Consider the following 57,443-nt stretch of genomic DNA (forward strand, 5'->3'; position numbering starts at 1 on the left):
CGCAGGCATCGGCCGCCGCGAGCAGCGGTGCCAGCCCGGAGGGATCTTCGAGCGCGTGCGCCATCGCCTCGGGCGTGCGCGCCAGCAGGGGCGCCACGTGGGCCGTGCGCGTGGCCACCGAAACCAGGCCCGCGCCCGCACGCAGCGCGGCGCCTGCCGCGAGCAGCACCGCCCCGCCCATGCCGTGGTTGCCACCGGCCACCAGCACGTGGCCCGCGCTCCCCTTGTGCGCCGTGCGTGCCCGCCGGGGCAGCAGCGCCGCCAGCGCACCGGCGCGCAGCCGCCACGCGACCGGCTTCACGCCGTCGAAGGCCGCATGCGGAACGTCGAGCGACGCCGTGGCCAGGATGCCGACGTGGTCGAGTGCCGCGCCCGTCGCCAGCCCCGCATGGTCGCCGAGGAACTGCAGCGTGCGCCGCGCCCGCACGGCGATGCCCGGCACGCTCCCGGACGACGCCTGGACCCCGGACGGCACGTCGAGCGCGAGCACGTCGGTGCCGCACGCATCGATCGCGGCGATCAGCGCGGTGCAGGCGTCGTCGGCGCGGCCGTCGAAACCGATGCCGAACACCGCATCGACCACGACGTCGCAGCCCGGTGGCAGCGCATCGGCTTCATCGATCACGCCGCCGGCACCGAGGAATCCGGCCGCCGCGCGTCGCGCCGGCCCGCTGCGCGGCGCCTGGCCGGCGGCATGGAGCACGCGCACGTCGCGCCCTGACTCGAGCGCGAGCCGCGCCAGCACGTAGCCGTCGCCGCCGTTGTTGCCGGGACCGCAGGCGACCACGATGCGCTGCGCCTGCGGCCAGTGCTCGAGCAGGAAGCGCCAGGCGGCCGCGCCCGCACGCTGCATCAGCGCGGTGTCGTCGCCACCGCCGGGCCCGATCGCCTGGGCCTCGATACGGCGGATGCCGGCCATGTCGTACAGCGGGATGGCCGTGTCGGTTCGGGAGGCGTGCATGGCCCGGATTCTATACTTTGCACGCCATGTCCCAGCGCCCAGCCACCCCTGCGCAAACCCCGCCCACCGCGCCGCCCGACGCCGCGACGCTTGCCGCGCGGGTCCGCGCCCTGGTGCAGGACGCCGGCTTCCAGCGCTGCGGCATCACCGGCATCGACCTCGGCGATGACGAGGGCCACCTGCGCGACTGGCTCGCGCGCGGCTTCCACGGCTCGATGGACTGGATGGCGCGCCACGGCAGCAAGCGCTCGCGACCGCAGGAACTGGTGCCGGGAACGATCAGCGTGCTGTCTGTGGGCCTGGACTACGGCCGCCGCGACGACGTCGAAGCCTGGGCGACGCTGGCCGACGGCGAGCGCGCCTACGTCGCCCGCTACGCACTGGGCCGCGACTACCACAAGCTGATGCGCAACCGCCTGCAGAAGCTGGCCGAGCGCATCGCCGCGGAGATCGGGCCGTTCGGCCATCGCGTGTTCGTCGACTCGGCGCCGGTGCTGGAGCGCGCGCTGGCGCGCAACGCCGGCCTCGGCTGGATCGGCAAGCACACCTGCCTGATCGACCGCGACGGCGGCTCCTGGTTCTTCCTCGGCGAGCTCTACCTCGACATCGCCCTGCCCCCCGATCCGCCGGCGACGCCGCACTGCGGCAGCTGCAGGCGCTGCATCGACGTCTGCCCGACCCAGGCAATCCTGGGCCCGAACGTGCTGGATGCGCGGCGCTGCATCAGCTACCTCACCATCGAGCACGAAGGCCCGATCGAGGAGGAACTGCGGCCGCTGATGGGCAACCGCATCTTCGGCTGCGACGACTGCCAGCTGGTGTGCCCCTGGAACAAGTTCGCGCGCCGCCACGACGAGCCCGACTTCCGCGCCCGCAACGACCTCGACACCGCCAGCCTGGCGGACCTGTTCGCGTGGGAAGAGGACGAGTTCCTGCGCCGCACCGAAGGCAGCGCGCTGCGCCGCAGCGGGCACGCGCGCTGGCTGCGCAACATCGCCATCGCGCTGGGCAATGCGCCGGCCACGCCGGAGGTGCTGCGCGCGCTTGAAACGCGCCGCGAACACCCCGACCCGGTCATCCGCGAGCACGTGGCCTGGGCCTTGGCGCGACACGCCGCCAGCTGAGCGATCTCAGCGGTGCGCGCGGATCTCTTCCAGCAGCGCCCGCGTCACCGCATCGCCCGCCTCACGCTCGCCGCGCAGCGCCGGCAGCAATTCGCCGGCAATGCGCTTGCCCAGTTCGACGCCCCACTGGTCGAAGGCGTTGATGCCCCACAACACCGACTGCGCGTACACGCTGTGCTCGTACATCGCCAGCAGCGCGCCGAGCGAATGCGGCGTGAGCTCGTCGAGCAGGAACAGCGTCGACGGCCGGTTGCCGGGATACGCCTTCTGCGGGTCATCGGCAGCGTGCCCGTTGCCCAGCGCCTCGGCCTGCGCAAGCAGGTTGGCGAGCAGCGCATCGTGGTTGCCCGCGTGCGCATGCGCCGGCCGCACCACGCCGATGAAATCGGCCGGCACCACGTCGGTGCCCTGGTGCAGGGCCTGGAAGAAGCTGTGCTGCGCGCCGGTGCCGGCGCCGCCCCAGACCACGGGCACGGTCGCCACTCCCGGCGCAAGGCCATCGCTGCGCACCGATTTGCCCAGGCTTTCCATCACCAGCTGCTGCAGGAAGGCCGGCAGGTGCGCCAGGCGCTGGTCATAGGGCAGTACCGCCTGGGTGGGCAGGCCAAGCGCGTTGCGGTTCCATACCGCCACCAGTGCGTGGCGGATCGGCAGGTTGGCTTCGAGCGATGCTTCGACCGCATGCGCATCCATTTCCGCGGCGCCGTCGAGAAGTGCTTCGAACCCGTCCATCCCCACCGCGAGCGCGATCGCGAACCCCACCGCCGACCACAGCGAATAGCGTCCCCCGACCCAGTCCCACATCGGCAGCACGCGCTCCGGGGCCACGCCGAAGGATTCGGCCGCGCTCACGTTGGCGCTGACCGCGTACAGGCGCTCGTCGCCGGCCAGCCAGTCACGAACGACCTCGCCGTTGAGCAGCGTTTCCTGGGTGCCGAAGCTCTTGGACACCAGGATCGCCGCGGTGCGCCGCGGGTCCAGGCCGCGCAGCACGTGCTGCACGTCGCTGCCGTCGACGTTGCTGACGAAGTGCAGGCGGAAGCGGCCGTCGTTGAAGTCCTTCAGTGCATCCACGACCAGCCGCGGTCCGAGGTCGGAGCCACCGATGCCGATGTTGATGACGTCGGTGACGCCGGAGTCGCGCAGCGACGCGACCAGCCCCGCCATGCGTGCACGCGCGGCGAGTGCGTCGGCGTGCGCGCGCTGCGCGACCTCGCCGCGACCGATGTCCGAGCGCAGCGCGGTGTGCAGCGCGGGCCGGCCTTCGGATGCGTTGACTTCGGCGCCATCGACCAGGGCGCGCAGCGCCAGCGACAGGCGTACATGTCCGGCGAGTTCGCCGAGCGTGGCCAGTGTCGGTCCATCCAGGCGCTGGCGCGCGAAGCTTGCGTAGACCGGTCCGACGCGCAGCGACATGGCCTGTGCTCGCGCGGGGTCGGCCGCGACCAGGTCGGTGATGCGCGAGCCGGCAAGGCGCTCGGCGTGGTCGAGGAACTGGCGGACCAGCGCTTCGCCGGCCAAGGTGTCAGGCCGCCTGCGCCGGGATGGCGTCGTTGGTGTGGGTCATGCGGTTCTCGCGATCGACGTACACCAGGCTGGGCTTGAACGCCGCGGCTTCGGCCTCGTCGCAGGCGCCATAGGCACAGATGATGACCAGGTCACCCGGTTCGGCCTGGTGTGCGGCGGCACCGTTGACGGAAATGATGCCGCTGCCTTCTTCGCCGCGAATCGCGTAGGTCGCGAAGCGCTTGCCGTTGTTGATGTTGTAGATCTCGATGCGCTCGTATTCGCGGATGCCCGAGAGGTCGAGCAGGCGGCCGTCGATCGCGCAGGAGCCTTCGTAGTGCAGCTCGGCGTGGGTGACGGTGGCGCGGTGGATCTTCGCTTTGAGCAGGGTCAGGAGCATGGTGGGGGACCGCAAGCTGCCGGGAAATCGGCGTCAGGTTTTGGATTCTACAAGATGGCGCACGCTGCTCTTGTCCGGGAACCCCTTCACCGGGGGCTGATTCAGCGTTCCGGGGGTCTTGGTTTGGCGGGGGCGGAGGGTGGGCACTCCGCCGGCGTCGCGGTGGTCTTGGCTTGGCGGAGGCGGAGGGTGGGCGGCTACTCCGCCGGCGTCGCGGTGGGGCTGCTCCTTATTGCCGGCGGAGTACCCGCCCACCCTCCGCTGCCATCCGCGCGCGGTGGGGTGTAGGAAGAGCAAAGGCGCCGTGCCTTTGACCTTTTCGGCGGGCCGCGGGAAGGCGCAGCAAGGCGGGTTGGGGGGTGCGCAGTGGGCATAAAGGCCCGCGCAGCGGGACAGCCCACGGAGTACCCATCAACCCGTCGTACCGCGCGCCGGACGTTTCCGCGGCGGGGATCGCAGCTATAGCTGCTCCCACAGGGCTTTCCCGTCTCTTTCGCGGCCGGGGTCGCAGCTGCAGTTCTCCTGCAGGTCAGCGGGGTGGGTTCGGGAACTCGAGGTTGTCGATCAGGCGGGTCCGGCCGAGGCGGGCGGCGATGAGGGCGACGCGGTGGCCGTCGTCCGCACCGCGCTCCGTCTCCGGTTCGACGAGCAGCGGCGTGCGCAGCACGGCGTAGTCGACTTCGAAGCCGGCGGCCTGCAGTCGTGTGACGGCTTCGGTCTCCGCGCTGCGCCAGTCGGCGCCGCCCTGCACCGCCGCGCGCATCGCCTGAAGCGTGCGGTGCATTTCGGGCGCGATCGCGCGTTCGGCGGGCGACAGGTACTGGTTGCGGGAACTGCGGGCCAGGCCGTCGGCTTCGCGCACGATGTCGGCGCCCAGCACCTGCACCGGGAACGCGAGGTCGTCGACCATGTGCCGGATCACGGCGAGCTGCTGGTAGTCCTTGCGGCCGAACACGGCGACGTCGGGCTGCACCTGGTTGAACAGGCGCGCGACCACGGTGCATACGCCGTCGAAGTGGCCCGGGCGATGCGCGCCGTCGAGCACGCCGGTGATGCCGGGCACCTGCACGCGCACCGCGCGCGCCGTGCCGAGTGGGTACATCTCCTCGAGCCCCGGCATCCAGGCGAGGTCGCAGCCGGCGGCATCGAGGCCGGCGATGTCGGCGTCGGGCGTGCGCGGGTAGCGTTCGTAGTCTTCGCCGGGGCCGAACTGGGTGGGATTGACGAAGACGCTGGCGACCACGCGGTCGGCATGCGCGCGTGCGAGTCGCACCAGGCTGTAATGGCCTTCGTGCAGGTTGCCCATGGTCGGCACCAGGGCCACGCGCAGGCCGTCGCGCTTCCAGGCGGCGATGCGTGCGCGAAGCGCGCCCAGTGCGCGCTCGACTTCGATCGCAGCGCTCATGCGTAGGAGTGCGCCGCGTCGGGGAAACTGCCGTCGCGCACGGCGGCCACGAACGCCTCTGCGGCGCCGGCCACCGAGCCGCCTTCGGCCAGGAAATCCTTCACGAACTTCGGGCGACGGTGGCCGGAGTCGAGGCCGAGCATGTCGTGCATCACCAGCACCTGGCCATCGCAGTCGGGACCCGCGCCGATGCCGATGGTGGGCACCGCACTGTCGCGCGTGATGGCGGCGGCCAGCGCTGCGGGCACGCCCTCCAGCACGATCAGCGCGGCGCCGGCCTCGGCCACTTCGCGCGCTTCCGCGCTCAGGCGTTCGGCCGCGGCCTCTTCGCGCCCCTGGACCTTGAAGCCGCCGAAGCGCAGCACTGATTGCGGCGTCAGGCCGAGGTGGGCGCAGACCGGCATTTCGCGCTCTGACAGGAAACGGATCACGTCGAGCTTGGGGCCCGCACCCTCCAGCTTCACCATCTGCGCGCCCGCCTGGAGCATCCGGGTGGATGCGTCCAGTGCGCGCTCGGGGGTGGCGTCGGCCTGGAACGGAAGGTCGGACACCAGCAGCGCATGGGTCAGCGCGCGGGCGACGCAGCCGGTGTGATACGTGATGTCGTCGACGGTCACCGGCAGCGTCGAACTGCGGCCCTGCACCACCATGCCGAGCGAATCACCGATCAGGATCAGGTCGACGCCCGCGGCGTCGAACACGCGCGCGAACCCCGCGTCGTAGGCGGTGAGCATCGCGAGCTTGCGGCCCGCTGCGCGCGCCTCGGTGAGCCCGGGCACGGTCATCGGCCGGCGGTCCTGGATCTTGGCCATTGAATATCGCGTCCGTATCTTGGGGAAGGCGCCCCAATCTTACGCCGGCGCGATGCAGCGCAGGCGTCAGTCCGGGACGATGCCGCTGGTGTCCATGCCGGCAAGCAGCGCATCGACGCGGCCACGGCCCGGGACCAGCGCGTCGGGAGCAACTTCTTTCAGCGGCACCAGCACGAAGGCGCGCGCGTGCAGTTGCGGGTGCGGCACCACAAGGCCGGGTTCGTCGACCACCAGATCGCCATACAACAGCAGGTCGAGGTCGAGCGTGCGTGGCCCCCAGCGGCTGCCGTCGGCCGCGCGCTCGCGGCCGTGGCCGCGCTCGATTGCGAGCAGCGCGTCAAGCAGCGCGCGCGGGGCAAGCGCGGTCTCGAGCACGGCGACGGCGTTGATGAAATCGGGCTGCGCCTCCACGCCCCAGGCCGGCGTACGGTAGAAGCGCGACGCTTGCACCAGGCGCGTGGCCGGCAGCGCATCGAGCGCGGCCAGGGCCGAGCGCAGGGTGGCGGCCACGTCGCCCATGTTGCCTCCCAGGCCGATGAAGGCCCGGACCGGCGCGCTCATCCCGTGGTCACGGGCCGACGGCGACGGCGGCGGCGCGGCGTGCGCTGGGCGTCGTCGCCCTCCACGTCGTCCAGCGGGCTGTGGGCGATCGCCATGTCGGGATCAAGCTGCGCCTCGCGCCAGAACGCGATGTCTTCGGCGTGCTCGTCGGAGCCGGCCTGGCGCACCTGCAGGAAGTCGAACGCGGCGCGGAAGCGCGGGTGCGCCAGCATGCGCATCACCCGCTTGCGCTGGCGCAGGCCGAAGCGCGACTGCAGCAGCCAGATCTCCTGCATGGGCAGCGAGAACCGGCGCGGCACGGCGATGGTCGCAAGTTCATGCACCGTGACCCGGTCCGCGGCGCGGCGCTGGGCGTCCGCCGGAGGCACGTCCTGCGCCTGCAGCGCCATCAGCGTGCGGCAATAGGCGGGCCACATCAGCAGTGCGAACAGGAACGCAGGCGACACCGGCTCGTCCGCGGCCACCCGCGCATCGGTGCCGCGCAGGCCCTCCAGCACGACCGCGCGCAGCGCACCGCTGCGGTTGGCTTCCATCGCCGCTCCCGCCTCCGGGAACATCGCCTTCAGCAGGCCGTGGCGCTCCAGGCCCTTGAAGCTGGCAACGCCATGCCCGGACAGGAACAGCTTCAGGGTTTCCTCGAACAGGCGCGCGGGTGCGGCCTCGGAGAGCAGCGGCGCCAGTTCGCGAATCGGCGCCGCGGTGGCCGGGTCGATGTCGAAGTCGAGCTTGGCCGCCAGGCGCACCGCGCGCAGCATGCGCACGGGATCTTCGCGGTAGCGGGTTTCGGGGTCGCCGATGAGCTTGAGCACGCGGTTCTGCACGTCCTCGAAGCCGCCGAGATAGTCGCGGACCGAGAAGTCATCGATGGTGTAGTACAGCGCGTTGGCGGTGAAGTCGCGGCGCACGGCATCGTCCTCGATCGTGCCGTAGACGTTGTCGCGCAGCAGGCGCCCGCCCTCGTGCGTCTCGCGGTCACCGCTGCCGTCGTCGACGTTGGCGCGGAAGGTCGCGACCTCGATGATCTCGCGCCCGAAGACCACGTGCGCCAGCCGGAACCGGCGCCCGATCAGGCGGCAGTTGCGGAACAGCGACTTGACCTCTTCGGGCGTGGCGCTGGTGGCGACGTCGAAGTCCTTGGGGCTGCCGCCGACCAGCAGGTCGCGGACCGCGCCACCGACCAGGTAGGCCTCGTGGCCACCTTCGCGCAGGCGATAGAGGACGCGCAGCGCGCTGGCGCTGATGTCCTTGCGGGAGATGGTGTGCTGGTCGCGCGGGATCGTCCGCAGGACCGGTGTAACGGAAGGGATATCGTTGGGCATCTGGAAAAAAGTACCTGCTCTGGTTGCCCAGTGGCAGCCTGTGCTTGCTATACTAGCAAGCCGCATACAGCCTTGGCTTGTCGCGGGACCCGGTCGTCCAGCCGGTGTCGTCCAAAAGGCGGCGAATGCACCACTGCTCCCTTCGTCTAGAGGCCCAGGACGTGGCCCTCTCAAGGCTAAAACACGGGTTCGAATCCCGTAGGGAGCACCATATTCCCCAGGGCCCGCACCGGAAACGGTTGCGGGCCTTGTGCTTTCCGGGCCCGCCCGAACGCAGCGATGGTGTCGGCGCGGGCTCCAGCGCGGCGGTGGGCGTTACAATGGCGGGCCTCCACAGCCAGCGTCGCGAACCATGCCCTTCGTCGTCACCGAGAACTGCATCAAGTGCAAATACACCGACTGCGTCGAGGTGTGTCCGGTGGACTGTTTCCACGAAGGCCCGAACTACCTGGTGATCGACCCCGACGAGTGCATCGACTGCACGCTGTGCGAACCGGAATGCCCGATCGGCGCGATCTACGCCGAGGATGACGTTCCGGCAGGCCAGGAGGGCTTCGTGGCCCTGAACGCCGAGTTGTCGAAGGAGTGGCCGGTGATCACCACGCGCCAGGAGCCGCTGCCGGACGCCGGGGAGTGGGACGGCAAGCCGAACAAGCTGCCGCTGCTGGAGCGCTGACGCGCGGCGCCGCCGCCGGATCAGGGCGCGCGATCGGTTGCGGATCGCGCGCGCCACGACTGCCCGTCGCCGGTTACCGGGCCAGGCCCGTGCGAAGGGCTTCGATCACCCGCACGGCGTCGTCGCCGGCCGCCGGCAGTCCGCGCGGATCGACCGCCGACACATAGGTGCCCGCCTCGACCTGGGTCACGCGCACCAGGAACTTGGTGTCGCCTGCATCGATGTCATAGGTGCCCAGCAGCTGCGCCTTGCTGACCACGGTCACGCCCTCGATGGCGCCGAGCAGCGACTCGATGCGCTGGAAGGCCTCGTCGCGCGCGAGCTGGACGGTGAAACCGTTGGTCGCGCCTTGCGCCGCGGGAGCGGCCGGTGCCGCCGGGGTCGCGGACGACATGTCCGACCGGGTGACGCTGGTGGTGCCGGTGTCCGGCACGGCCATCGCCGAGCTGGTGTCGGGGAGATCGAGGTCCGGCGGCACTTCCAGCGGGCGGTCCTGCGGGGCGGCGGCATACAGCGCGCTGTCCTTGCGGAACCAGCTGCAGCCGGCGGTGGCGACCAGGGTCACGACAAGGGCGACCGCAATGGCCGGACGGAGCATGGAACGGGAAGGCTGCATTGCTGTCTCCTGGGAAAACGGTTCAGGCCGCGACGGATTCGCGGCAGGTGTGTTCGAGCGCTTCGAGGTCGGCGGCGATGGCGTCCGCGGCCACGGCGTGCGCCGCCGCCAGCGGCAGCAGCGGCAGGCGGATGCCGTCGCGGTGGCCGAAGCCGCGCCGCGCCAGCAGGGCCTTGACCGGGATCGGATTGGACTCGACTCCGCAGAATTCGACCAGCGCCCGGAGCTGGCCGCCCAGCGCCGCGCAGCCTGCGGCATCGCCCGCGCGGGCGAGGTCGCACAGGCGGCGGAAGGCCGCCGGCGCCACGTTGGACGCGACCGATACCAGGCCGTCGGCACCGGCCAGCATCGCGCGCGCGGCGCTGCCGTCGTCACCGCTCAGGATCGAGAACCCCGGGCCGGCCAGTGGCAGCAGCGCGCGCATGCGGACCTCGTCGGCCACGGCCTCCTTGATGCCGATGATGGCGTCGTGGGTGGCCAGGGCGGCGACCACCTCCGGCTGCATGTCGCAGCCGGTGCGCGGCGGCACGTTGTAGAGGATGACCGGCAGCGCGCCGTCGTCGGCGACCGCGCGATAGTGCGCGAGCAGGCCGGCCGGCGTCGGACGCACGTAGGGCGGCGTGACCACCAGCGCCGCGTCGGCGCCGCAGGCGGAGGCCAGGCGGGTGCGTTCGATCGTGTGCGCGGTGCCGGACTGTCCGGTCCCGGCGATGACCGGCACCCGGCCGGCCACGCGTTCGACGGCCGCCCGCAGCAGGGCTTCGTATTCCGCGCCGGTCAAAGCCGCCGCCTCGCCGGTGGAACCGGCGACGACCAGGGCCCGGGTACCGCCCGCAAGCTGGGCGTCGACCAGCCGCAGCCATGCGTCGGTGTCGAGTCCGCCGGCGGCCGTGAAAGGCGTCGCCAGCGCGGTGATGCTGCCGGAAAGATGCAAGCTGGACCTGCGTTGGGAAGCCGTGCGGGGAGGCCGCGCGACGGGGCGCGCAGCAGGGTGATCTTACTTGCGGCCTCGAAGCACGGGCAAGTATGCTGGCCGCAGCCTCAAGGGCGGCCGCTTGGCCCGTCCAGGCGCGTATGGCGGCCGGCCTCCCGGCGCCTCCGCACCGCCACCCCCGTGGACTCCGCTTTGACCGACACTGAAACATCCCGGCCCGCGCCGACCGAGAACCACCTGCTCATCAACGCCTATACGACGCATCCGCGCTCGCCGCTGCTGGCGGTGTCGCGACGGATCGCCGACAGCGGCTGCAACCTGGTCGACACGCGCCTGTCCACCGTCGGCCGCGACGTGTCCGTCACCGCGCTGGCCACCGGCTCGTGGGACGCGGTGGCGAAACTGGAAGCCATGCTGTCGCGCCTCGAGCGCGAAGAGGACCTGAAGCTGGTCTGGTACCGCACCGGTGCCAAGCCCGTCCAGTCCAACCTGCTGCCCTACATCGTGGAAGTGGTGGCGTCCGACAAGCCCGGCATCCTGTACCAGCTGGCCGACTTCTTCGACCGCCAGGGCATCACCATCGAAAGCCTGCACTGCTCGCGCTACCGCGCCATGCAGACCGGCGCCGACATGTTCTCGGCCCAGGTCACCATCGGCGTGCCGGCGGACATGCACATCGCCGTCCTGCGCGACGATTTCCTCGAGTTCTGCGACCACCTCAACCTGGACGCGATCATGGACCCGATGAAGTTCTGAGGACCGGCAGACAGATGAACGAAGGCGACACGCTGGACCGCGGCACCCTTGAGCTCCCGCTGCAGCTGTCCGGCGGCGCCGGCGCGACGCTTGCCGACTACGCCGGTCGCTGGCTGGTGCTGTACTTCTATCCAAAGGACTCCACGCCGGGCTGCACCACCGAAGGCCTGGACTTCAACGCCCTGCTGCCGGAACTCGAGGCGCTGGATGCGACGGTGCTGGGCGTCTCCCGCGACTCGGTGAAATCGCACGACAACTTCTGCGCGAAGCAGGGCTTCGGGTTCCCGCTGGTCAGCGACGCGGACGAGGCGCTGTGCCGCGCGTTCGACGTGATCAAGGAAAAGAACATGTACGGCCGCAAGGTGATGGGCATCGAGCGCAGCACCTTCCTGGTCGACCCCCGGGGACGTATCGCACGCGCCTGGCGCAAGGTGCGCGTCCCGGGACATGCCGATGCCGTGCTCGAGGCGCTGAAGGAAGCCCGCGCCCGGTGAACCAATGCCGCGCCCCTGCCCTGCGCCGCCCCGCCCTGCGGGCCGCGGCGGATCGCGCGTGGGCGACGTGCCACGCCGCGACATCCCGACCCAGCCACGCAACCCCGGACGGACCGACACCGCGATGAACCACGGCAAGCGGATCTACGTACTCGACACCAACGTGCTGATGCACGACCCGACGGCGCTGTTCAAGTTCGAGGAGCACGATGTCTACCTGCCGATGCAGGTGATCGAAGAGCTCGACAACGGCAAGAAGGGCACCACCGAGGCCAGCCGCAACGCACGCCAGGTCAGCCGTTTCATCAACGAACTGATCGAGGCCCACGGCGCGGACCGCATCGCCTCCGGCCTCAGGCTCGAGCGCCCCGGCGGCCTGCAGCTGCGTGGCACCGGCAGCAGCGGCGTGCTGCGCTTCCAGACCACCGTGCCGAAGGAGGACAAGACCTCGTTCGGCGCCGTGGCCCCGGACAACCGCATCCTAGGCGCCATCCTCGACCTGAAGCGCGAGGACGGCAGCGACCCCGTGGTGTTCGTCTCCAAGGACATCAATCTCCGCATCAAGGCGGCCATCGCCGGCATCCCCAGCGAGGACTACGAGAACGACCGCGCGCTGGACGATTTCAGCCTGCTCTACACCGGCGCAACCGCCCTGCCCGGGGACTTCTGGCAGCGCCACGGCAAGGATCTCAAGTCCTGGACCGACAAGGGCCGCACCTGGTACGAACTGCGCCACACCGAAGAGGACGACTGGTATCCCAACCAGTACCTGTACCTCCCCGGCGACGAAGAGGCCGAGTTCCGGGTGGCCTCGGTGGAAGGCGACCGCGCGGTGCTGCAGATCGTCGACGACTACCGCAGCCAGCAGCACGCCGTCTGGGGCATCACCGCGCGCAACCGCGAGCAGAACTTCGCGCTCAACGCCCTGATGGACCCGGAGATCGACTTCGTCACCCTGCTTGGCACCGCCGGAACCGGGAAGACCCTGCTGGCCCTGGCCGCGGGCCTGGCGCAGACCATGGACGCACAGCGCTACCGCGAGATCATCATGACCCGCGCCACCATCAGCGTGGGCGAGGACATCGGTTTCCTGCCCGGCACCGAAGAGGAAAAGATGACGCCCTGGATGGGTGCGCTGACCGACAACCTCGAAGTGCTGCTGCCCAGCAACAAGGACGGCGGCAGCTGGGGTCGCGCCGCGACCAACGACCTGCTGGCCTCGCGCATCAAGATCCGCTCGCTGAACTTCATGCGCGGCCGCACGCTTCTCGACCGCTGGCTGATCCTGGACGAGGCGCAGAACCTGACGCCCAAGCAGATGAAGACCCTGATCACCCGCGCCGGCCCCGGCACCAAGATCGTCTGCCTGGGCAACGTCGAACAGATCGACACGCCGTACCTGACCGAAACCACCTCGGGCCTGACCTACGCCGTCGACCGCTTCAAGCACTGGGCGCACAGCGCGCACGTGACCCTGCGCCGCGGCGAGCGCTCGCGCCTGGCGGATTACGCATCCGAGGTGTTGTAGAGGTTGCAGGGGCTGGTGCTGCGGTGTCGTACGGCCGCCGAGCGGAAGAGCGGAGGCGCGAACCTACCACCCGCCATCCAGATCCACGCCGGAACCGGGCGCATCAGTGATGCGGGTAGCCGAGGTGTTCAGGCCGAGGGATCGGCCTCGCCGCGCTCGGCGGCGATGAACCGCAGCGCTTCCGACAGGTCCCTGAAATAGCTGTCGGGAATGTCCCGACTGACCAGCTCTGCACGCAACAGCTTGCGCAGCACCCCGATGTTCGCCCCGTTGAGCAGCACCCGCACGCCCTGCCCGCGCAGGTGGGCGATCGTCGACTCCAGCCGCTTCAGCCCCGTCGCATCGATGAACGGGACCCGCTCCAGTCGCAGCGCCACGTACGCCGGCGCCTGGCGCGACCATGACAGTGCCCGCTCCAGGGAATCGACCGAGCCGAAGAAGAACGGCCCGTCGATCGAATACACCAGCACGTCCCCCGGCAGCTCCTCCAGTCCCGCGTCCGCCAACTCCTGGCGCAGGCTCGCCTGGCCATGCTCGACCACCGCCACGGACGCGCTCATCCTGCGCATGAACTGCATCATCGCCAGGATCACGCCGATGTTCACCGCCACCACCAGGTCCGTCAGGATGGTCAGCGCGAACGTGATCAGCAGGATCGCGACGTCCGCCCGCGGCGCCCGCCGCACCATGCGAAGGAAGCGCGGCGCCTCGCTCATGTTCCAGGCCACCACGAACAGGATCGCCGCAAGCGCCGCCAGCGGTACCTTGCCCGCGTAGGGCGCGACCACCAGCAGGATCAGCACCAGCACGATCGCATGCACCACGCCTGCGATCGGCGCATTGCCGCCGTTGCGGATGTTGGTCGCCGTGCGCGCGATCGCGCCGGTCGCCGCGATGCCGCCGAACAGCGGCGAAATGATGTTGGCGATGCCCTGCCCCACCAGCTCCTGGTTGGAATCGTGCTTCGTCCCCGCCATGCCGTCGGCCACCACGGCCGAGAGCAGCGACTCGATCGCCCCCAGCATCGCGATGGTGAATGCCGAAGGCAGCAGCAGCATGATCGTGTCGAAGTCCATTGCCGGCAGCTGCAGCGTCGGCAGCGCGCGCGGGATGGCGCCGAAGGTCGACTCGATGGTGGCCACGCCCGGCACGGCGGCCACCGCTACCACGGCCGTCGCCGCGACCATCGCCAGCAGCGGGCCTGGCACCCGCGAAAGCCCGGGGATGCGTGGCCCGTACAGCGCCAGCGCGAGGCTGCCGAGGCCGAGCAGGGCCGTGGGCAGGTCCAGCTGCGCGAAGGACCGCAGCAGCTGCCAGGCCTTCATGTAGAACGGTCCGTCGCCCGGCGCCGGCAGCCCGAAGAAGTACTGCCACTGCCCCACCCAGATGATCACCGCGATCCCCGCGGTGAAGCCCACGATCACCGGATCAGGGATGAAGCGGATCACCGAACCCAGCCGCGCCAGGCCCATCACCACCAGGATGACGCCGGCCATCAGCGTCGCCACCAGCAACCCGCTGACGCCGAACTGTGCGACCACGCCCGCGAGAATCACGATGAAGGCGCCCGTGGGCCCGGCGATCTGAACCCGCGAGCCACCGAACAGCGACACCGCGATGCCGGCGATGATCGCCGTGTACAGGCCCTGCTCGGGCTTGACCCCGGACGCGATCGCGAAAGCCATCGCCAGCGGCAGCGCGACCACGCCGACGATCAGGCCGGCGGTGATGTTGCGCGGCCAGTTGCCGCGGCGGAACAGTCCCGCGCGCCTGGCTTCGAGCAGGGCGATCATGCGGCGCCCCGCGCTTGGCGGCGCCGCATGCGCCCGGTCCGGGACAGATCCCTGCGGGCACGCGCCCGTGCAACTGCAATCATGCGCAAGGCCCCCTCGAGGACATGCATTCCGACAAACGAGACATCACAATACCCGACCATGACCAGGCCCATTTCAGCACTGACCATCGCCGGCTCCGATTCCGGCGGCGGCGCCGGCATCCAGGCCGACCTCAAGGCCTTTGCGGCCCACCGCGTCCACGGCCTCTCGGCGATCACCGCGCTCACCGCGCAGCACACGCGCGGGGTGACCGCCGTGCACGTGCCGCCGGTGGAGTTCCTGCGCGCGCAGATCGATGCCTGCTTCGATGACTTCGACGTCGGCGCGGTGAAGCTCGGGATGCTGGCGTCGGCCGCGGTGATCCACGCGGTGGCCGATGCGCTCGAAGTCCATCGTCCGCGCTGGCTGGTCCTCGATCCGGTGATGGTGGCGACCTCGGGCGCGCGGCTGCTCGAGGCGGATGCGCTGGACGCCATGCGCACGCGGCTGCTGCCGATGGCCGACCTGCTCACCCCGAACATCCCCGAGGCCGAGCTGCTGCTGGGACGCCCCATTGCCGACGGGACGGAGGCCGATGCGGCGCTTGCCGCGCTGCGTGCCCCGGGCGCGGGCGCGGTGCTGCTGAAGGGCGGGCACCTGGACGAGGGCGACACCGTCGTCGACCGCTTCGCCGACGGCCGCACGGCCATCGCGCACCGCGGGCCGCGCCTGGTGGTCGACGGCCACGGCACCGGCTGCACCCTGGCATCGGCGATTACAGCCAACCTCTGCCTTGGCCTCGACCTTCCCGATGCCGTCGGCCGCGGCATCGGCTACGTGCGCGACGCCTTGCGCAAGGGTATGCGGCCGGGTCGCAGCGACGTGCTGGTCCTCGGCCACTTCGACGCGCGCACCGGAACATGACGGCGCGGGCCGTTGCGGGTGCCGCGCGCATCGCGTCGTCGGTGGTCACGATGGAAGCCCCGGATGGCCACCGCTTCGAACTGCTGGCCAGCATCCCGGACCAGGCGCAACGCAGCCTGCTCTGGCTGCCGGCGCTCGGCGTGGCCGCGCGCCATTACCTGCCGCTGGCCTGGGCGCTGGCTCGACACGGCGTCGCGGTGTACGTGCACGAGTGGCGCGGGCACGGCAGCAGCAGCCTTCGCGCCGGACGCCGGGTGGACTGGGGCTATCGCGAACTGCTGTCGCTGGACATTCCCGCCAGCGAAGACGCGATCGCCGCCGCCCTGCCCGGCCTTCCACGCATCGTCGGCGGCCACAGCCTGGGGGGGCAGCTTTCCGCGTGCCGTCTCGCGCTGGCGCCCGCCACCTACACGGCGCTGTGGCTGGCCGGCTGCGGCGCGCCGTACTGGCGGGCCTTCCCCCTTCCGCAGCGCCTGTGGCTGCCGCTCGCCTACCGCGCGCTGCCCTGGCTTGCCGATCGCGCAGGCAGCCTTCCGGGGCGGCGCCTTGGCTTCGGCGGAAACGAGGCAAGAGGCCTCATGCGCGACTGGGCCGCGACTGCGACCAGCGGCCGCTATGCGGCGCGCGGGCTCGGCGACCTGGAACCGGCGATGGCCGCGGTGCGCGTGGACATCCGCGCCGCCCTGTTCGCACGCGACTGGCTCGCGCCGGCGTCGTCGCTGGACTGCCTGCTGTCGAAGATGCCGCGGTCACCGTCGGCGCGGGCGGTGTTCGACGATGACACCCTCGGGGTGGCGTCCGACCACTTCGCCTGGATGAAGTCGCCCGACCGCGTGGCCGGGTGGCTGCAGCAGCCTGCCCCGGGCGTGCGCGATGCTCAGGACGCTCCGTCGGTCGAAGGGTCCACGGCCCCGGCGGGTTCGTAGCCGCGCGGATTGCGCGACTGCCAGCGCCACGCATCCCGGCACATCGCCTCGATGCCGTGTTCGGCGCGCCACCCGAGCAGCTCCCGCGCCAGGGAAGGGTCCGCGTAGACTTCGGCCACGTCGCCGGGGCGGCGGGCAACGATCTCGAAGGGCACGGCGTGCCCCGATGCTTCTTCGAACGCCCTGACCAGTTCCAGCACGCTGGTGCCGCGTCCCGTCCCGAGATTGATGTTGGCGCTGCGACCTTCGCGCACCAGGAATTCAAGCGCGTCGGCATGGGCTCGGGCCAGGTCGACCACGTGGATGTAATCACGCACCCCGGTACCGTCCACGGTCGGCCAGTCGCCGCCGAACACCGCGAGCCGCTCCCGCTGCTGCAGGGCCACCTGGCAGACGTAGGGCATGAGGTTGTTGGGCACGCCGCCGGGCGCTTCGCCGATAAGGCCCGAGGCGTGCGCTCCCACCGGATTGAAGTAGCGCAGGTTGACGGCGTGGAAGCCCGGATCGCTGGCGCAGAGGTCGCCGATCAGCTGCTCCATGACCAGCTTGGTGCGCCCGTAGGGGTTGGTGACCTGCAGCGGCGCGTCTTCGCGCACGGGCACCGAGGCCGGATCGCCGTACACGGTGGCCGATGAGCTGAACACCAGCCTGTGGACCCCGTGGCCACGCATGGCCTGCAGCAGATGGATGGTGCCGCCGATGTTGTTGTCGAAGTAGTCCAGCGGGCGCTCGCAGGACTCACCCACGGCCTTGAGCGCGGCGAAGTGGATCACTGCGTCGAAGCGCTCCCCCGCGAACAGTGCGTCCACCGCGGCACGGTCGCGCAGGTCCACCCGGCGCAGCGCGGGAGGCTGGCCCAGGAGCGTGGCCAGGCGTTCGAGCACACGCGGCGAGCTGTTGCTGAAGTTGTCCGCGACCACGAATTCATGACCGCGAGCGGCCAGTTCGATGCAGGCGTGACTGCCGATGTAGCCGGCGCCGCCGGTGACCAGGATGCGCATTGGATCGTTCCCCTTGGACTCTGCGTCGGAAGCGTACGCGAATGCCCGGGGGCAGCGGAAACCCTGGCACCACGCCCGCCCGGCGGCGGATGAGGCGCCTGCGCCCCACGGCGCACCCGCAATTCAGTGAACTGCGTCACCCATTCAGCAATTGCCCCTTGTTCTTGACCGGGTATTCAGCCTGAATTCCAGCTGCGTTGAATCGCAGCGTTCAAATGCCTGGCTGTCTCGGGGGGGGAGACCCAGACCTGACGCGCGCGCGCCGTGCCGACCAGTGGTTGGCGGCACGGCCGGGCGCATTCCCGATCCCTTCCGGATACGCCCCGATGACAGTCCCGCACCGCCTGCCGAGCCCGCCGGCTTGCTTATCGCGCTTATCGCGCTTATCACGCTTATCACGCTTATCACGCTTATCACGTTTGTCCGCGCGTTCCCGATTACCCCGCCCCACGTCTGCTCCAACGTCCTGGCTCATTGCCCTGCTGCTCGCCGCCGGCACGCTCGCCGCCTGCAGCCCCGGCCCCCGGCAGCCCCCTGCGGGCGAAAACGCCCCGGCCCGCGCTTCATTGCTATCCGCACCGGCCCGCGCCGCCGCCCAGGCAGTGCCGCCGCCCGCCACCGCGCTGGTTTCCACCCCCGTCCAGAATCCCGTCCTCTTCGTCACCCAGGTGCCGACCGACGGTGACGTGTTCGCGTCGCGCCTGTCCACCTTCGCCAACCACATGACCAGCATGACGTCGGTGCCCCGCGGTGGCGGCCTGGTGATCCGCTATCCCGACGGCAGCCTGCGCGATCTGACCCGCGAAGCGGGTTTCGGCATGGATGGGCGCCAGGGTGCCAACGCCATCGCCGTCCGCGAACCCACCGTGCATTGGTCAGGCACGAAGGCGATCTTCAGCATGCTGGTCGGCGCGCCCGCGCAGCAGTACGGAGCCACCAGCGGGCGCTGGCAGATGTACGAGGTCAGCGGACTGGGCCAGGGCCAGACGGCAAGCATCACCAGGGTCGCCAACCAGCCCGCCTACAACAACGTCTCGCCGCTGTACGGCTCGGACGACAGCATCCTCTTCACTTCCGACCGGCCGCGCGACGGCGCGGCGCACCTGTATCCGCAGCTTGACGAATACGAGAGCACGCCGATCGTCACGGGCCTGTTCCGGCTTGATCCCGCCAGCGGCGCCGTCCGCATCCTCAACCACGCGCCCAGCGGAGCGTTCAGCCCCGTCATCGACAGCTACGGCCGCATCGTCTTCACCCGCTGGGACCACCTCCAGCGCGACCAGCAGCAGGACGCCGGCACCTCCGGCTCGTTCGACTACGCCAGCGAAGCCAGTGGCGCGTCTTCGGTCGGCACCCGGATGGATGTCTTCCCGGAGGCGCGGCTGGGGATGGACAGCCCCTACGGGCGCGTGGGCAACTACCACAGCAACATCTTCATGCCCTGGCAGGTCAACCAGGACGGCAGCTTCGAACAGACGCTCAACCACGTCGGGCGGCACGAAATCACGTTCGGCTTCCTCGGCCGCTCCTTCGCCGGCGATCCGTCGCTGTCTGACAACACCGACACGTCGCTGATCGCCAACCGCAAGTTCATCAGCCAGTATGGCGGCCTGTTCCATCTCCGCGAGGACCCGACGCAGCCGGGGATCTATTACGGGATCAACACCGCCGAGTTCGGGAGCCTGACGACCAACCAGATCATCCGCCTGAGCGGCGCCCCGCACCTCAACCCGGAACAGATGGTGGTCACCGATGCGTCGCCCGCGCCCACCGGCGCCGGCCTGGCCGGCGGCCGCTTCCGCAACCCGCTGCCGATGACCACCGGGCACATGGTCGCGAGCCACACGCCCAGCGCGAACGCCGGCGCGGGCATCGCGCTGCGCCTGCGCCAGGTGGTGGGTACGCCCGGCACGCTGGCCGCGGGCCCCGCGCTGACGCCCGGGATCGTCAGGTCGGTGTCCTGGTGGACACCCGACAGCCTGCGGTCCTTCGAAGGCGCGCTGTGGGAGATCGAACCCGTGGAGGTGGTCGCACGCCCGCGCCCGCCGTACACCTCCGAAGCGGCGCTGCAGACGCCCGAACGCGGGCTGTTCGCATCCGAAGGCGTCGACGAGGGCGCGTTCCGCAGCTGGCTGCGGGCCAACGACCTCGCGATCATCGTCACCCGCAACCAGACCAGCCGCGATCGCAGCGACCGCCAGCAGCCCTACAACCTGCGCGTCCCCGGCGGCACGCAGACGGTGGCCAACGGCGGCATCGTGTACGACATCGCCCACTTCCAGGTCCTGCAGGGCAACCTGGTGCGCGCGTACGGGAACTCGACGTCCGGACGGCGCGTGCTCGCACAACCGATCACCACGGACGCCAATCCCGGCAACCCGCTGGGTCCGGATGGCAGCGTCCGCATCGAGGCCGACGGCTCGACCGCGGCCTTCGTGCCCGCCAACCGCGCGCTGACCTGGCAGACGGTGGATCCCAACGGCGTGCCGGTCGTGCGCGAACGCGTGTGGATCACCATGCAGCCCGGCGAGATCCGCACCTGCGGCGGGTGCCACGGCGAGAACACGCGCAACCAGGCCGGCCAGCCGGAGCCGGCCAACGCGCCATCGGCCCTGCGGACCCTGCTGCGGCACTGGAAGCAGCGCGGCACGCAGCCGACACCGCGTGACGGGTCGGCACCTCTGCTCCCGCCGGCGCCCTAGCGCGCGGACGCCGCGACGTAGTGACCGCCGAAGGCGGGCTTTGCCGTTGTAACTGGCAACCCGCCTCACGTGGAAACTCCGCCCATGACCGCGCTTCGCCTGATCGCCGCCCTCGTGCTCGCCGCCCTGATGGGCGCATGCTCGTCATCCGGCGGCATCACCGATGTTCCGCCCGACCAGCCCCAGGCCGCGGTCGGTGACTACCTGATCGGCGTCGATGACATCGTCCAGGTGACCGTGTGGCGCAACCCCGAGCTGGGGATCACGGTTCCGGTGCGCCCCGACGGCCGGATCTCCGTGCCGCTGGTCGGCGACGTGGTCGCGGGCGGGCTGGCGCCCGCCGCCGTGGCGGCCGACATCCAGGACAAGCTCTCGGCCTTCGTGCGCGACCCGCAGGTGGCGGTGATCCTCACCGACCTGCGCAGCCACGAGTACCTCTCCCGCGTGCGCGTCACCGGCGCCGTGCGCCAGCCCGTCTCGATCCCCTTCCGCCAGGGCATGACCGTGCTCGACGCCGTGCTTGCGGCAGGCGGCGTCAACGAATTCGCGGCGTCCGACCGCGCCGCGCTGTACCGCCGTACCGGCGACGAATCCACCACGACGTATGCCGTGCGCCTGGACCGGATCCTCGGCCGCGGCGACCTGGCCACCAACCACCGCGTGGCGCCCGGTGACGTCATCACCATCCCCGAGCGCGCATTCTGATGGCGTCCCTTGCCCTGGCCGCGCCGCGCCGTCCCGGTGGCCCGCCGGCCACCGTGCCCGACCTGACGCCCAACGAGCTGCTCCCGATCCTGCTGCGCGAGGCCCGCGCCCGGATCATCCCGCTGGTCTCGATCTTCACTGCGATCGCCCTGCTGACGCTGGTCGTGGGGCTGTTCGTGATCCCGCGCAACTACACCTCCTCGGTCACGATCCTGGCCCAGGACAGCGACATCATCCAGCCGCTGCTGGAGGGGCGGGCCGTTCCCACCGGCGTGTCCGACCGCGCCGGCATGGCGCGCCAGATCATCTACGGCCGCAAGGTGCTGGGCGAAGCCCTGGCCGTTGGCGGCTGGCTCGAGGGCGCCCCATCCCCGATCGAGCAGGACCGGCTGATGGAGGAGATCCGCAACCGGACCATGATCGAGAGCCCGCGGCCCGAACTGGTGCAGATCAGCTATCGCGATCGCGACCCGGAACGCGCCTTCCGCATCGCCCGGGCCTTCGGCGACATGTTCATGAAGGAAGCCGCCGCGGCCAAGGAGCGCGAAAGCCGCGAGGCCTACGAGTTCATCGACAACCAGGTCCAGGGCTACCACGCCAAGCTGTCGAGCGCCGAGCGCAACCTGCAGGACTACCAGTCCCGCAACGTCGATGCCCAGCCGGGCAGCGCGGCGGACGCCACCACCCGCATCGGCGCGCTGCGCACCCAGCTGGAGCAGACGCGCATGGCCCTGCTTGAACAGGAGTCGCGCGAATCGTCGATCGCCGCCCAGCTCTCGGGCGAATCGGCGGTGACAGCGGTGCAGACGCGCGAGAACCTGTATCGCACGCGCCTGATCGAACTCCAGTCCGAGCGCGACCGCCTGCTGCTGGCCTACACCGAGCAGCACCCGGACGTGGTGCGCCTGCGCCACCAGATCGACGACATCACCCGCATGCTCACCGACGAGCGCGAACGCCGCGAGGCGCCCGGCACCGCCGGCACGCTGTCCGACGAAGCCCAGGCCAACCCGCTGTACCAGGAGCTGCGCAGCCAGCTCTCGCAGGCGCGCCGGGAAACGGCCGCCACCCGTTCACGGCTGCAGATCGCGCAGTCGCTGCTCGACGACGAGCTCGACCGCAGCCGCCGGATCGCGGCATCGGAGGGCGCGCTGGCCGAGCTGACCCGCGACTACGAGGTCAACCGCGAGATCTACCAGGACCTGCTGCGCCGGCGCGAGAACGCCCGCGTCTCGATGGGCCTCGACCAGGAGAACCGCGGCCTCACGCTGCGCATCCAGGACCCCGCGATCATGCCGCTGCGCCCCTCGGGCCTGCGCTTCATGCACATCGCGGCGGCCGGCCTGCTGATCGCCATCGTGCTGCCGCTGGTGCTGGTGTTCGCGGTGGCCCGCTTCGATCCGCGCGTGCGCTCGCAGCACCTCATCGTCAAGCACGCCAGCCTTCCGCTGCTGACCAGCGTGCCGGCCTACCCGACGCCCGGCGAGCGCCGCCGCGAGTACCTCTCCATGGCCATGGCCATGGCCATGCTCGCCTCGGTGGCCCTGGTCTATGTCCTCACATATGCATACAGGGTCGTAGCCGCATGAACTCCGCATCGATGATCGAACCCCGGCGCGGCGCGCATGCCCTGGCCGAAGCCGTCGGCACGCCTCCGAAGGAGGCTTCGCGCAGCCTGGCCCGCGTCCAGCCGCAGCCGTTTTCGCCGCGCGCGCTCGAGGAGCGGCGGCTGATCCACCGCCAGGACTCCGTGCGCGTCCAGGCCGACGCGTTCCGCGACCTGCGCACGCGCCTGCTCAACCTGCGCGGCAACCAGAACTTCATCACCCTGGTGGCGCCGGTGGCGCACAACTGCGGCGGCAGCTTCGTCGCGCGCAACCTCGCGCTGGCGTTCGCCTTCGACGAAGCCAAGACCGCGCTCCTGGTGGACTGCGATGCCCTGCACCCGAGCCAGCACATCGCCCTGGCCGCCGGCAGCGACAACTGCGGGCTGATGGACTACCTCGGCGGCAGCATCGACGACCTCGACGACATCCAGTACTCCACCGGGATCCCGCGCCTGCAGCTGATCCCGAATGGCAGCGTGCGCGAGATCGCGGGTGAGTACTTCACCTCCGCGCGCGCGCGGACGATGATCGATTCGCTGCGCCAGGCCGACCCCAACCGCTACATCATCCTGGACGCGCCGTCGGCGCTGAATTCGCCAGACGCCCGCATCCTCTCCGACCTTGCCGACGTGGTGGTCCTGGTGACCGGCTACGGCAAGGCCACGCTGGAGGCGATCGAGAAGGCCGCCGCCAACTTCGACCCGGCCAAGCTCGCGGGCATCGTGTTCAACGACAACCATTGACCCTTCATCGGGGAAGGACCGCTATGGGAACGTCCAGCATCCGGGTTTCGCTGATCGCCGCCGCGGTCGCGGCGACGGTGTCGCTCGCCGCGCCGCCCTCCGCGCGGGCGGCCCGCGTCGACTACGTCGTCGACGCGGGCGTCGAGCACGATGACAACGTCAGGGTGGCCGCCGTCGATGCCGACGCCCAGCGGATCCTGCGCGCGGGCCTGGGGTTCCTGGTGACCCAGGAAGGCTCCGCGCTGCAGGCCGTGGTGGCCGGCCGCGCCGACTACCGGGAATTCGACAGCGGCATCGACGACGGCGTCGAGGGCATGCTTTCGGCCTACATCAACTGGGTCGCGATCCCCGACCGCCTGAGCTTCACGGCCCAGGACGAACTCGAGCTCCAGGCGATCGACCGCTTCGCCACCGACTCGCCCGACAACCGGCAGCAGGTCAATGTGTTTTCGGTGGGGCCGAACATCCTGTTCGACGTCGGGCGCACGCTGCAGGGCCGGGTGGAGGCACGCTACATCGACTCCGATGCCGAGGTCACGGACGAGTTCAATTCGAACCGCGCCAGCATCGCCCTGCGCTTGACCAAGAGCCTTGATGAAGGCAGCGACCTGGGCTTCAACGCGCAGTGGGCCGACATCGACTACGACAACGACCTTGCCGCGCGCGACCACGAGCGCGCCGACGTCTATGCCAGTTTCGTGCGCACCCGGGCCAGCATCGATTACGCGATCGATGCCGGCTACTCGCGGCTCGACTACAAGGACGGCGACCGGCGCGACGGGCCGCTGCTGCGCGTCGAGGCCGGCTGGCACCCGAGCGAACGCAGCCGCCTGTCGCTGATGCTGTTGAACCAGTTCTCCGACGCGGCCGACGCCGCGCTGTTCGACGGTGCCTCCGGCAGGCCCGAAGCCTCGGTGCCCGGGAGCATGCTGGTCGACGGCCGCACGGTCATCCCCTCGGCCTACCGCGAGCGACGCCTGGCACTCGCCTGGGACCATGCCGGCGAACGCGTCGGCTGGCGCATCGAACCCTACGTGCAGCGCCTGCGGTACATGGATGCACTCGCTCCGGACGAAGAAGCACGCGGCATCTGGGCCGGCGTGGACTACCGCATCAGCCCCACGATCACGCTCTCGGGCTGGGCCGATGCCGATCGGACCGAGTACCGGTCGCTCGGCGCCAGCGACGACACCCGCCGCGGCGGACTCGCGATCGAGAAGCGCTGGACGCCGCACTGGAGCACCTCGCTCAGCTATTACCGCTACGAGCGCGACAGCGGGGTGTTCGACAACGAAATACGACAGAACATCTGGTACCTCTGGATGTCGTACCGGAACCGGCCGCTGTGAGCACGCTGGCCGCCGTGCGCCACTGGGCGCGGACGTCGCCCCATCCCGCCGCCGCCGCCGCTCGGCGGACGCGCGGCGCGGCCCGCGGACTGACGCTGCCGGCGCCGCGCATCCTGGTCCTTCCCTACCTCTGGCTGTTCCTGGGCGTGCGCGGGCTGCTGTTCTTCCTGCGCCGCGTCTTCGTGGCCGAGCCGCTGTTCAAGGCCTACTGCAGCCGCGTCGGCCGCGGCGTGACCACCGGCGTCCACGTGCCATGGGTCCAGGGTGCGGGCGACCTCGTGGTCGGCGACCACGTCCGCATCAGCGGGAAGATCTCGATCAGCTACGCCGCGAGCTTCACCAGCCGGCCGCGCCTGGAAATCGGCGACCACTCCGACATCGCCCACGACACGCGTTTCGTCGTCGGGCGCGAGATCCGACTGGGCCGCCACGTGCAGGTCGCCGGCGGAGTGACCTTCAGGGATTCAGGCGGCCATCCCACCGATCCCGAGCGCCGCCGCCTCGGCAGCGCCCCGGATCCCGGCGACGTCAAGCCGGTGGTGGTCCATGACCATGCCTGGATCGGCTCGGGCGTGCTGGTGATGCCCGGCACCGAGATCGGCGAAGGCGCGATCGTGTCCGCGCATTCGGTGGTCTCGGGAAAGGTCGCGCCCTACAGCATCGTCGCCGGGAATCCGGCGCGGCGCATCGGCATGGTCGAGCACCCCGGCGCCGCCGCGGCTGCCACCACCACCACGGACGCGGCCCCGGCCATCGCAGCCGCCTGATCCGGTCTCAGACCAGCGCCTCGGCGGCGTCGGGATGCCCGAGGAAGTCACGCGGGCTGGCGCTGCGACCATAGGCACCGGACTGGAACACCACCACCAGGTCGCCCGGTTCCGCGACGCCCAGTTCCATGCGGTCGCCAAGCAGGTCCAGCGGCGTGCACAGCGGGCCGACCACGCTCGCGGTCTCGACGGCGCCTGGGCGGCCGTTGACCGCGACCGGGTAATTGCGGCGCATGACCTGCCCGAAGTTGCCCGATGCCGCCAGGTGGTGGTGCATGCCGCCGTCGACCACCAGGAACACCTGGCCGCGCGAGACCTTGCGATCGACCACGCGCGACACGTACAGGCCCGCATCGCCCACCAGGTAGCGGCCCAGCTCGATCGCCAGGTGCGCACCCGGCGCATCGTCGCGAAGGCGCGCGGCCAGCCGGGCCAGGTTTTCAGCCACCGGCCCCACGTCCAGCGCCGACTCGTTCACGGCGTAGGGGATCCCGAAGCCGCCGCCGAGGTTCAGGCTGCGCAGCGGCGCCGGCAGCAGTCCGGCCCACTCCATGGCCAGGTCATAGCTGCGCGACTGCGCCTCGACGATGGCCGCGTGGCGCAGGTTCTGAGAGCCGGCGAACATGTGGAAGCCCTCGAAGGCCAGCCCCGCGGCGGCGATCGCTCGCAGCGCGGCGGGAACCTCTTCGGCATCGATTCCGAACTGCCGCGCACCGCCGGTCATCTTCATGCCCGAGGCCTTGAGTTCGAACGGCAGGTTGACACGCAGCGCCACGCGCGCAGGCGTGCCGGTGGCGGCGGCGGCCCGCGCCAGGATGTCGATCTCGCGGAAGGACTCGATGTTCACCAGCACCCCGGCCGCCTGCGCCTGCGCGAGCTCGGCGTCGGACTTGCCGGGGCCCGCGAAGGACACGTGCACGGGATCCGCGCCGGCATCCAGGGCCACGCGGAGCTCGCCGGCCGATGCGACGTCGATCCCGTCGGCCAGGCGCGCCATGTGGCCGACCAGCGCCGGCATCGGGTTGGCCTTCATCGCGTAGTGCAGGCGGATGGTGTCCGGCAGGACCGCGCGCAGGCCGCGCATCCTGTCCGCGATGCGCGCGCGGTCATAGAGATAGCAGGGCGTGCGGCCGACTTCGGCCACCACCCGCGACAGCGGCCGGCCGCCAACCATCAGTTCGCCGGCGGCATCGACCGGCCAGGAAGGCATGCCCGGTCGGGCGAGCTCGTTGTTCAAGTCGTACGGTCCCGTGTGGCCTGCAGGCGGTGGTGGAACTCCACCAGCTGCAGGATGTTGTTTCGCCACTGATGGCGTTCGGCAACGCGTCGGCGGGCATTGCCGCCCACGCGCGCGAGGTCCTCCGGCGCGCGGCTGCGCGCGATGACGGCGTCGACCGCGGCGTCGAGGTTCCCTGCCGGGAACATCCAGCCGGTCGCGCCCTCTTCAAGCACCTCGCGGATCGGCTCGAAGTCCGGGGCCACCGGGGGCACGGCGCAGGCCATGAACTCGAACAGCTTCACCGGCGAAGTGTAGTCGCCGGCACTGGGCAGAATTGCCATGTCCATCGCCGACAGCAGCCCGGGCACCTCGTCGTGGGCGACGCGGCCGGTCAGCACGACCTGCCGCGAGAGCCCGCGCTCCTCCACGAAGGCGCGCAACGCAGGATACGTCGCGCCATCGCCGACCAGCAGCAATTTAAGGCCGGGCGCCGATGCAAGGCGACCGGCGATCCGGTGCACGAAGGCATCGATCGCATGCCAGGGCACGAATGCACCGAGATAGCCGCAGACCACGCTGCCGTCCAGCCCCAGGCGCGCGCGCGCGTGCGCGCGCTGCTCAGTGGTGAACGAGAACTTGGCGATATCGGCCGCGTTCGGCGTGACGATCGCCGGCGCCATGTCCGGATGCGCCGCCCGCGCACGGTCGCGGAACACGCTGGACACGAAGACCAGGCCGTCGGCGTCGCGGAAGGCGCGGCGTTCGATCGCCATGGCCAGGCGGCGCAGCGACAGCGGGCGCACGCGCTCGACGATGGCCGAGTCGTTGACCTCCAGGATGATCGGTACGCCGCGGCGTCGCGCCAGCCAGATCGTCGCGTACATGAACAGCGAATAGCGTTCGTAGATGAAGTCGACGTCGGGGTTGCGCCGGAGCCAGCCGTGCACGCGCCAGCCGGCCACCAGGTTGTAGGCGAGTTCGGCGAGCTCGAACACCGGCTCGGGCAACCCGGTGACCAGCTTCATCCATGGCCGGGCCTGTCGCGTCGGCGACATCGCCCCGGGCGAGGCATAGGGATCCGCACCGGGCAGCGAGACCACGTCCACGTCCACGCCTTCCCGGCGCAGCGCGTCGGTGATGCCGCGGATATGCACGCCCTCGACCGCCTTGCCCTGGGTGCGATGGTGATACAGCACCTTGCGCACGCTTGCCGCCGCGTTGACCGTGTCCATGGCCTCAGGCCTCCTCTGTGGATGGCGTGGATGGCATCATCGCCAGCGCGTCGCCGAGGGGAACCCCGAGGGTCCCGCGCTGTGCGAGCCCGGCGCCGATGCGTTCGGCCGTCGCGCGCACGCCCGAGTGACGCACGTCGATCGAATGCAGCATGAGTTCCGTGCTCGCCAGCCTGCGCTTGTATTCCTGGTCGCCGGCGAGGAAGTCGAAGACCGCATCGCCGGCCGCTGCCGCCTGCTCGACCACCGCGTACAGCGATGCGATGCCCGGCCGGTCATGTCGCCGCAGCAGGCCGTAGTTCATTCCCGCGTTGTAGTAGTAGACCTTGCCCTGCCAGCCGAGGTTGTAGAGATAGCCGACCAGCGCATCGCCGGCGGTCACGCGCACCATGCGCGCGAAGCCCTCGCCGCTTGAACGCTCGATCAGCGCACGGTGGAAGCGGCGGAAGAACGGGCTGGCGAAGCAGCCGCCCGCCCCGCGTGACTGCCAGTGCTGCGTGTGGAGCTGCTCGAAGGCCTCCAGCCAGTCCAGCGCGACGCGCGTGTCCGGCGCCGTTTCTGCACGCAGCGGCCCCAGGGACTCGTAGGCGCGCAAGGTCTGTCGCAGCGAGCCGCGCGCCTTTCGGCCCAGGACTTCCAGATAGCCACCCGGCGCTTCGCGCACCGCCTGGAGGTCGACCTGGTAGCAGGGCCGCGAGCGCACGCTGGTCGCCTGCATGCCCTGCGGCAGCGCCGCGGCGATGGCCTCGCCCTGCGCCGAGGTCGAGATGCGCAGCCGGCGCCAGTCGCGCGGCATCAGGCCCAGCGCATCGAACAGCGCGCGCCAGGCGGCCTGCAGGCAACCGGGCCCGGCCAGCAGGCCTGCGTATTCGATCGTGATTTCGTCGATCTCCGCATCCCCGGTCTCCTGGAGATGCCACGAACGCCGACCCAGCCAGCGCGCGCTTCCCTGCGCCGGAACATCCACCAGCAGCGCCAGGGCGGCCACGCCACGGCCGTCGTATGCGCGAAATACCATGGGCCGGATCCCGGCGGGCAGATGCTCCAGCCAGATGGACACCCAGTGCCAGCTTGCGAACGGCGAGCACTCGACAGCCTCCTGCAGCACGATCCAGTCCGCCGCGAGATCCGGGCACTGGTCCAGCGGCAGCAGTTCGCCACGCAAGGTGGTGTCCTGGTTCCGGGACTCCGGCATCGATGCCTCCCGGATGGCTTCACTCATCGGCATCGTTCAACCGTCCTGGTCGATATAGGTCAGGTGGGGCGGCGGCGGATCCGCAGCCAGTCCGGGATCGATCCAGCGCACGACCACCTGCTGCTCTCCGCGAGGCCGGAAGCCGCACGCGCGCCATGGCGCGGCTGCGCCGGCCCCGACGGCCGCTCGCAGACCGACCGCTGCGTGACCCTGTCGCCTCGCCTCGCGCAGTAGCACGCGCAGCGACGCGGGCGAAATTCCGTCGCATGCATCCATCGACCAGAAATCGTGCACATCGAGGATATGGGGCCACAGCGGCTCCACGCCGCAGGCGAACCATGCCTGCACGCGTCCTGCGTCGTCCTCCACCAGCAGGTAGCGGATGCGCATGCCCACGCCCTGGTCGAAACGCCAGCGCAACATCGTCTCGTCCCGCACCGCGGTAAGCGCCGGATGCTCGCGTGCGCCCGCCCATACCTCGTTCATCGCCGGGTCCAGGCAGTCGACCCAGCGTGCACGCAATCGCGGACCCGCCAGCCCACGCCAGGCAGCCGCGATCGCGTCGCAGCCATCCACCACGAGGCCCGCCACGCGCGCCGGCGTCGCCAGCAGGCGCGGCAGGCGACGCGCCAGGTAGTGCCCGTAGCGGACGATACGCACGCTCCGCTCCATGCCGGCCAGAGGACGAAGCCCTGCCCGCCTGAGCGCTGCGCTGGCACCTTGGCTCGCGTTGGGAATTCCGTAGACGAGATCGAAGCGATGTTCGGCGGCTGCGAGGACGGACTCGAGCAGCATCAACGCCGGTCCGAGCGAGCGGTGGCGGGGATGGATCGCGAGATGCGACAGCACGCCGGCCCGAAGTTCGCGGCCACCGGCGCGCATCCTGCGCGGGGCCAGGGCAAGCAGGCCGACGATGCCATCGTCCACGTGCTCGACAAAGCGGAACACGGGCGATCCGAAGGGCGAATGCAGGCACATGGCGTCGTAACGCGCACCCAGCAGGGCGTCATCATCGCCAAGGCTGCCGCGCCAAGCGACGATTGCCGCCGCGCGGGGGTCGCCGATCCCATGGTGGCCGTCGCAGATCCTGTAGGCGGGAACCACGGGCATCGACTCCAGGTTCAAGCCGCCACCTCCTCCAGCGCCCGCGCCTCGCGCAGGACCAGCGGACGCTCGTGCAGGTAGCGCGTCGTGCGCCGCTTGTTCTCGATGTCGGCATAGACCGCGGCTGCCTGCCCGGTGCCGATGCCCAGCGCGCGCCCGAGCTCTTCCGCCGGGCGGTCGTGTTCCAGCGCCCAGAGCGACAGGTCCATCTCGCGATACGGCAGCGCGAAATAGAACTCGTCCTGGCCCTGCGCGAGGCTGTAGGTGTCGGTGGTCGGGATGGCCGCGCAGACGCGTTCGGGCAGCCCGAGGTGACGCGCCATCGCATAGACCTGGGTCTTGTACAGGTGCGCGATCGGCTTGACGTCAGCCGAGCCGTCGCCGTTCTTGACGAAGAAGCCCTGGTCGTATTCCAGCCGGTTCGGCGTGCCCACCACGGCGTAGTTGAGGCGGTCGGCGTGGTAGTACTCGATGGTCTTGCGGATGCGCTGCTTGTAGTTGGTGGCGGCGACGATCTGCAGGTATTCCGAGAGCCCGAGCACGCAGTCGTGGCGGCCGCCGGCGGGGTCTTCGGCGACCAGGCGGAACACGTTGATCCGCCCCTGCGTGCCGCCGTCGATGATGATCTTGAAGCGCCAGCCTTCGCCGTAGTCCGGCAGCGCGCGGCGCACCGCGGCGTCGCGCTCGCGATAGCAGCCGATGGCCTCGAGCGCCGGCGCGATGTCGACGGTCTCCACGCGGATCCCCAGGTGCGATGCGAGAACCCCGGCTCGCCCTGCGCTGTCGTCCGAGGAATCGCGCTCAGGCAGGATCAGCCCGACGACGCGCTCGGGGCCGAGTGCGCGCACGGCAAGGGCCGCGCAGCACGAGGAATCGATGCCACCGGATATCGCGACCACCAGGCCACGACGATGCAGGCGCCTGGCCGTGCTTTCGCGCAGCCAGGCGGCGATCCTGTCGGCCTCCGCCTCCAGGTCCATGTCCAGGACGCCATAGTCCAGTTCACTCACGGTGTCGCCTCCATGTTCTCCGGCCGGGCCAGGCTGGCGCGCCTGACCTTGCCGGATGCGGTGCGCGGCAGCGCGGACACGAAGTCGACGCGGCGCGGGATCTTGTAAGGGGCCAACCGGCCGCGGCAGTGGGCGCGGATGGCGTTCTCGCACAGGTCCGGGTCACGCCTGACCACCCACGCATTGACCACCTGGCCCAGGACCTCGTCAGGAACGCCCACCACCGCGACTTCGGCGATGCCGGGGTGCTCGAGCAGCGCTTCCTCCACGTCCAGCGGATGCACGCGATGCGCGCCGGTCTTGATCATGTCGCTGCGGCGACCGGCCAGGAACAGGTAGCCCTCGGCGTCCATGCGGCCGATGTCGCCGGTGCGCAGCCATCCGTCGCGCAGGACCAGCGCGCTCGCGGCCGGGTCGCGCCAGTAACCGCGCATGATGCCGGGGCCGGCGGCCCAGACCTCGCCTTCGACGCCCGCGGGCACCGCGTTCCCGGCTTCGTCGCGGACCTGCAGGTGGACGTCGCGGATCGGGCGCCCGGCCGAACCGGGCTTGTCGTCCAGGCGGGACGGCGGCACCGAGGCCAGGCGCGCGGTGGCCTCGGTCTGGCCGTACATGATGTGCAGGCGTACTCGGGGCAGGAGTTCGCGCAGGCGCCGGGCCAGGGCCAGCGTCATCGCCCCGCCGGCCTGGGTCAGGTAGCGAAGGCGCGGCAGCGTGCAGCCTTCCAGCGCGCGCCGCTCGAGCAGCAGGGCGAAGGTCGAGGGCACGCCGGAAAACCCGGTGGCCCCTTCCTTCGCAAGCGTTGCGGCCACCAGGTGCGGGAACACCAGGTTGGGTTCAAGCACCACGTGTGCGCCGGCGGCAAGGTGCGTGTGCAGCACCGAGGCGCCATACGAGTAATAGAACGGCAGGACGCTCACCGTGCAGTCGTCCGCGACCAGGCCGAGGTCCGCGACCACGGCGTCGACGTTGGCCACGACATTGGCGTGGGAAAGGGTCACGCCCTTCGGCGCACCGGTGGTGCCCGAGGTGTACATGATCATCGCCAGGTCGCCGGCGGCACCTGCCCCCGCCTGCGCCTTCGCCGGCGCAGGCTCATCCGGCCAGGCCGCGTCGCTGCGTGGACCCAGCAGCATCCGGCGACCCGGCGCAACCGTGGCCTCGAGCGCCACCTCCGCTTCCGCATCGCCCGACACGGCCAGCACGAACGCCGGCTCGCAGTGCGCAAGCCATGCCGCCAGCTCGCGCCTGCTGGCCTGCGCGTTGAGCGGCACCACCACGGCACCGGCAAGCCAGGCCCCATAGCAGGCCACCACCGCCTCGTAGCGGTTGGGCAATACCAGCGCCACGCGGTCCCCGGGAACAACGCCGCGGGTCCGCAGCAGCGAGGCGAAGCGCAGCGCCGATGCCGCAAGCGCGGCATAGTCCGCCCGGCATTCCCCGTCGCCGATGGCAGCTGCCGATGGCCTGCGTGCCGAGGTGGCCAGCAGGCGGTCGGCAAGCGTGGTCACTGCACGCCGCCCGCCGCCTTGCGGCCAAGGAAGGTGCTGATGCTGTCGATGCTGTCGAAATTGGCCGGCACCATTTCTTCCGGGCTCACCCGGATGTCGTAGGCCGACTCGAGGAACTCGATCAATTCCAGGATCCCCGTCGAGTCGACGATGCCGCCCCGGATCAGCGAGGTGTCGTCGGCAACGGCGCCGCTGTCGTCGGTGAACAGGAAATTGCTCAGGATGAACGGCTTGATGGTCGCCTTGTAATCCATTGCGTTTCGCGCGCCTCTGCTGGGTGACGGGCTCCGTGCGGCACGCCCGTGCACGCCGGATCTCCCCGTGTCGACATGGAAGACGTAAATTCCGCTGGGTACCGGACGACAGTACTCAGTACAGGCCGGCGTGATGACGCTGGCCCTGGCGCGCGTGCGCGCGTGCCGCAAGCACGTCGGTGCAGGCCGCGAGCGTTTCACGCGCCACGTCGTCCCAGCTCCGCGCCATCGCGCGCGCGATCGATGCGTGGTCCCAGGTCCGGGCCAGGGCATCGCCCAGCGCTTCCCCGAGGCGCGCGGGGTCGCGCGCCGGCACCAGGATCCCCGAACCCGCTGAAACGATCTCCCCCGAGCCACCGACGTCGGTGGCGACCACGGGGCAGCCGCAGGCCAGCGCTTCCACCAGCACGTTCGGATACCCCTCAGACCAGCTGGGCAGGGTGAGCACGTCGGAGGCCGCGATCCACTCCGCGACTTCCGCGGGCTCTACTCCACCGGCCATCCGCACGCGATCGGACAGCCCGCTGGCCGCCACCATGCCGGCCAGCCGCTCGCGCATGACGCCGTCGCCCACCAGGACAAGCATGGCGTCCGGATCGCCGGCGTGGACCGCGGCAAACGCTTCGAGCAGCTCGTTCATGCCCTTGGACTCGATCAGCCGGCCGACGTAGGCCACGAGCTTCGCCCCTGGCTCGACGCCAAGTCTGCGGCGCGCCGCCTGGCGGTCGCGCGGCTGGAACACCGCGGTGTCGACGCCGTTGACGATCGTGCGGACCTTGCCCGCATCCACGCCGTAGTCTTCGATCACGGCCCGGCGCATCGCCTGGCTCACGGCCAGGACCGCGTCTGCGGCGTGCAGCGTCCTCCGGGTCAGCCATGCGGCCATGCCCGAACGCATGTGGACGTCCGAGCCGCGCGCACCGACGACGCAGGGCACGCCAAGCGCCCGGGCCGCGTGCAGCGCAGCGTTGCCGTCCGGGTATACCCAGTAGCCCAGCACGATGTCCGGCGCGAACCGACGCAGCCGCGGCGTCAGCGCGCGGCCGCCCACGTAGCCGTTGCTCGCGCGCGACAGGCCTGGAAAGCCGGGATAGGTATAGGGCTCGAGTTCGATGCCCTCGAGCGAGTACCGGGGATCCACCGTGCCGCCGAGGAACGTCCGCGGCGCCAGCCCCGGCAGGCGCGGGTGACGGACCTGGGGGAAATACACGCGCACGTCGGCGAGCCGCGACAGCGAACGCGCGGTTTCATGGATGTAGCGCCCGCGCGAGAGGTCGTGCGGAACCGGGAGGTTGGGCGTGACCAGCGCGATCCTCGGTGCGGTCACGACATCACCAGCAGGAGCCTGAGCAGCACGTAGAAGCCCGCCGCGGTCAGGCTGGCCAGCAGCACCCATCGGATCATGTCGCCACCGAGCCGGAAGGCGGGCACGGCCGGGAAGCGTTCCCGCACCGCGGTGGAATGCGCCACCACCACCGCCGCCAGCAGGTAGAGCAGGATGATGTAGCTGCGGCTGAGGAAGAAGGCGGTCGACGCGAAGCCCACCAAAGAAACCAGCAGCGTCGTCGCGACCGCGCGGTCGCGTCGCCATTGCTCGACCAGGGCCAGCTCCAGGGTGGCATCGAACGCAGGTGCCGACGCTTCGCTTTCGCTTTCGCCTTCGTCTTCGCCTTCGCGCCCGCGTCCTGCCGGGTCATCGTCATCCCAGGCCCACTGCTGCCCGGGGTAGCTCCCCTGCGGCGCCTGGCGCAGGATCCGCACCATCATCCAGAAGCAGTAGCCGATGAAGGCGAACCACAGCCCGAAACCGATGATCCCGTTTTCGGCCAGGACCAGCACCAGCGAGTTGTGCGCGGTGAGATGGTGGTAATTGGTGAAGTTTCCGGTGCCGACCCCGTACAGCGGACTGCCGATGAACATCTGGATGCCTTCGTACCAGGCCTCCACCCGGCCCGAGGCCGAGCGTTCCGCGACGTCGAGCTCGTTCAGCCGCGAAGGCAGCAGGCGCATCATCACCAGGCCGGCCGCGGCCACGGCAAGCGCACTTGCCGGCCCGCGGCGGAGCCACAGGAAGGCACCCAGCATCGCCGCGACGGCCAGCATCCCGCCGCGCGAGTTGGTGAGATAGATGCCATAGAGCAGGAGCCCGGCCACGCCCAGCCACAGCAGCCGGCGCACGCCCAGCAGCCCGCCGCGCGCGGCCAGGAACAGGGCCATCGGCAGGCAGATCACGAACAGCATCGCGAGGTCGTTGGGATCGCTGAAGATCCCCAGGTACTGGATGCGGCCGTCGTCCACCAGCGGCATTCCGGTCCAGCCGACGCCGGTCGATTTCTGGTCGACGCCGTGGATCGCCATCAGCGCGGCGCTGCCCGTGAATACCACCATCGCCCAGGTCATGCGCGCCGGCGTGGTGGTGGAGTTCGCCAGCACCACGAAGGCCACCAGGCTGGGGGCAAACAGGGTGAAATGTTCCACCGCCCCGCCCACCCATCCGTTGAGCGCGATCGACAGCGAGGTCATCAGCACGAACACCGGCAGGATCAGGTACTGCGGCTCATCGAAGCGCTTCTCGCGCGAGCCCAGCCATGCCAGCAGGGCGCAGACCAGGGCGATCGGCAGCAGCGGGATGCCTGCTCCCGCCATCTGCGGATACTCCTGCGGGCGCACAAGCACCAGCAGCAGGTAAACGGTGACGAACAGGAAGGCGGGCATCAGCGGGTCACCACAGGTGCAGGCCGCGGCCGCGTGCGAAGGCGAACGGAGCCTGCGCCGCGAACAGGTTCATGTGCACGAACGCGACCAGCATGCGCACCGGGCGCATCGCCGCAAGCATCGGCATGCGGGGGGCGAGTGCGACCAGCGCCAACCCGGCCGCGGCGGCGATCGCGCAGACCAGGTAGAACGCGTGGCCTGGCGCGAGGGCCAGCGTGGCGCCGACCATGCCCAGCAGCGCCCACGGCGCCGCCAGGCGCAGCAGCTTGTGCCCCACGAAGCGGAACCACAGCGGGTTGCGCCGCGGATCCAGCAGCCAGGGGGCGAGCTGCACGAGCTGCAGGTTACCGGCCAGGGTGCGTACCTTGCGCACGCGCTCGCGGGCCGACGAGTCCGACGCGCGATCCCAGGCCACCGCCTCCGGCTGCCAGGTCACGCGCGCGCCCTGCGCGGCCACCTGCATCGGCAGCAGCACGTCGTCGAGCACCGTCGCAACCGGCAGCGGCCGGAACAGGCCTCGGCGCATGGCGTACAGCGCGCCACTCAGGCCGACCACGGAGCCACTGGCCGCCTCCGCCATCCTGATCCCCGATTCATAGCGCCAGTAGGCGTCGACGCCGGCCGCGAAGCCGGTGTCCGGGTCCTCGAATCGAAGCTGCCCACCCACCGCACCCACGGCCGGGTCGGCCAGGTGCGCGACCAGTGCACGCAGCGCGCCGGATTCGATCCTCTGGCGCACATCGACCATGAGCAGCACGTCGCCCACCGCCTCCGCCGCCGCGTCGTTGAGGCAGGCTGCCTTGCCGCGACGGTTGCCGAATTCGAGCACGCGCACGCGCGCGTCACCGGTGCCACGCGCCACACGTGCGGTGCCGTCGCTGCAGCCGTCACAGGCGACCAGCAGCTCGATGCGGTCACCCGGATAGTCCAGCCCGAGCAGGTTGCGCAGCTTCGCCGCGACGATGGCCTCACCGTCGTGCACCGGCATCACCACGCTCACCATCGGCAGCGGCGCATCCCCACACGCGGCAACCGGGCGCGGGGCACATCTGGCGCGCAGCAGGATGCAAAGCGGATAGCCGGCGTAGGTGAACGCGACAAGCAGCGCGCAGCTCCAGAACACAAGGCTCACGGCACGCTCCCACCGCCGCAAAACCGCACCGCCATGGTGTTTACCCATGCACCCAGGCGCGGATATCGCTGGCCCAGGCCAACGAGGATGCGGGCGTCTTCGCGCCGCCATGCGCGATAGCCAACGCTGGCGGCGGCGTAGGCCAGCACGTATGCAACGGCCGCGACCAGGCCGCCCCAGAGTTCTGGCAGCACCCGCAACAGCACCAGCGCCGGCAGCAGCGCGGTGGCGGCGGCGGCCACCAGCCGCAGCAGTTCCCGCCACGGCATGCGCAGGTCCAGCAGGCGGGTGATGCCGACCCAGGTAACTGCAAACACCAGGACCCGCGACACCGCGTGCGCCAGCACCGCGCCGGCCAGGCCATGGCGCGGCACCAGGTAGATCGCCAGCGATGCCGTCACCAGCAGCGACAGGACGACGAAGCCCACGCGCAGCTTCTGGTTGTCCGTGGTCGACATGAGCGCGCCGAAGGCTCCCTCCGCCATGGTCAGCCCGCCCACCACCACCATCACCTGCAGCGGCAGCACGACCGCGCCATAGGCGTCGCCATACAGCAGCACCACCAGGGTCGGTGCGGCGAGCGCACCGGCACCGGCCAGCAACAGGCCCAGCGCCGCGTAGTAGCGCACCGCACCGGCGACGATGACGCCCGCGCGCTCGCTTCCACCGGCGCCAAATGCATGCGACATCATCGGCATCAGCACCGTGCCAAGGCCGGATGACAGCATGTCGATACCGCCCCGGGTCAGCGCCGCCGCGATCGCGAAATAGCCAACCGCCGCAGCGCCGGCTGTGCGGTTGAGCAGCCAGGTCTCGATCGACTTGTTGCCCAGCGCCCAGGCGAGCACCAGCAGCACGGTCCACCACAGGTGGTTGCGCACCCGCGGCTGCAGCGCGGCATCGAGAAGCCCGCGGGCTGGCAGCAGGCCGGCGCGGCGGCGCAGGGTCCAGCCGGCCACCGCATGGCCCGCGCCCACGAGCGCGAACAGCACGACATAGGCGTCCAGCCCGGCTCCCGTCCACAGCAGCAGCAGCACCGCGCCGATGTTGAGCAGGCTCATCGTCACCGTGGCCCCGGCCTCGATGCCGTAGTGGCCGTAACCCTTTGCGATCGAGACGTCGAAGATGAACCAGGCCTTGCACATGCCTGCGGCGAGCGTGGCAACCGCGAACAGGCCGAGGCCCTCGCGGTCCCAGCCGGTGGGCTTGAATTGCGGCAGGAACACCAGGAAGGCGATCGTTACCAGCGCGGCGCTGGCGAGCTGGCGCTTCAAAAGCCAGCCGTGGACGTGGCCGGCGGTCTCCCCGGAACCCCGGCCGAGGCTTTCGGACACGAAGCGGATGGCGGTCGTGGTGATGCCGTTGTTCGCCAGCATCACCAGCAGCCCCGCCAACCACACCACGTAGGCATAGCGTCCGAAGTCGTCAGGACCCAGGGTGCGCGCGATCACGATGCTGGTGAGCATGCCCAGCGCGTAGGTGACGTAGGTCGATCCCGTGACCATCATCGCGCCGCGGAATGCGGACACGCCGCTGAAAAGCTGGTTCGACTGCTGGCGTGCCAAAGTGATGATCACTGGGCGAAGGTGGCTGCCTTTGAGAACGTGCATGCGAGCCCGATCCGGCCACGCGGTCCCGTCCTCCGCGTTGCCATTGGCCTTTCCACGCCGGTCTCCACGTTCCTTGTCCAGGACACTCTCGAAACGCGCGGCCGGGCAGGCCTGCGGTCAAGGAACCATGTATTACGACGTTTACAGCCGGCAGGACATCGTTGACGACTTCGCTTCCCGCAACCACCTCACGCCGGCGGAAGTCGCGGCACTCGGCGAGGTCTGGCCGCTGGTGCGGGGGGACGTGCTTGACGTCGGTGTCGGCGGTGGCCGCACCACGGGATACCTGCAGGGAGTTGCCCGGAGTTACCGCGCGCAGGACATTTCCGAGAGCATGGCCGATGCCTGCCGGGCGATCCATCCGGACGCCGACGTCAGCGTCGGCGACGCACGCTCGCTGGCCACGTACCCCGATAACGGCTTCGACCTGGTGCTGTTCTCGTTCAACGGCATCGATTACATCGAACACGCCGACCGGAAGCAGGTCCTGGCCGCGGCGTACCGCGTGCTTCGCCCCGGCGGTGCGTTCGTGTACTCGTCGCACAATCTCGCCGTGCTGGACGGCCGCCTGCCCCCGGTCGCACCCGCGCCGATAGTGCCCACCCCTGATCCGATCCGGATGCTGGTTCGCAGCGTGCGGACACTGGCCGCAAGGCTGCGCAGGCGCCGCAACCGCAAGCGCCTGCAGGACCGGCAATACCTCGCCGACGACCATGCCGTCATCAACGACGAAAGCTATGACCACTCCCTGCTCACCGTCTACGTCGATCCGGCCGCGGAGTGCGAGGCCCTGACCGCCGCGGGCTTCGTGGACACGGTGACGATCGACGCGCGCGGCCGGCGCGATCCCGCGCGGCACCTGGACCCCTGGGTCTATTACGTCACCCGCAAGCCCGCGCTCCGGTCTTGCGGGTGAGCACAGCCTCGATGGCCTCCGCGCCGCGCTCGGCCGGCGAGGGCCGGCTCTCGATCCTGCACGTGGTCGACTCGCTCGAGTGTGGCGGCCTGGAGCGCGTGGTCGCCGATCTCTCGGTCGCGCAGCGCGACCACGGTCATTCGGTGGCGGTGTTCAGCCTCACCGATGCCTCCGGCCTGGGCCCCCAACTCGCAGCCGCCGGGATCGACGTGATCGAAGGCGGCAAGCGCCCGGGCTTCGACCTCGCCCCGCTGGCGCGGCTCGGGCGCGCGATGGCGGACAAACGGGCCGGGATCGTCCACAGCCACAACTTCGTACCCAACTACCACGCCGCGCTGGCCCTCGCGCTGCCCGGCCACGGGCGAGCGGCGCTGGTCAACACCTGCCACAACATGGGAGCCCGGCTGTCCCGGCCGCGGCTGCGGGCGCTGTACCGGCTGTCGCTGATGCGTACCGCGCGCGTGGCCGGCGTCGGCGACCAGGTCGCGCACCACCTGGTCGCGCAGCGCCTGGCGCCTGCGTCACGTGTGGCCGCGGTGCGCAACGGCGTTCCCGTGGCGCGCCCGCCCGGCGACGCCGACCGCGCCGCCGCCCGCGGCGCGCTGGGCCTCCCAGCCGACGCGCTGGTGGTCGGGTGCGTCGGCCGGCTGGTGGAGCTCAAGAACCATCGCCTGCTCCTGGACCAGGTGCCGGTGCTGGCGGCGATGTTCCCCGGCCTGCGCGTACTCCTGGTCGGCGACGGTCCCATGCGCATGGGGCTGGAGGAGCAGGCCCGGGCGCTCGGCATCGCGGAGCGCGTGCAGTTCACCGGTGCCCGCGAAGACGTCGCACGCCTGCTGCCCGCCCTGGACGTGTTCGCCCTGCCCTCGCGCACCGAGGGCCTTTCGATCGCCCTGCTGGAGGCCTGCGCGGCGGCCTTGCCGGTGCTGGCGAGCGATGTCGGCGGCAACCCGGAAATCGTGCGCCCGGGCCGTACCGGCCTGCTGTTCCCGAGCGACGACGGCGCGGCGCTGCGCGCGGCGCTCGCGCAGCTGCTGTCGGACCGGGCGCTGCGCGCGTCGCTTGGCGCGGCCGCGCACGCCTGGGTGGCCGCCAGCGCCTCTATCGACGCGATGCGTGCGCGCTATGACGGGCTGTACGCGGATGCGATCGGCGCGGCCTAGGGCTCCGCGCCGCCGCCCAGTGCATCGAACGTCCTCCGCATTCCCTCCGCCGTGTCTACCTTCGGCGTCCATCCAAGTGCCTTGAGGGCGGCGTTGGAGTGGCGGAAACGCCGGTACATCGAGCGCACGATGTAGGGCGTGAATACCGCGGGCAGCTGGCCCTTCGAGCGGCGGTTGTACGCGACCAGGCCGCGCGATCCCAGCAGCAGCGCCCAGTACGGCACCGGCAGCATGCGCACTCCCCGCATCCGTGCACGGTAGCCACGCAGATAATCCGCACAGTCGGGCAGGTCGTCGTCGACCACGCTGTACGCCGCACCGTCGGGCGCCCGCAGCGCCGCCAGCGCGATCGCGTCGGCACAGTTCTCCACGTAGGTCAGTGGCAGCTCGGCACGCCTGCCGAGGCTGAAGAACAGGCCCATCGCGGAAATTCCGACGCGCGACGATGGCCCTGCCGCGCCCGGCCCGTAGATGACTCCGGGACGCAGGGTGACGGTCTCGAGCGCGCCGGACTGCCGGTATGCATCGACCAGTTGCTCCTGCCGCGTCTTGGCGTGCGCATACGCGCCTTTGGAAATGCCGACGTCCTCGATCGGCACCGACTCGTCGTGGACCGCGCCCGTCGCCAGTCCCTCGGTGCGATAGACCGAGAACGAACTCACCAGCACCAGCCGGCGCACGCCGGAGGCGACGCATGCATCGAGCAGGTTGCGCGTACCGACCACGGTGTTGGCGAACATGTCGGCGGCCGACCCGCGCATGCCGGCGGCGGCGTGGACCACGCAGTCCACGCCGGCGGTGACCGCGTCGAGATCATGGCGGTACAGCAGGTTGGCGCCGACGGTCTCGATCGACGCCGAGGGAAATCGTTCGGCCAGCTGCTCGACCAGCCCCGCAGGCGGACGTCCACGAAAGTGCAGGCGCAGCTGGCCCACGCCCTGCTCCAGCAGGCTTGCCGCGACGTGTCGGCCGAGGAAGCCACCCGCCCCCGTCACCAGGACCCTCATCGCCGCGCCTCCGCCGGGCCCACCGCGTCCACGATGGCGTCGATCAGGGTCGCCACCTGCAGGATCTCCGCGGCCGGGACCGGATCCGGCGCAACACCGCGGATCGACTCGTGGAAGCGCTGCAGCAGCACCCGCATGCACTCGAAGTAATGGAAGTCGTGGCGTGCGAATGCCGCGACGTTGCCGAGGCCGCCACGCGCGAAGCGCGCCGACTGTACCCAGGCCGGAAACAGTCGCCCGATCGCGCTGGGCTGCTCCTGCCGCTGGCTGCGCACCAGGGTCCGGGCGCCGTAATCGAGTTCGACGGTATCGCGCGTGCCGCGCACGGTCATCGCGTGCGACACCGGGCGGGCGTGCGAACTGACCATGCCCGACACCGTCACGCCGTTGCTGCCGGCAAGCAGGAAGCGCAGCTCGTCGGGCATCGCATCGACCAGCGCGCTGCCGCTGTCGGGACGCATCCGCCACGCCCTGGCATGGACCTCGACCGGACCCTCAAGGAACGGCACCACCTTCGCCAGCACATGATCGATCACGTTGTGGAACAGCTTGCCGGGCAGGCGATGCACCCAGTGCGCGGGATCGGACATGACCGCGATGCCGTAGTCGCCCGAGAGGTTGTAGCCGTAGCTTGTTTCGATGTGCACGACGTCGCCAAGGCGGTCCTGGTCCAGCAGGCCGCGCAGGGCAAGCGCCGGCGACTCGAAATTGTAGAGGTAGTTCACGCATGCCTTGCGGCCGTTGCGCGCGGCGCAGTCGAGGATCGCCGCGGCCCCGCGGGCGTCGAGCGCAAAGGGCTTTTCGACGAACACGTGGCAGCCCGCGTCCAGCGCCATGCAGGCCAGGGCGACGTGCGAATCCGGCGGCGTGGCCACGTGCACGACGTCCAGCCGCTGCGCTTCCAGCATGGCTGCGACATCGGTGTAGCCGGCCACGCCCGGCCAGCGATCGGTGAACTGCCCGACCATCAACGGCTCCCGGTCGCAGGCGGCGACGAGTTCAACGCCGTCCAGCGCGCGCAGCTGTTCGGCATGGCCGTCGGCGATCTTGCCGCAGCCGATGATTCCAACCCGCATCAAACCCCCTCCGCCATGGTCCTGTCCTTTCCGGTGCCGCTCACAAGGCCACCGCGCGCGGCTCGGCCACCGCACCGCCACTGACCGCATCGCCGGCCGCGCGATAGCCTGGTCGCGGCACTTCGTAGTCGCGGCAGCGGTTCGGATCGCCCGCCCGGCCGTCCTCGGCGGCGCGCACGATGTTGTACATCTCGCGTGCGCTCACGTAGTGCAACTTCCACGTCTCGCCGTCGTTGTATCGCGACTCCAGGTAGTCATAGGCCTGGTCCATGGACGTCCCCAGCAGGGTGTCCATGTCGCAGTCCTCGGCGCCGTGGGTATGGATCTTCACGAAGGTCCACTCCGGCCGTCCCTCGACGTGGATGCCGGTCTGGACCCAGGCATCGACGCGGTCGCGGCTCGGCGGTGCCACGGCGCGGATGTCGCTGTTCTCGATCCGCGGCAGCAGCCCGAACTTGCGGCTCTTCCAGCGCAGGCCCAGCGGGCCCTGGATGATCACCAGGTCGCCGTCGGTGTCGCCGCCCACGCGCACGCGCTCGCCGGTGTCGTGCGATTTCGGCTTCTGCGGATCGTCGGTGGCGCGATAGATGCGGTTGATCGTGCGCGGCTGGCAGGGATCGGGCGCGGCCGGGAAGGTGAAGTCGGCGTAGCAGCCTTCTTCGCGCAGCACCGTCAGCTCGTTGTCCACGCCGCAATGGCCGCCGCCCGGGTGGCTGTTGTCCAGCGCCCAGTCACCATGGATGAAGGCCCAGCGCGGCTGCCCGGTCACCGGGTCGCGTGGCAGCGCGTCGTGGCGCGACGCCAGCGTGTCCGCGAAGTCGGCAAGCTTTGCGCGCAGCGTCGCCTCGGTGTCGTCGTGGTGGTGCAGGTGGATCTCGATCTCGCCCAGGCCCATGCGGCACAGCTCCACCAGCGAATCGATGTGCTCGGGGCGGTACTCGTCGCCGGGGAAAAAGAACGAATGCACCGGCGGCCGGCCGTCGGCGTCGCGGTGGCCTGCGCACAGCAGCGGCAGGTCGCGCCTCCAGCGCGCCACGCGCTCGCATTCGCGCGCGTATCCCGGTTGCCCCCAGCCTGGCTCGTAGTGATCGACAAAGCAGAACAGCAGGTGCCGCGTGGTGCCTTCCGGCACCGGTGCGCGCCAGTCCTGGCGCAGCCAGGAAAACAGCCAGCCGGCCACGTTGCGACGGTGCAGCAGCCATGCGGCCGCGGCGATCGCCGCCAGCAGGGCCAGTGCCGCGGCAAGCGCCACCCAGGCCAGCGACGAGCCCCATACACCACGGGCCGCAGCCGGGGTGGAGGCGTCCGCGGCTGTCGCAGGCGCCGGGGCGGCGTCTTCCGTCGCCTCGGGATCGCCTGCCGGCGCGCCATCGTCTGCCGGCACCACCGCCGGCGCGGCCTGCACCCCGGTGCCGAATGCGCCGATGGTCATCGCACCCGTGCGGAGCACGCCGCTGATGTCATCCTCCAGGCCATCCACCGCGATTCCCGCACCCGGAACCGGCGCGGTCGCGACCAGGCGGCCGGCATCATCGACGCGGAAACCGCCTGAAACGCTGTGCGCGTCGGCACCCGAACCGGCCTGCCACCGCGCGAACGGCAGCGGCTCTGACAGGTGCAGGCCGCCACCCTCGGGTCGGCCATCCATGAAGGTGCAACCGTCGCCATAGGCGTTGTAATCGCTACCGGGATCGCCGGCGAGCGCGGACAGGCCGCCCATTTCGACCGAGTGGCGGATCTCGACGCAGTGCCCGCTGTCCATCAGCACCAGGTTGTTGACCAGGCGCGGATTGACGCTGGGCGGACGCCCGGCGTGCGCCTCCCTGTCCTGGAACGCGATGCCGAAATACAGCGCGGCGTGGCCCCGGCGGCCGGCGTCGACGATGGTGTTGTTGGCCACCAGCGCATCCTTCGCCGCGTACAGGCCGATCCCCGAATAGCCCGTGTTGCGCACCAGGTTGTTGCGTACCACGCCGCGCACCGACTCGTACCATCCCGGGTTCACCTCGGGATCCAGGTACTCCGGACTGGTGTCGAAGCCGGCCAGGATGCCCGCCGCGCCTGTGTTCTCGATCCGGTTGCGCTGCACCAGCACGTCGGCGGCGCCGCCCTTGAAGTACAGGCCGGTGGTGGCGACGTCGTGGATGTAGCTGTCCTCCACCACCATGCCCGAGCCGTTGACGTTGTCGATGCCGTCGGCATTCATCGCGTCCAACGGCGTGCCAGGCGGGTAAATGGACCCGGTGTTGCGGATCTCGACGCGGCGGATCGTCACGTTCTCCGACTTGGGCGTGATCTTGATGCCGTCGCGCCCGGTGTCGCGGATCAGCAGGTCCTCCAGCACGATGTTGGAGGCCCCGCGCTCGCTGGCCGGGCCACCCTGGTACCAGTTGGTCTGCATCATCACGCCGTAGACCCGGCCGCCGCTGAGCTCGAGGTTGCTGATGCGGCTGCCGGAGGCCGGCGGATCCACCTGCACGACCACGGTCTCGGGCGTCGCGATGTCGCAGTGGATGTGCGCGCGCTCGCCCGGATGTGAGCGCAGGACCAGGCGGACGCGCAGGCGCACGTTGCACTCGTTGTAGGTGCGGTTGCCCGGCGGCGCGCGCAGGGTCACGGTGTCGCCGTCGGCGACCAGGTAGCTCGCCGGTGACAGCACGTGGCGGATGGTGCGGAACGGGCGCTCGCGGCTGCCATCGTTGGCGTCGCTGCCTTCGGTAGAAACGAACCATTCGCGCGCGCCCGCTGGCGGCGCGATGGCCACCAGCATGCCCAGGAGCATGCACGCGAACGCGCCGCGGCGGCTGCGCCCCGCGACGCCGGCGAGAGAGGCTTCATTGGACTTGCCGTGCTGCTGGTGCATCGGGTTTCCCGTATGGATGGCTGGTCGCGCCGTGGTTTCGCGTTGGTATGGACAACGGGAATATCGGCGGCGACAGGCCGCGGTCGGGGATGGCCTGATGATGAAGAGGGACATGGTGGCGAAGGTGCTGGCGACACCGGGGCTGCGCCGCATGGCAGCCGCCGCGCTCCCGCGCGACGGGGTGCTGGTGCTGAACTACCACCGCGTCGGCGACAGCAGCCGCTCGCGCTACGACCGTGCCCTGTGGAGCGCCACCGCCGAGGGCTTCGATGCCCAGGTCGCCTTCCTGAAGGCCAACTGCGACGTCATCGCGCTCGACGACATCACCGACGCGCTGCAGCGGCCCCGCGGACGCCACGTCGCCATCACCTTCGACGACGGCTACCTGGACAACCATGACATCGCGCTCCCGGCACTGCTCCGCCATCGCGTGCCCGCGACGTTCTTCATCGCCACCGGCTTCATCGACCGCAAGCTGCTCCCTTGGTGGGACGCGATCGCAATGCAGGTGCGCGAAACCCGCCGCGCGTCGCTGGACCTCGCGCCCTGGGTCGACCAGCCGGTCACGCTGCAGCGCGACCGCGAAGCCTCCATCCGCCACGTCCTTGGCGTCTTCAAGCAACTGCCGTTCGGGCAACTCGGCCCATTCCGCGCTCGCCTGGCCGCCGAGACCGGCATCGAGCCGCCGGAAACGGTGGAGGGCGAATGGATGGACTGGGACATGGTCCGCGCGATGGCCGACGCAGGAATGACCATAGGCGGCCACACCGTGAACCATCCGATCCTGTCCACGCTGCCCGTGGCCACGCAGCGCGACGAGATCGAGGGTTGCGCAAAGCGCCTGCGCGAGGAACTCGGGATCGCGATGAAGCACTTCGCCTACCCGGTCGGCAGCCGCACCGCGTTCAACGACGATACCCGGCGCCTGCTGCGCGAGGCCGGCGTGCAGCAGGCGTTCTCGTTCTACGGCGGGATCGCGCAGGCGGGGTCGGCGCAGCTCGACCTGCAGCGGACCGCCGTGGAGGAAGGCTTCGGCCGCGACCTGTTCCGGGCCATGGTGCAGGTGCCGCGGCTGTTCTGTCGCCAGGCCGTGGCGTGAGCCGGGAGGCGCGCACATGATCGGCGGCGTCGACTTCGCGAAAACCTACGCCGAGCTGGGCGTGGCGCCCGACTGCGGCCTCGGCGCGTTCAAGCAGGCCTATCGTCGGCGCGTGGCCGAACTCCACCCCGACCGCCCGGCGGCCCGTCCACGCGATCCCGACCTGCTCATCGCCCTCAACCTCGGTTATGCGGCGGTGCTCGATTTCCACCGCGTGCAGGGCCGGCTGCCCGGCGCAGTGGTCGCCGCCGGATCCGGAAACAGTACGCGGCCGCACGCGTCCGCCCTGCGACCGATGGCCGTGGCGGCGCCACCACGTACGGCGCCGCCTGCCGCGCGGCGCGTGCCGTCCATGCGCGTCCTGCTGCTTCCGGTGCTGCTGGTGGTCGCGGCGATCTGGCGCTGGCTTCCGGTGTCCGCCCAGGCGGAGGTCGACGCCGCCCCCGGCGTGTCCCACCAGCCGGCAGTGCCGGCGCAGGTCCACGCGCAGTTGGGCATGGACCGCCGCACCGTGGCCACCCTGGTGGGCGAGCCCGTTGCGCGCGATGCCGACGACGCCCACTGGATCTACGGACCGTCCTGGATGCATTTCGAATGCGGCCGCCTCGCCGACTGGTACAGCTCGCCGCTGCGCCCGCTGCGGGTCGGGTCGACACGGCCGGCGCCGGGCGACGCGGCGCGGCGCGGCGCCGGTGCGGCCTGTATTCCAGGCGGGAAGGCCGGCCGCCATCGCATCCATGGAGAGCCCTGAACATGTGTGGACTGGCCGGCTACCTCGGAAGCCCGGTGCCGCCCGATGGCGCACGCGCGGTACTGGGCGCGATGATCGCCACCCTCGCCCATCGCGGACCCGACGGTTACGGCGTCCACGTCGATGACGGCGTGGGCCTGGCGCATGCGCGGCTGTCGATCATCGACCTGGCCACCGGCGACCAGCCCATGGCCAGTCCCGACGGCAGCGTGTGGACCGTCTTCAACGGCGAGATCTTCAACTTCGTGGAGGTGCGCGCGCAGCTGGAGGCGCAGGGCCACGTCTTCCGCACGCGCTCGGACACCGAAGTGATCGTGCACCTGTACCAGCGCCACGGCGACGCGTTCGTCGAGCACCTCAACGGCCAGTTCGCGATCGCGCTCTGGGATGCACGCAGGCGGCGGCTGGTGCTGGCCCGCGACCGCCTCGGCATCCGTCCGCTGTACTACACCCGCGCCCGCGGCACGCTGTGGTTCGCATCGGAGGTGAAGGCCCTGTTCGCGGCGCTTCCAGGCCATGCGCGGCTGGATCCGCTCGGCCTGGCACAGGCGCTGACGCTGTGGGCGCCGCTGGATCCCGACACCGCCTGGCAGGGCGTTTCCACTTTGCCGCCGGGGCACATCCTCGCCATCGAGGCCGACGGCCGTGAACGCCTGCATCGCTACTGGGACTGGAGCTTCCCTGAAACCGGGGATGCGGCCCGGCCGTGGCGCGACATCGACCAGGCCGCGGGCGAGCTGCGCGAGCGCCTGGTGGACGCCGTGCGCCTGCAGCTGCGCGCCGACGTACCGGTGGGTGCCTACCTGAGTGGTGGCCTGGACTCCTCGGGCATCGTGGCCCTGATCCGCACCGCCACCCGGACGCCGGTTCGCACGTTTTCGGTCGCCTTCGCCCAGCGCGAATTCGATGAGAGCGAGCACCAGCAGGCGATGGTCCGCCACCTGGGCACCGACCACACCACGCTGCGCATCGGCGCGCACGAGATCGGCGCGGGCTTCCAGCGCTTCGTCGCCCACGCCGAGACACCGGTGCTTCGCACCGCCGGCGTTCCGCTGATGCTCCTCGCCGATGAAGTGCGCCGCCAGGACTACAGGGTGGTGCTTACCGGCGAAGGTGCTGACGAGGTTTTCGGCGGCTACGACCTGTTCAAGGAGGCCAAGGTGCGCCGCTTCTGGGCGCGGCAACCGGGATCGGCCGCGCGTCCGCGGCTGCTGGGGCGGCTGTACGGCTACCTGGCCAATTCGCCGTCGTCCAACCCGGCATTCGCCGCCGCGTTCTTCGGCCAGGGCATGGAACACATCGGACGCCCGGTGTTCGCCCACCTGCCGCGCTGGTCCACGTCCGCGCGCGCGCTGGCGTTCCTGTCCCCCGAGCTGCGCGCCTCGCTGGCGGGCTTCGATCCGATGGCCCTGGTTGAGTCGCGCCTGCCCGCATCGATCATGCGCTGGGCGCCGCTGGCGCGCGACCAGTACGTCGAGGCGAAGACCCTGCTGGCCGGCTACCTGCTGGCAAGCCAGGGCGACCGCGCGGCGATGGCGGCATCGATCGAGGGCCGCTATCCCTTCCTCGACCACACCCTAGTGGAGTTCGCCAACCGGCTTCCACCGCAGTGGAAGATCCACGGACTCTCGGAGAAGCACGTGCTGCGCAAGGCGCTGGCCGGCCTGCTTCCCGACGACATCCTGCGGCGCACCAAGCAGCCTTATCGCGCGCCAGACAGCCAGAGTTTCTTCGTCGACGGCAAGCCGCTGGACTACGTGGCCGAAGCCTTCGATCCCGATGCGCTCCGCGCCGACGGCATGTTCGACGCCGACGCGGTGTCGCGCCTGTACGCCAAAGCCCGGAGCGGCAAGGCGACCGGATTCGCCGACAACCAGGCCTTCGTCGGCATCCTTTCCACCCGCCTGCTGCACCGCACTGCATCCGCAGCCGTGCCTGCACCTCCCCTGCCCGAGCTGGAAACCACATGACTACCCGAGACTCCGTCGCCGCGATCCTGGACCAGGCCATCGATGCGATGAATGCGCAGCTGCCGCCGGCGCGCACGCTGGAAAAATCGCCGGCGTTCGCCCTGGTCGGCAGTGGTTCCAAGGTCGAATCACTGACGCTGATGGGGCTGGTCGTCGATATCGAGGACCGCCTGATGGACGCGTTCGGGGTCGAACTGCCGCTTGCCGACATGATCGGCCTGCCGCTGGAGCAGAACCCTTTCCGTTCCCTCGCCGCGCTGGCGGACGCGCTGGCGGAAGGAGTCGACGCACGATGACGGGCCAACCTCCGGTCGCTGGCAACGCGCGGACGCTGCGCTGCCTGCTGCTCTCGGACTTCAATACCCAGGTGCTGGCCAACCACCTGGCGGCCGATGGCGGCGACCTGCAGCTCGCCGTCGACTGCGCCGACTACGGCCAGGTGGCACAGGTCCTGGCCGACCCCGGGCACGGCGCGTGGCAGACAAGGCCCGACTGCACGGTTGCCTGGGCCAGGGCGGCGGCGGTATCGCCGGCGTTCGGGCGGCTGCTTGCCGGCGACCGCTGCCAGACCGACGCGCTGCTGGCCGATGTCGACGCCTACGCGGCGCTGCTGGTCGCGGCCGCGGAGCACTGCCGGATGCTGCTGGCGCCGGCATGGGTGGCGCCGGCCTCGGGGCGCGGCCGCGGGCCCCTTGAGTATCGCGACGGCCACGGGATCCAGATCGCACTCGCGCGCATGAATGTCCGCCTTTCAGAACAGCTGCAGGGCTGCGACAACGTGCTGGTGCTCGACGCCCAGCGCTGGCTGCTCGCCGGCGGCGAGCGCGCCCATTCGCCGAAAATGTGGTTCATGGGCAAGGTGCCGTATGGCGCGGAGGTCTTCGCGGCCGCGGCGGCGGACATCCGCGCCGCGCTCCGCGCGCTGCAGGGGCGCTCGCGGAAGCTGGTCGTGGTCGACCTCGACAACACGCTGTGGGGCGGTGTAGTCGGCGATGTCGGCTGGCAGGCGCTGGCGCTCGGCGGCCACCACCATGCCGGCGAAGCGTTCGCGGCCTTCCAGGAGGAGCTGAGACTGCTCAAGCAGCGCGGCGTGGTGCTGGCGATCGCGAGCAAGAACACCGAAGCCGTGGCCCTGGAGGCGATCGACCAGCACCCGGAAATGCGCCTGCGCCGCGGTGATTTCGCCGGCTGGCGGATCAACTGGGCGGACAAGGCGGCCAACATCGCCGACCTTGCCGCGGAGTTGCGCCTGGGCCTGGACTCGGTGGTGTTCATCGATGACAACCCGGTGGAACGCGAGCGCGTGCGCTCCGCCCTGCCGGAGGTGCTGGTGCCGGACTGGCCGCGGGATCCCATGCTGTACGCGCACGCGCTGCGCGGCATGGACTGCTTCGACGCCCTGCACTTCACCGCCGAGGATGCGGATCGCGCCGATGCCTACGCCCGCGAGCGCGTGCGCCGGGATGCGCGGGCACGCGTGGGCGATCTCGCCTCGTGGCTGCGCGGGCTCGGCACCAGGGTCACGGTGGAGCCGCTGTCCGCGGCCAACCTGCAGCGCGCTGCGCAGCTGCTCAACAAGACCAACCAGATGAACCTGCGCACCCGGCGCATGGCCGCGACCGAGTTCGCCGACTGGGCCGCCATGCCGGGCCACCACGCATGGACCTTTCGCGTCGACGACCGCTTCGGCGACTCCGGCCTGACCGGCATCGCGAGCCTGGCGATCGACGGCACCGATGCGGTGGTCGCGGATTTCGTCCTCAGCTGCAGGGTCATGGGGCGCCAGATAGAAGAGGCGATGCTGGCATGGCTGCTGGCGCAGGCGCTGCGGCTCGGCGCCGGGCGCGTGGTGGCGGACTTCGTCGCCAGCGACCGCAACCAGCCATGCCTGGACGTGTTCATGCGCTCCGTACCCGACGCGTGCGACGCGCCGCGCTTCACCTTCGATACCGGCCGCCCCTGCCCGATCCCGGAGTCGATCACGCTGCTTGAGCCCGACAGGGTCGAAGAGGTGGACGCATGACGCCCCTGCCCGCGACACCGGCCTGGCCCGACGGCAAGCGTTTCGCCTTCACAATCTTCGACGACACCGACCGCAGCACGCTGGACAACGCTCCCGCGGTCTACGCCCTGCTCCGCGACCTCGGCATCATGACCACCAAGTCGGTGTGGCCGCTCGGCCCGAGCCGGCCGCCCAGCGTGGTGGGCGGCGCCACCTGCGCCGAGCCCGCCTACCTGGACTGGGTCCTGCAGCTGCAGGCCGAAGGGTTCGAGATCGGCCTGCACAACGTCACCTACCACACCTCCCTGCGCGAGGAGATCGCCCGGGGCCTGGATCGCTTCAAGACGCTCTTCGGACAGCGCCCGCGCGTGCTCGCCACCCACACCGACTGCGGCGAGGGCATGTACTGGGGCAGCGCCCGGGTCAGCGGCCCGCAGCGCCTGGTCTACGATGCCCTGACCCGTTACCGGCAGCGCGGTTTCGGCGGCCACGTGGAAGGCCATCCCTCGTTCTGGGGCGACCTGTGCCTGGATGAGGTGGACTACGTGCGCAACTTCACCTTTCCCGGCGCCAACACCATGGCCTCATGCCCGTGGATGCCCTATCACGACCCCGACCGGCCCTGGGTCAAGTCGTGGTTCGCTTCATCGGAGGGCGCGAACTGCGGCATCTTCAACGCCACCCTGAGCGAAGAGGCACAGGAGAAACTGGAGGACGAAGGTGGCGCCTGCGTGATGTACACCCATTTCGGAAAGGGGTTCTGCAACGACGGCGTGCTTGATCCCCGCTTCGTCGAATTGATGACGCGGCTTTCCCGACGCGGCGGCTGGTTTGTGCCGGTGTCGACGCTGCTCGACCACGTCGCCGCGTCGCGCGGCGGCGTGCATGCGCTCACCGCGTCCGAGCGCGGCCGGCTGGAGCGCCGGTGGCTGCGGCACAAGTTCAGCCACGGCACGTCCTGACGATGGCGATCGAAGCCTACCTGCCCGACCACGAAGCGGCCGTGGCCCGCTTCAACCGGCGCCTGGCCGACGGCGGCTCGCCGTTCCGCTTCCCCGCATCGAGCCGCATCCCGTGGCTGCCGAAGGACCCCGGGCGCACCACCTTCCTCGAAGGCTACGTCGCGCTTGCCGACGGCGAGGTGCGCGGCGGCTACCTGGTCAAGCAGCAGCCGTTCGCGCTCGAGGGCGAAGTCCGGGACGACATCAGGAACCTGCAGCTGCCGCTGTCCGAAGGCAGCATCGACCCGGCGCACGCGCGCGTGGGCGTTGAGGTCCTGGCCAGTGCGTCGCGCCGCAACCGCACGATGTACGCGCTGGGCATGGGCGGCGCCCACACGCCGCTGCCCACCGTGTTGCGAAGCATGGGCTGGACGGTCGGCCTGGTGCCGTTCTATTTCCACGTGGTGCGGCCGGCGGCATTCCTGCGCAACATCAGGGTGCTGCGCGGCTCTGCGCTCCGCCGCATGGCCCTGGACATCATCGCCGCGACCGGCCTGGCCGCTCCGGCACTGGGCCTGGTCCAGGCACGCTGGCTGCGAGGCCCGCGACCCACGGTCGAAGTCGCCGACCGCTTCGGTGACTGGACCGACGCCATCTGGCAGGAGGCGCACGGCCACTACGCCCTGCTCGCCCTGCGCGATACGCGCGAGCTCAACGCGCTGTACCCGCCCGAGGCGGAAAAGCCGATCCGGCTCAAGGTATCGGTGGCGGGACGCGTGGTCGGATGGGCGCTGGTCTTCGACAGCCGCCTGGACGGCCACAAGCAGTTCGGCGATATGCGACTGGGCACGCTCGTCGACTGCCTTGCCCTTCCCGGCCAGGAATCGGCAGTGGCGCTGGCCGCCCGCGAGCATCTCAGGGCGCGGGGCGTGGACCTGGTGGTGAGCAACCAGCAGCACGCCGCCTGGGGCGCCGCGCTGCGCCGCCACGGCTTCCTGCGCGGGCCGTCCAACTACGCCCTGGCGGTGTCCAAAGGACTGCATGCGGCGCTTGCGCCGTGGGATGCCTCAGCGGACCGGATCCACATGACGCGCGGCGACGGCGACGGCCCGATCCATCTTTGATACGGCCATCCCCGAGGGCTGCGCTCAGGACGGGAGCGCGTGCAGCCCGGCTTCCGGAGCGCCGTCGGCCTCGGCCTGCAGCTCGCTGCGCCGGATCTTGCCCGTGCCGGTCTTCGGCAGCGAGTCGCGGAACTCCACCGTGCGCGGCACCATGAACTCCTCCAGGTGGGCGCGGCAGTGCGCGATGACCGCGCGCGCGTCCAGTCCGGGGCCATCGACCACCAGCAGCGCCTTGAGGGCGTGGCCGAGCAGCGGGTCGGGCACGCCCACCAGCGCCGCCTCGCGCACGCCGTGCATCGCGTACAGCACGTTCTCGACTTCCTTCGGGCTGACCTTTTCGCCGCGCGACTTGAGGATGTCGTCCTTGCGCCCGACGAAGTACAGGAAGCCCTCCGCGTCCATCCGGAACAGGTCGCCCGTGTACAGGACGCGCTCCCAGGGATAGCGCCCCGGCCGCAGGGTGCGGGCGGTGGCCTCGGCGTTGTTCCAGTAGCCCTGCATCACGTGCCCGCCGCGCACAACCAGTTCGCCGATGGTGTCCGGCGGCAGCGGCTGGCCCGCATCGTCGACCACCCAGGCGCAGGTGCCGGGGATGGCGATGCCGACGCTGTCGGGTCGGCGCTCCAGCTCCTCGGGCGGAAGCCAGGTGCAGCGCTTTGATTCGGTCATGCCGTACATCGAGTACACCCGCGCGGCCGGGAACAGCTGCTGCAGGCGCCGGATGTGCGCTGGCGGCAGCGCGGCGGCGGTATTGGTGAGGCAACGCACGCTTCGCGCCCAGGCGGGGTCGAAGTTGCGCAGCTGCAGCAGCAGCGCGGCCATCGTCGGCACCAGCGGGAACACGCTCACGCCCTCGCTGGCCAGCAACGGCAGCACCTTCTGCGGGAACGCGAAGGACTTCTCCAGCACCAGGGTGGCGCCCAGCTTCACGCACATCAGCAGCTGGTAAAGGCCGTAGTCGAAGGCCAGCGGCAGCACGCTGAGCACCACGTCGTCCCCGCTGGAGCGCAGATAGGTCGTGATCGAGGCCGCGGCGAAGCGCACGTTGGCGTGCGTCATCATCACGCCCTTGGGATTGCCGGTCGATCCCGAGGTGTAGACCAGCATGGCCAGGTCGATGTCGATGCCGACCTCCGCCGGCAGCCGGGCCTGATCGGCCGCCGCAAGGAAGCGGTCATAGCCGATGGGCGTGCCGTCGGCACCATCGCCCTCGCCATCAACCACCACGATGCGCCGCAGGCCAGGCGCGCGGGCCGCGGCCGACAGCGCGGCCGGCAGCAGGCTGGCCTGGGTCAGGAGCACCGACGCGCTGCAGTCGCCAAGCACGAAGGCCAGCTTGTCGGCCTTGGTGGTGGGGTTGATGACCGAGAACACGCCGCCTGCGCGCAGGGTGCCGAACACCCCGACCGCCGCCTCGACCGAATTCTCCAGGAACACCACGCAGCGGTCGCCGTTTTCAAGGCCGGCGTGCCCGGCCAGGGCGGCGGCAAAGCGCTCGCTGTCGGCGTGCAGGGTGGCGTAGTCCACGCGCTGCCCGCCGCGCACGATCGCCACCTTGTCCGGATGCGCCGCGGCCGCCCGCGCAAGCCAGCGTTCGCAGCGTGCGGTCACTGCGCCGGCTCCGCTTCCAGCTTGCGCGCGACGAAGGCGCCGATGGCGGCGATGCTGTCGAGGTTCTCCGGAACCACTTCGTCATCGTCGACCACGAAGCCGAAGTCCTGCTCCAGCCAGGTGACCAGCAGCAGCACGCCCATTGAATCGATCACGCCGGACTCGAGCAGGCTGAGGTCGGCGGCGGGCGCCTCGCCGGGACTGGCGGGCGGGAAGTTCTCGTCGATGAACGTGCGGACTTGTGCTTCGTACTGGCTCACTGGGACATCCATGAAGGGTTCAAGTCAAAGAGAACGGAATCCACGCCGGCGTGCGGCCGGCTCATCGCGCACCGCGCCCGAACAGCACCACCTCCACGGTCTGCAGCAGGATCAGGAAGTCGAACAGCAGGCCGTGGTTCTTGACGTAGAACAGGTCGAATTTCAGCTTCTCGTGCGCGTCGGCGGCGGATGCGCCATAGGGATAGCGGAGCTGCGCCCAGCCGGTCAGGCCCGGCTTCACCGAGTGGCGCACGCGGTAGTAGCGGATCTCGTCGTTGAACTGGTCGACGAACTGCGGCCGCTCCGGCCGCGGGCCGACGAAGCTCATGTCGCCGGTCAGCACGTTGAACAGTTGCGGCAGCTCGTCCAGGCGGGTCTTGCGGATGAAGCGGCCGACGCGGGTGGTGCGGTCGTCGTTGCTGCTGGCCCACTGCGCAACGCCATCCTTTTCGGCGTCGGTGCGCATGCTGCGGAACTTCGCCAGTTCGAAGCTGCGACCGCCCTCGCCCACCCGGACCTGCCGGTACAGTGCCGGGCCGCCATCCTCCAGGCGCACCGCCAGCGCGACCAGCAGCATCGCCGGCCAGCCCACCAGCAGCAGTACCAGCGCCGCCGCCAGGTCGAAGGCGCGCTTGCTGAGCCGGCGGATGAAGGAGTGGTCGAAGCCGCCCGAAAACACCAGCGACGAGGGGTCCACGACCTCGAGCTTGATCATGCCCGCCTCGCGCTCGAAGAACGCCGGCAGGTTGACCACCGACACGCCGCGCTGCGCACAGGCCAGGATGTCCTCCATCGGCAGTCCGCCCCGACGCTCGTCGGGCGCTACCACGATCTCGTGCACGCCCAGGCGCTGGACCAGGGCAGGGAGCGACTCCTCGACGTCCAGGCACAGCGCGGCAGACACCACGACCTCTTGGCCGGGGACGGGCAGGAAGCCGAGCACCGCAAAGCTCTGCCGGTCCGCCCGGCGCCGCATGCGGCAGTTGATCAGGTCGGCGTTGCGCCCGGCACCGTAGACAAGCACGCGGCGTTTGTACGCTTCCCCGCGCATCAGCCTCTGCACGACGACGCGCAGCCCGTAGACGCCGGCAAACCCCAGCGCCAGGGTGATCGCGAGCAGGCCCCGGCCGATATACGTCGACGGCATCAGGTAGTACAGCACCAGAAGCGCGATGCCGCCAAAGCAGAACGCGAGCAGCAGGCGCAGCAGCAGCTCGCTGCGGCTGAGCCGGATATGCGCCTGGTAGAGGCCGAACGCGGCCATCGACATGGTCACGAAGACCGACACCAGGAGCGCGGGCACCGGACCGCGCTCGAACAGCAGTTCGCGGCCGGCGGGATCGTCGGGGAAGCGCAGCCAGATCGCCGCCACCACCGCCAGCACCACCAGCAGCGACTCGCCGATCCACAGCCACCGGGCCACCTGGTTGGCGCGGCTGCCAAAGACGCCGATCACGGGGACCTCCGGGCGGCGGGCGTAGTGCCCACCGTGCAAGTGGCAGCCTGTCTGTGCATTGCTCCCCCATTCGGCCTGGTGCCAGACCCGGTCCAATCCGGATCACCTGCATGGGAAAACTCGGAATGCGTGCAAAGACGGCCACGGCCCGGACGGCAAAAGGCCCCGGCGTCTCCACCGGGGCCCTTGGGCATCGCCATGTGACGGCGTGTCACTCCATCTGCAGGGTCACTCTGTCACGCGCTGCGCCCAGCCAGGCCATGAAGCGCTGCCAGGCGACCACGGCGGGTGCGGTGATGCGGACCTGGCGCTGCGCCTCGGCGTGCACGACGCCTGCCGGCACCGGCGCGCTCCCTGTCGCGGTGTGATCACCGGCCGCTGCCGGCATCCCTGCGCTGCCGGGACGCTCGCCGGCGGTCGCGGGACCGGGCGCGGGCGGCACCAGCGGAGCGGAACCGTTGCGGGGCGACGGCCCCGGGTTGGACCCCGCGTACTCGTCGGCGCCGATGTCGTAGCGCGTCGGACGAATCTGGCCGTCGATGTCGTCGAGCACCTGCGACAGGGCCACGCCACGATCGATCGCCGGGCTGCC

The 57,443-nt window shown here is 70.4% G+C and carries 51 protein-coding genes and 1 tRNA gene (2 of these 52 only partly in view); 23 read left to right on the plus strand and 29 right to left on the minus strand.

Annotation, left to right across the window (positions count from 1 at the left end; translation table 11 throughout):
* Positions 1-961, minus strand: the 5' portion of a protein-coding gene (locus tag WCE39_RS00325; RefSeq protein WP_343274718.1) for an NAD(P)H-hydrate dehydratase. The gene continues 533 nt to the left of window position 1, outside the view; 961 of the gene's 1,494 nt are visible here — the first part of the coding sequence; the start codon lies at positions 959-961; its stop codon lies beyond the left edge, outside the window.
* Between the two features lie 26 nt (positions 962-987).
* Between WCE39_RS00325 and queG the strand changes: the two genes are divergently transcribed.
* Complete coding sequence (gene queG, locus WCE39_RS00330; RefSeq protein ID WP_343274719.1) at positions 988-2,085, plus strand: tRNA epoxyqueuosine(34) reductase QueG; 1,098 nt, start codon at positions 988-990, stop codon at positions 2,083-2,085.
* Positions 2,086-2,091: 6 nt separating this feature from the next.
* On the opposite strand, the gene pgi is transcribed toward queG, so the two are convergent.
* From pgi to pcnB, 6 genes are all read right to left on the minus strand, one after another.
* Positions 2,092-3,606, minus strand: coding sequence for a glucose-6-phosphate isomerase (gene pgi, locus WCE39_RS00335; RefSeq protein ID WP_343274720.1), 1,515 nt, complete (start codon positions 3,604-3,606; stop codon positions 2,092-2,094).
* Between the two features lie 4 nt (positions 3,607-3,610).
* Positions 3,611-3,991, minus strand: a complete 381-nt coding sequence (gene panD / locus WCE39_RS00340) for an aspartate 1-decarboxylase (RefSeq protein ID WP_343274721.1) — start codon at positions 3,989-3,991, stop codon at positions 3,611-3,613.
* Positions 3,992-4,520: 529 nt separating this feature from the next.
* Positions 4,521-5,396, minus strand: a complete 876-nt coding sequence (gene panC, locus WCE39_RS00345) for a pantoate--beta-alanine ligase (protein WP_343274722.1) — start codon at positions 5,394-5,396, stop codon at positions 4,521-4,523.
* Positions 5,393-6,208 carry a 3-methyl-2-oxobutanoate hydroxymethyltransferase gene (gene panB / locus WCE39_RS00350; protein ID WP_343274723.1) on the minus strand — a complete coding sequence of 272 codons (816 nt, stop codon included), beginning with the start codon at positions 6,206-6,208 and terminating at the stop codon, positions 5,393-5,395. Before panB ends, panC begins: the two co-directional genes overlap by 4 nt.
* Positions 6,209-6,274: 66 nt before the next feature.
* On the minus strand, positions 6,275-6,769 hold the full coding sequence (gene folK, locus WCE39_RS00355; protein WP_343274724.1) for a 2-amino-4-hydroxy-6-hydroxymethyldihydropteridine diphosphokinase: 495 nt from the start codon (positions 6,767-6,769) through the stop codon (positions 6,275-6,277).
* The gene (pcnB, locus tag WCE39_RS00360) at positions 6,766-8,088 is read right to left on the minus strand and encodes a polynucleotide adenylyltransferase PcnB (RefSeq protein WP_343274725.1); all 1,323 of its coding nucleotides are present in this window, start codon (positions 8,086-8,088) and stop codon (positions 6,766-6,768) included. The genes folK and pcnB overlap by 4 nt, the downstream gene beginning before the upstream one ends.
* A 135-nt stretch (positions 8,089-8,223) precedes the next feature.
* Between pcnB and WCE39_RS00365 the strand changes: the two genes are divergently transcribed.
* Positions 8,224-8,299, plus strand: a tRNA-Glu gene (locus WCE39_RS00365).
* A gap of 141 nt (positions 8,300-8,440) precedes the next feature.
* The gene (gene fdxA, locus WCE39_RS00370; RefSeq protein WP_343274726.1) at positions 8,441-8,764 is read left to right on the plus strand and encodes a ferredoxin FdxA; all 324 of its coding nucleotides are present in this window, start codon (positions 8,441-8,443) and stop codon (positions 8,762-8,764) included.
* A gap of 73 nt (positions 8,765-8,837) precedes the next feature.
* On the opposite strand, the gene WCE39_RS00375 is transcribed toward fdxA, so the two are convergent.
* Together WCE39_RS00375 and dapA are read right to left on the minus strand one after the other, a co-directional pair.
* The gene (locus WCE39_RS00375) at positions 8,838-9,380 is read right to left on the minus strand and encodes a hypothetical protein (RefSeq protein WP_343274727.1); all 543 of its coding nucleotides are present in this window, start codon (positions 9,378-9,380) and stop codon (positions 8,838-8,840) included.
* Positions 9,381-9,402: 22 nt separating this feature from the next.
* A complete protein-coding gene (gene dapA, locus WCE39_RS00380; RefSeq protein WP_343274728.1) occupies positions 9,403-10,314 on the minus strand; it encodes a 4-hydroxy-tetrahydrodipicolinate synthase in 912 nt (303 codons plus the stop codon).
* A gap of 192 nt (positions 10,315-10,506) precedes the next feature.
* Between dapA and WCE39_RS00385 the strand changes: the two genes are divergently transcribed.
* The 3 genes from WCE39_RS00385 to WCE39_RS00395 all read left to right on the plus strand — a co-directional run bounded on the left by WCE39_RS00385 (position 10,507) and on the right by WCE39_RS00395 (position 13,092).
* Complete coding sequence (locus tag WCE39_RS00385) at positions 10,507-11,070, plus strand: glycine cleavage system protein R (protein ID WP_343274729.1); 564 nt, start codon at positions 10,507-10,509, stop codon at positions 11,068-11,070.
* 14 nt (positions 11,071-11,084) lie between these two features.
* Complete coding sequence (locus WCE39_RS00390; RefSeq protein ID WP_343274730.1) at positions 11,085-11,564, plus strand: peroxiredoxin; 480 nt, start codon at positions 11,085-11,087, stop codon at positions 11,562-11,564.
* Between the two features lie 124 nt (positions 11,565-11,688).
* Positions 11,689-13,092, plus strand: coding sequence for a PhoH family protein (locus WCE39_RS00395; protein WP_343274860.1), 1,404 nt, complete (start codon positions 11,689-11,691; stop codon positions 13,090-13,092).
* 128 nt (positions 13,093-13,220) lie between these two features.
* On the opposite strand, the gene WCE39_RS00400 is transcribed toward WCE39_RS00395, so the two are convergent.
* A complete protein-coding gene (locus tag WCE39_RS00400) occupies positions 13,221-14,885 on the minus strand; it encodes a SulP family inorganic anion transporter (RefSeq protein ID WP_343274731.1) in 1,665 nt (554 codons plus the stop codon).
* Between the two features lie 141 nt (positions 14,886-15,026).
* On the opposite strand from WCE39_RS00400, the gene thiD reads away from it, so the two are divergent.
* Entirely contained in the window at positions 15,027-15,830 is an 804-nt protein-coding gene (thiD, locus tag WCE39_RS00405; protein ID WP_343274732.1) for a bifunctional hydroxymethylpyrimidine kinase/phosphomethylpyrimidine kinase, read from the plus strand.
* Complete coding sequence (locus WCE39_RS00410) at positions 15,827-16,756, plus strand: alpha/beta hydrolase family protein (RefSeq protein WP_343274733.1); 930 nt, start codon at positions 15,827-15,829, stop codon at positions 16,754-16,756. The genes thiD and WCE39_RS00410 overlap by 4 nt, the downstream gene beginning before the upstream one ends.
* Here the strand turns inward: WCE39_RS00410 and galE are convergent.
* Positions 16,708-17,757 carry a UDP-glucose 4-epimerase GalE gene (gene galE / locus WCE39_RS00415; RefSeq protein ID WP_343274734.1) on the minus strand — a complete coding sequence of 350 codons (1,050 nt, stop codon included), beginning with the start codon at positions 17,755-17,757 and terminating at the stop codon, positions 16,708-16,710. The genes WCE39_RS00410 and galE overlap by 49 nt on opposite strands.
* Positions 17,758-18,359: 602 nt before the next feature.
* Between galE and WCE39_RS00420 the strand changes: the two genes are divergently transcribed.
* The 6 genes from WCE39_RS00420 (at position 18,360) to WCE39_RS00445 (ending at position 25,630) form a co-directional block, all read left to right on the plus strand.
* Positions 18,360-20,459, plus strand: coding sequence for an HzsA-related protein (locus WCE39_RS00420; protein ID WP_343274735.1), 2,100 nt, complete (start codon positions 18,360-18,362; stop codon positions 20,457-20,459).
* Positions 20,460-20,543: 84 nt separating this feature from the next.
* Positions 20,544-21,164: an XrtA/PEP-CTERM system exopolysaccharide export protein gene (locus WCE39_RS00425; protein ID WP_343274736.1), complete on the plus strand. Its 621-nt coding sequence runs from the start codon at positions 20,544-20,546 to the stop codon at positions 21,162-21,164.
* Positions 21,164-22,753, plus strand: a complete 1,590-nt coding sequence (locus WCE39_RS00430) for an XrtA system polysaccharide chain length determinant (protein ID WP_343274737.1) — start codon at positions 21,164-21,166, stop codon at positions 22,751-22,753. The genes WCE39_RS00425 and WCE39_RS00430 overlap by 1 nt, the downstream gene beginning before the upstream one ends.
* Positions 22,750-23,514, plus strand: a complete 765-nt coding sequence (locus tag WCE39_RS00435; RefSeq protein WP_343274738.1) for a P-loop NTPase family protein — start codon at positions 22,750-22,752, stop codon at positions 23,512-23,514. The genes WCE39_RS00430 and WCE39_RS00435 overlap by 4 nt, the downstream gene beginning before the upstream one ends.
* A 23-nt stretch (positions 23,515-23,537) precedes the next feature.
* Entirely contained in the window at positions 23,538-24,863 is a 1,326-nt protein-coding gene (locus WCE39_RS00440; RefSeq protein ID WP_343274739.1) for a hypothetical protein, read from the plus strand.
* Complete coding sequence (locus WCE39_RS00445; RefSeq protein ID WP_343274740.1) at positions 24,860-25,630, plus strand: acyltransferase; 771 nt, start codon at positions 24,860-24,862, stop codon at positions 25,628-25,630. The genes WCE39_RS00440 and WCE39_RS00445 overlap by 4 nt, the downstream gene beginning before the upstream one ends.
* A gap of 7 nt (positions 25,631-25,637) precedes the next feature.
* On the opposite strand, the gene WCE39_RS00450 is transcribed toward WCE39_RS00445, so the two are convergent.
* The 11 genes from WCE39_RS00450 to WCE39_RS00500 all read right to left on the minus strand — a co-directional run bounded on the left by WCE39_RS00450 (position 25,638) and on the right by WCE39_RS00500 (position 38,612).
* Complete coding sequence (locus WCE39_RS00450; RefSeq protein WP_343274741.1) at positions 25,638-26,840, minus strand: pyridoxal-dependent decarboxylase, exosortase A system-associated; 1,203 nt, start codon at positions 26,838-26,840, stop codon at positions 25,638-25,640.
* 23 nt (positions 26,841-26,863) lie between these two features.
* A complete protein-coding gene (locus WCE39_RS00455; RefSeq protein WP_343274742.1) occupies positions 26,864-28,081 on the minus strand; it encodes a glycosyltransferase family 4 protein in 1,218 nt (405 codons plus the stop codon).
* 4 nt (positions 28,082-28,085) lie between these two features.
* On the minus strand, positions 28,086-29,303 hold the full coding sequence (locus WCE39_RS00460) for a GNAT family N-acetyltransferase (RefSeq protein ID WP_343274743.1): 1,218 nt from the start codon (positions 29,301-29,303) through the stop codon (positions 28,086-28,088).
* A gap of 9 nt (positions 29,304-29,312) precedes the next feature.
* The gene (locus tag WCE39_RS00465) at positions 29,313-30,224 is read right to left on the minus strand and encodes a hypothetical protein (RefSeq protein ID WP_343274744.1); all 912 of its coding nucleotides are present in this window, start codon (positions 30,222-30,224) and stop codon (positions 29,313-29,315) included.
* A gap of 173 nt (positions 30,225-30,397) precedes the next feature.
* Positions 30,398-31,390: an NAD(+) synthase gene (nadE, locus tag WCE39_RS00470; RefSeq protein ID WP_343274745.1), complete on the minus strand. Its 993-nt coding sequence runs from the start codon at positions 31,388-31,390 to the stop codon at positions 30,398-30,400.
* A complete protein-coding gene (locus WCE39_RS00475) occupies positions 31,387-32,901 on the minus strand; it encodes a class I adenylate-forming enzyme family protein (protein WP_343274746.1) in 1,515 nt (504 codons plus the stop codon). The genes nadE and WCE39_RS00475 overlap by 4 nt, the downstream gene beginning before the upstream one ends.
* A complete protein-coding gene (locus WCE39_RS00480) occupies positions 32,898-33,155 on the minus strand; it encodes an acyl carrier protein (RefSeq protein ID WP_343274747.1) in 258 nt (85 codons plus the stop codon). Before WCE39_RS00480 ends, WCE39_RS00475 begins: the two co-directional genes overlap by 4 nt.
* A gap of 115 nt (positions 33,156-33,270) precedes the next feature.
* Complete coding sequence (locus tag WCE39_RS00485; RefSeq protein ID WP_343274748.1) at positions 33,271-34,482, minus strand: glycosyltransferase; 1,212 nt, start codon at positions 34,480-34,482, stop codon at positions 33,271-33,273.
* Entirely contained in the window at positions 34,479-35,870 is a 1,392-nt protein-coding gene (locus tag WCE39_RS00490; protein WP_343274749.1) for an O-antigen ligase family protein, read from the minus strand. The genes WCE39_RS00485 and WCE39_RS00490 overlap by 4 nt, the downstream gene beginning before the upstream one ends.
* Before the next feature lie 7 nt (positions 35,871-35,877).
* Complete coding sequence (locus WCE39_RS00495) at positions 35,878-37,002, minus strand: glycosyltransferase family 2 protein (protein ID WP_343274750.1); 1,125 nt, start codon at positions 37,000-37,002, stop codon at positions 35,878-35,880.
* Positions 36,999-38,612: a lipopolysaccharide biosynthesis protein gene (locus WCE39_RS00500; RefSeq protein ID WP_343274751.1), complete on the minus strand. Its 1,614-nt coding sequence runs from the start codon at positions 38,610-38,612 to the stop codon at positions 36,999-37,001. Before WCE39_RS00500 ends, WCE39_RS00495 begins: the two co-directional genes overlap by 4 nt.
* A 127-nt stretch (positions 38,613-38,739) precedes the next feature.
* Here WCE39_RS00500 and WCE39_RS00505 point away from each other — a divergent pair, with 127 nt between their 5' ends.
* Positions 38,740-39,528: a class I SAM-dependent methyltransferase gene (locus WCE39_RS00505; protein WP_343274752.1), complete on the plus strand. Its 789-nt coding sequence runs from the start codon at positions 38,740-38,742 to the stop codon at positions 39,526-39,528.
* Entirely contained in the window at positions 39,525-40,691 is a 1,167-nt protein-coding gene (locus WCE39_RS00510; protein WP_343274753.1) for a glycosyltransferase, read from the plus strand. Before WCE39_RS00505 ends, WCE39_RS00510 begins: the two co-directional genes overlap by 4 nt.
* Here the strand turns inward: WCE39_RS00510 and WCE39_RS00515 are convergent.
* The 3 genes from WCE39_RS00515 to WCE39_RS00525 are packed head-to-tail and all read right to left on the minus strand — an operon-like array spanning position 40,688 to position 45,637.
* Positions 40,688-41,698, minus strand: a complete 1,011-nt coding sequence (locus WCE39_RS00515) for an NAD-dependent epimerase/dehydratase family protein (RefSeq protein ID WP_343274754.1) — start codon at positions 41,696-41,698, stop codon at positions 40,688-40,690. The two genes, WCE39_RS00510 and WCE39_RS00515, sit on opposite strands and share 4 nt — an antisense overlap.
* Positions 41,695-42,774: a Gfo/Idh/MocA family protein gene (locus WCE39_RS00520; RefSeq protein WP_343274755.1), complete on the minus strand. Its 1,080-nt coding sequence runs from the start codon at positions 42,772-42,774 to the stop codon at positions 41,695-41,697. Before WCE39_RS00520 ends, WCE39_RS00515 begins: the two co-directional genes overlap by 4 nt.
* 40 nt (positions 42,775-42,814) lie before the next feature.
* Entirely contained in the window at positions 42,815-45,637 is a 2,823-nt protein-coding gene (locus WCE39_RS00525; RefSeq protein WP_343274756.1) for a right-handed parallel beta-helix repeat-containing protein, read from the minus strand.
* Positions 45,638-45,734: 97 nt separating this feature from the next.
* Here WCE39_RS00525 and WCE39_RS00530 point away from each other — a divergent pair, with 97 nt between their 5' ends.
* From WCE39_RS00530 to WCE39_RS00560, 7 genes are read left to right on the plus strand one after another with little or no spacing between them, the layout of a single operon-like run.
* Positions 45,735-46,736 (plus strand): polysaccharide deacetylase family protein, encoded by a 1,002-nt coding sequence (locus WCE39_RS00530; RefSeq protein WP_343274757.1) that lies wholly within the window; start codon positions 45,735-45,737, stop codon positions 46,734-46,736.
* A gap of 16 nt (positions 46,737-46,752) precedes the next feature.
* Entirely contained in the window at positions 46,753-47,487 is a 735-nt protein-coding gene (locus tag WCE39_RS00535; RefSeq protein WP_343274758.1) for a J domain-containing protein, read from the plus strand.
* A 2-nt stretch (positions 47,488-47,489) separates the two neighbouring features.
* Positions 47,490-49,457: an asparagine synthase (glutamine-hydrolyzing) gene (asnB, locus tag WCE39_RS00540; RefSeq protein WP_343274759.1), complete on the plus strand. Its 1,968-nt coding sequence runs from the start codon at positions 47,490-47,492 to the stop codon at positions 49,455-49,457.
* Positions 49,454-49,753 carry a hypothetical protein gene (locus WCE39_RS00545; RefSeq protein ID WP_343274760.1) on the plus strand — a complete coding sequence of 100 codons (300 nt, stop codon included), beginning with the start codon at positions 49,454-49,456 and terminating at the stop codon, positions 49,751-49,753. The genes asnB and WCE39_RS00545 overlap by 4 nt, the downstream gene beginning before the upstream one ends.
* The gene (locus WCE39_RS00550; protein WP_343274761.1) at positions 49,750-51,480 is read left to right on the plus strand and encodes an HAD-IIIC family phosphatase; all 1,731 of its coding nucleotides are present in this window, start codon (positions 49,750-49,752) and stop codon (positions 51,478-51,480) included. Before WCE39_RS00545 ends, WCE39_RS00550 begins: the two co-directional genes overlap by 4 nt.
* A complete protein-coding gene (locus WCE39_RS00555) occupies positions 51,477-52,421 on the plus strand; it encodes a polysaccharide deacetylase family protein (protein WP_343274762.1) in 945 nt (314 codons plus the stop codon). Before WCE39_RS00550 ends, WCE39_RS00555 begins: the two co-directional genes overlap by 4 nt.
* A gap of 2 nt (positions 52,422-52,423) precedes the next feature.
* Positions 52,424-53,524: a hypothetical protein gene (locus WCE39_RS00560; protein WP_343274763.1), complete on the plus strand. Its 1,101-nt coding sequence runs from the start codon at positions 52,424-52,426 to the stop codon at positions 53,522-53,524.
* Between the two features lie 24 nt (positions 53,525-53,548).
* On the opposite strand, the gene WCE39_RS00565 is transcribed toward WCE39_RS00560, so the two are convergent.
* The 4 genes from WCE39_RS00565 to WCE39_RS00580 form a co-directional block, all read right to left on the minus strand.
* Positions 53,549-55,135, minus strand: a complete 1,587-nt coding sequence (locus WCE39_RS00565; protein WP_343274764.1) for a class I adenylate-forming enzyme family protein — start codon at positions 55,133-55,135, stop codon at positions 53,549-53,551.
* Positions 55,132-55,395: an acyl carrier protein gene (locus tag WCE39_RS00570; RefSeq protein ID WP_343274765.1), complete on the minus strand. Its 264-nt coding sequence runs from the start codon at positions 55,393-55,395 to the stop codon at positions 55,132-55,134. The genes WCE39_RS00565 and WCE39_RS00570 overlap by 4 nt, the downstream gene beginning before the upstream one ends.
* A gap of 61 nt (positions 55,396-55,456) precedes the next feature.
* Positions 55,457-56,851 (minus strand): TIGR03013 family XrtA/PEP-CTERM system glycosyltransferase, encoded by a 1,395-nt coding sequence (locus tag WCE39_RS00575; RefSeq protein ID WP_343274766.1) that lies wholly within the window; start codon positions 56,849-56,851, stop codon positions 55,457-55,459.
* Between the two features lie 211 nt (positions 56,852-57,062).
* Positions 57,063-57,443 carry the final stretch of a right-handed parallel beta-helix repeat-containing protein gene (locus WCE39_RS00580; RefSeq protein WP_343274767.1) on the minus strand. 1,356 nt of this gene lie beyond the right edge of the window, so 381 of the gene's 1,737 nt are visible here — the last part of the coding sequence; its start codon lies off the right edge, out of view — the gene reads right to left on this strand; it ends in the stop codon at positions 57,063-57,065.

Source organism: Luteimonas yanweni (genome assembly GCF_039548475.1).
Lineage (GTDB): Bacteria > Pseudomonadota > Gammaproteobacteria > Xanthomonadales > Xanthomonadaceae > Luteimonas.

Bases quoted from the DNA above. Each gene is read 5' to 3' on its own strand.
- queG (WP_343274719.1), top strand. From the start codon at position 988: ATGTCCCAGCGCCCAGCCACCCCTGCGCAAACCCCGCCCACCGCGCCG.
- panD (WP_343274721.1), bottom strand. From the start codon at position 3,991: ATGCTCCTGACCCTGCTCAAAGCGAAGATCCACCGCGCCACCGTCACC.
- panC (WP_343274722.1), bottom strand. From the start codon at position 5,396: ATGAGCGCTGCGATCGAAGTCGAGCGCGCACTGGGCGCGCTTCGCGCA.
- panB (WP_343274723.1), bottom strand. From the start codon at position 6,208: ATGGCCAAGATCCAGGACCGCCGGCCGATGACCGTGCCCGGGCTCACC.
- folK (WP_343274724.1), bottom strand. From the start codon at position 6,769: ATGAGCGCGCCGGTCCGGGCCTTCATCGGCCTGGGAGGCAACATGGGC.
- pcnB (WP_343274725.1), bottom strand. From the start codon at position 8,088: ATGCCCAACGATATCCCTTCCGTTACACCGGTCCTGCGGACGATCCCG.
- fdxA (WP_343274726.1), top strand. From the start codon at position 8,441: ATGCCCTTCGTCGTCACCGAGAACTGCATCAAGTGCAAATACACCGAC.
- WCE39_RS00375 (WP_343274727.1), bottom strand. From the start codon at position 9,380: ATGCAGCCTTCCCGTTCCATGCTCCGTCCGGCCATTGCGGTCGCCCTT.
- WCE39_RS00390 (WP_343274730.1), top strand. From the start codon at position 11,085: ATGAACGAAGGCGACACGCTGGACCGCGGCACCCTTGAGCTCCCGCTG.
- WCE39_RS00395 (WP_343274860.1), top strand. From the start codon at position 11,689: ATGAACCACGGCAAGCGGATCTACGTACTCGACACCAACGTGCTGATG.
- WCE39_RS00400 (WP_343274731.1), bottom strand. From the start codon at position 14,885: ATGATCGCCCTGCTCGAAGCCAGGCGCGCGGGACTGTTCCGCCGCGGC.
- thiD (WP_343274732.1), top strand. From the start codon at position 15,027: ATGACCAGGCCCATTTCAGCACTGACCATCGCCGGCTCCGATTCCGGC.
- WCE39_RS00410 (WP_343274733.1), top strand. From the start codon at position 15,827: ATGACGGCGCGGGCCGTTGCGGGTGCCGCGCGCATCGCGTCGTCGGTG.
- galE (WP_343274734.1), bottom strand. From the start codon at position 17,757: ATGCGCATCCTGGTCACCGGCGGCGCCGGCTACATCGGCAGTCACGCC.
- WCE39_RS00425 (WP_343274736.1), top strand. From the start codon at position 20,544: ATGACCGCGCTTCGCCTGATCGCCGCCCTCGTGCTCGCCGCCCTGATG.
- WCE39_RS00430 (WP_343274737.1), top strand. From the start codon at position 21,164: ATGGCGTCCCTTGCCCTGGCCGCGCCGCGCCGTCCCGGTGGCCCGCCG.
- WCE39_RS00435 (WP_343274738.1), top strand. From the start codon at position 22,750: ATGAACTCCGCATCGATGATCGAACCCCGGCGCGGCGCGCATGCCCTG.
- WCE39_RS00440 (WP_343274739.1), top strand. From the start codon at position 23,538: ATGGGAACGTCCAGCATCCGGGTTTCGCTGATCGCCGCCGCGGTCGCG.
- WCE39_RS00450 (WP_343274741.1), bottom strand. From the start codon at position 26,840: ATGCCTTCCTGGCCGGTCGATGCCGCCGGCGAACTGATGGTTGGCGGC.
- WCE39_RS00455 (WP_343274742.1), bottom strand. From the start codon at position 28,081: ATGGACACGGTCAACGCGGCGGCAAGCGTGCGCAAGGTGCTGTATCAC.
- WCE39_RS00460 (WP_343274743.1), bottom strand. From the start codon at position 29,303: ATGAGTGAAGCCATCCGGGAGGCATCGATGCCGGAGTCCCGGAACCAG.
- WCE39_RS00480 (WP_343274747.1), bottom strand. From the start codon at position 33,155: ATGGATTACAAGGCGACCATCAAGCCGTTCATCCTGAGCAATTTCCTG.
- WCE39_RS00490 (WP_343274749.1), bottom strand. From the start codon at position 35,870: ATGCCCGCCTTCCTGTTCGTCACCGTTTACCTGCTGCTGGTGCTTGTG.
- WCE39_RS00500 (WP_343274751.1), bottom strand. From the start codon at position 38,612: ATGCACGTTCTCAAAGGCAGCCACCTTCGCCCAGTGATCATCACTTTG.
- WCE39_RS00505 (WP_343274752.1), top strand. From the start codon at position 38,740: ATGTATTACGACGTTTACAGCCGGCAGGACATCGTTGACGACTTCGCT.
- WCE39_RS00515 (WP_343274754.1), bottom strand. From the start codon at position 41,698: ATGAGGGTCCTGGTGACGGGGGCGGGTGGCTTCCTCGGCCGACACGTC.
- WCE39_RS00520 (WP_343274755.1), bottom strand. From the start codon at position 42,774: ATGCGGGTTGGAATCATCGGCTGCGGCAAGATCGCCGACGGCCATGCC.
- WCE39_RS00525 (WP_343274756.1), bottom strand. From the start codon at position 45,637: ATGCACCAGCAGCACGGCAAGTCCAATGAAGCCTCTCTCGCCGGCGTC.
- WCE39_RS00530 (WP_343274757.1), top strand. From the start codon at position 45,735: ATGATGAAGAGGGACATGGTGGCGAAGGTGCTGGCGACACCGGGGCTG.
- WCE39_RS00535 (WP_343274758.1), top strand. From the start codon at position 46,753: ATGATCGGCGGCGTCGACTTCGCGAAAACCTACGCCGAGCTGGGCGTG.
- asnB (WP_343274759.1), top strand. From the start codon at position 47,490: ATGTGTGGACTGGCCGGCTACCTCGGAAGCCCGGTGCCGCCCGATGGC.
- WCE39_RS00545 (WP_343274760.1), top strand. From the start codon at position 49,454: ATGACTACCCGAGACTCCGTCGCCGCGATCCTGGACCAGGCCATCGAT.
- WCE39_RS00550 (WP_343274761.1), top strand. From the start codon at position 49,750: ATGACGGGCCAACCTCCGGTCGCTGGCAACGCGCGGACGCTGCGCTGC.
- WCE39_RS00555 (WP_343274762.1), top strand. From the start codon at position 51,477: ATGACGCCCCTGCCCGCGACACCGGCCTGGCCCGACGGCAAGCGTTTC.
- WCE39_RS00560 (WP_343274763.1), top strand. From the start codon at position 52,424: ATGGCGATCGAAGCCTACCTGCCCGACCACGAAGCGGCCGTGGCCCGC.